Consider the following 51,522-nt stretch of genomic DNA (forward strand, 5'->3'; position numbering starts at 1 on the left):
GACGGGGCGCGGGCGGGGTCGGTTCGCGGGGGTGTCCGCGGCATGGATGCCGCGGCCAAGCCTCCAGGGATGGATTAACGGCGTCCCCCGCGAATCGACCCCGCCCGTGACCTCTCGATACTGTGGAATGCGCCAGCCGCGAGGGGGCTCAGCCCGTTGGCCGGACACCCTTCACCACTTGAACAGCACCAGGCTGATCGCCAGCGTACCCATGCCCGCCACCAGCCCGTAGACGGTCTCGTGCCCCTTGGCGTAGCGCTTCGCCGCCGGCAGCAGCTCGTCCAGCGCCAGGAACACCATCACACCGGCAATCAGGCCGAACACCCAGCCGAACGTGGCGTGGGACAGCGAGCCGGACAGCAGCACATAGCCGATCGCCGCGCCGACCGGTTCGGCCAGGCCTGACAGCAGGCTGGCGGCGAACGCGTAGAACTTGTTCTGCGTGGCGAAGTACACCGGCACCGCAATGGCGATGCCCTCGGGAATGTTGTGGATGGCAATGGCGAAGGCCAGCGGCATGCCTACCGACGGGCTCTCCAGCGTCGCGAAGAACGTCGCCAGCCCCTCCGGGAAGTTGTGCGCGGTGATCGCCACCGAAGTCAGCAGGGCGACCCGCTTCAGGTATTCGCGGCTGTTCTCGCGGAACGCCGGGTCCTGCTTGTCCAGGCTGTCATGCGGGTTGGGTATGAAGTGGTCGATCAACACGATCACCACTACGCCCAGCAGGAAGGCGAGGGTGCCGTAGGTGAAGCCGGTGCGCTCACCATAGGCGAGTGCGAACGAGGCGATGGATTTGTTGAGGATCTCCGACAGCGAGACATACACCATCGCGCCGCCGGCAAAGGCCAGGCCGAAGGCCAGCAGGCGCGGGTTCGGGCGGCGCGAGAACAGCACCAGCAGGCTGCCGATGGCGGTGGCAAGGCCCGCAGCGAGGGTGACCGCCAGGGCGATCCAGATGTTTTCGGGGGGGATCTGCAGCATGTTCCGACGCGTTCCTTGTCATCAAGCAATCGCCCCGGCACGGGCCGGGGCGGCAAAGGCGAGGCGGGCGTCGGCTGGCCTCGTCAGCGGCAGGCGATCAGCCGCCGCGGCGCAGGCTTTCTTCGATGGCGAAGCACTGGTCCGGCTTCGGCTGCGGCGGGTTGAAGCTGACCGGCACCTGGATCGTGGCCGGCACGGCCTCGCCATTGCGGGTGGCGGCCTTGAACTGCCAGCCCTGCACGGCGGTCTTGGCCAGATCGTCCAGCTGCGGGTTGCCCGCGCCGGTCAGCAGGGTGACCTCGCTGGGCTTGCCGTCGGTGCCGATCACCACCTTGAAGGTGCTGGTGCCGCCCACGCCGGTGCAGGCCAGTTCAAGCGGGTATTGCGGCGGCGGGGTCTTCACCGCCGCCACTTCGGTGGGGGCCGCAGCCGGCGCTGCCGGCGGCTCGGAGGTGCCGCAGCCGGCCAGGCTGGTCGCGGCAAGCAGGGACAGGCTCAGCAGTCGCACGTTCATTTCAGTTGCTCCGTCAGGGCTGAAGTCTTCGCTGCGCAGATGAAGTCGTTCTCGCTCAGGCCGCCCACGTCGTGGGTGGAGTAGCGGACGACGGCACGGTCGTAATGGACGCCGAGGTCCGGGTGATGGTCCTCGCCGTGGGCGATCCAGGCCAGCGCGTTCACGAAGGCCATGGTGGCGTAGTAATCCTTGAAGCGGAACGTCCGCACCAGCGCCTGGCCGGCCTCGGCCAGCTCCCAGCCGGGAACCTGCGGCAACAGTTCGGCCAGGCGGGCCTCGCCCAGCTTGTGGTCGCTGCCTTTGCGCGGCACGCAATGGGCCTGCGCCAGCGGAATCAGGTCGGCCATGGGTTCCTCCACCTCGTGTTGACTGAACAATGCGCCGGCCGGTGTATAAAACGAATGAGCGGCTGACGCTTACTTGGCTAGAATAGCCTGATGATCCAGATCTCCGACACTGCCCAGACCCATTTCCGCAAGTTGATCGAACGCGAGGGCGTGCCCGGCATGGGCGTGCGCTTGAGTGCGGTCGAACCCGGAACCCCGCGTGCCGACGCCCGGCTGGAGTTCGCCGAGCCGACCGACCTGCTTGGTGACGAGTGGGCGGTGGACTGCGATGGCTTCACGCTCTATGTCGACGCCACCAGCGTCGGCTGGCTCGACGGCGCGGAGATCGACATCGTGCCCGGTACGGCCGGCACCCAGCAGCTGACGATCAAAGCGCCGCGGATCAAGGGCGAAGCGCCCGGCGATGCGGCCTCGCTGGTGGAGCGCGTGCATTGGGTGGTGGAAAACGAAGTCAATCCACAACTTGCCTCGCATGGCGGCAAGGTGGCCGTGCAGGAAGTCTCGGCCGACGGCGTGGTGCTGCTGCGCTTCGGTGGTGGCTGCCAGGGCTGCGGCATGGCCGACGTCACCCTCAAGCAGGGCATCGAGAAGACCTTGATGGGCCGTGTGCCCGGTGTGACCGCCGTGCGTGACGCCACCGATCACGACAGCGGCCACGCTCCGTATATTCCGCGCGGCAACGCCGCCTGATCGCCAACGCGTGCCTCTGCCCAGAGCCGAGCAACTCATCGACCTGCTGCTGGCGCGCCAGCAGCGACCGCCCATCCTCGAGAAGAACACCGGCCTGCCGTACGGCTGGGCGATCTGGCTGCGGACGCTGACGCCGCTGCCACGTCCGTTGCACGCGCGTGAAGTGATCGCGGTGCTGCTGCCGCGACCGCTGCCGGGACCTCCGGGGCAATTGCCGGCGCTGGGACCATGGGCGTCCCTGCGCCGCCTGTTCTGGCAGGACTGGGATCCGGCGCCGCGCGACCAGCGTTGGATGCGCTGGACCTCGGCGCTGCTCAGCGCGCTGCTGCATCTGTTGTTCTTCCTGTTGCTGCTGTGGGTAGCGGTGATCCGCACGTCTTCGCCGGACGAGCAGGGCAGCGAGGGTGAGCGCGTGCAGATTGAATTCGTCGGCCGTGCAGCGCAGGAAGGCGGCGGCGACCAGGCCGGAGCCGAGGCGGCTGCTGCAGCAGCCGGTGCCGTAGCCGCAGGCCAGGACGCGGGGGGGGCAACTGCACCGCGCCCGCAACCGGCGTCGCCTGCGCCGTCTGCCGCCACCGCTGCCGCCGCTGCCACGTCTCCGACCGCCAGCGTGCCGCCGCCGGCCGAGGTCGAGCCGGCGCCGGTGGCCGCACCACCGCCCTCACCGGTGCAGGCCACCGAAGTGGCGCAGGCCACCAGCGATTTCGTGGTGCCGCCGATGGTGCCGCCGCGAACCGAAGTCAGCATCGTTCCGCGCGATACCGTCCCGACCGTGCGCGAGCGCAGCGTGCAGCCGGTGCAGGCTGCGCCGGCACCAACGCCAGTGCGCACGCCCGAGGTGGCAGTGCAGGCGCCGCGCGTGCGCGATGTGCAGGTGCAGGAGCGCGAGATCAGCACGGTTGAAGCGCCAGTGGCGCCGCAGCCGATGCGCACCACCGACATCCAGGTGCGCGTGCCGCAGCGTGAGGTGCAGGTGCGCGAACGCGAAGTGCAGGCCATGACCGATCCGCAGGTGCGCATGGCCACCGTCGCAGGGCGCGAACCCACCGTGCGTGCGCCTGCCGGGCGCGAGGTGCAGGTGCGCGAACGGGAGGTTGCAGCCGCTCCGCTACCGGCAGCGTCGACCTCGGCCGGCAGTGCGACCACGCCTACGCCGGCACCCGCAGGCAGCGCAGCCCAGAACAGCGCCAGCGCGGCGCGTCCTGCGGCGACCAGTACTGCCCCCGCGCAGGCGGGCGCGCGCCCGGCGCCGACCCCGGGCAACTGGGCGACACCTGCGCGGGGTGACGACTGGGGTGCCTCCAGCCGCAATCGCGACGGCGCCAATCAGGGCGCCGCGCAGGCCAGCGCCGGCAAGGGCGATGGTCTGTTCAATGCTGACGGCAGCGTGCGCGTGACCGGCCAGGACGGGGCCGGCAAGGCCGAGCGTGGCGCACCTGGTGGGGCCAACGACGGCTGGAGCAAGGAACGCATCGCCGAGTCCGGCAAATGGCTGAAGCGACCGCCGTACGACTACACGCCCACCTCGTTCGATAAGTACTGGGTGCCGCAGGAATCGCTGCTTGCCGAATGGGTGCGCAAGGGCGTCAAGGCGATGGAGATTCCGTTGCCGGGCACCAGCACGAAGATTTCCTGCGTGATCTCGATCCTGCAGGCCGGTGGCGGCTGTGGCCTCACCGATCCGAACATGCAGGACCAGCCCGCCGTGGCGCGTCCGCCGCCGGATATCCCGTTCAAGAAAGAGCTGCAGGAAGATAACGGCAGCCGGTAGGGTGCCGCATCCACGCATGGCGTGGATCTACTGAGCATCCAGCTGCACCGGGTAGATCCACGCCATGCGTGGATGATCCATGCGCTTGCGCGTGCATGCCGACCAAGGTCGGCCTCTACCAGGTCACGCGCTCTGCGACAGGAATACCCAGAACGGGACGTCGCGGCCCACCCAGTCACGGCTGGCTTCATCAAGGATGTCCAGCAGTGTGTCGAACTCCTTGCCTGCACCGGCGCGCAGGGCATCGACATCGGCCAGGAACAGCGCATACCCGTTGGCCGGTAGCCATTGCAGGTCGCGCAGGTTGTCAGCCAGTGCATCCCAGTTGCCGCCGAAGCCGGCAGGGAAATCAAGCTGGGCGGCCAGCCGTGCCAGCAGGGTGCGCTTGTCGCTCACGCCATCCAGGTCGATCCGGATCACCTTCAGGTCGGCATCGCGCATCGCTGCCGACAGCGCGCTGATATCCGAGGTGTCGATCGCGTAGACGCCGGCATTGTTGATGTCATGCAGGCCGAGGCCGAAATCATCGTGGCTCATGGACGTTCTCCTGAGGCCGGTACGGTGAAGCTGCGGAACGATTCGTAGTGGTCATCGGTGTAGTACCAGGCATCGGGCGGGTTGCCACCGGTGACGATGCGCCGCGCACCGCGGTTGCCCGCGCCAGGCGTGTCGACGGTGTACTCGCGGTAGTAACCGCGCGGACGCTGTGGCAGTTGTTGTTCGCGGTTGCCGAAGGTGCTGCCGTCCTGGCGATGCGGGAACGGGCCGCCGCGCTGGATCAGCGCGATGGTCTGGCGGGCTTCGGCCGGCAGGAAGGCGGGCAGGCCGCTGTCAGTGCCGTTGCTGCGCACCGCGGGTGCACTGGCGGCCGGCGTGATCTGCAGGTCAGGCGCGAACTGCGGCGGCGGCGGCCGCTGCAGGAAATGATTGACGACCAGGCCGAGCAGCAGCAGGGCGATGGCGGTGATCAACAGCCGGGGGTTGCGCATGGGCAGGAGCGGGCGAGGGTGGTACGCCCACTGTAGCGCCTGCGCGCTGCACCCTGCATGAGGGCACGCGCTGCGTCACTGCTGCGTAACAATTGCCGGCATGCTCACCTGCAGGACGCAATTTCCTTTACATCCCCCTTGGTAATCTTGCGGTCTGTCCCCATCATTCACCGCGCACCGCCCGACGATGCCGTCGGGTGCCCTCGCTATCAGGAGATGCATCATGGCCTACACCCTGCCCAAGCTGCCCTACGCCTACGACGCGCTGGAACCGCATATCGATGCGGCGACGATGGAAATCCATCACACCAAGCATCACCAGACCTACATCAACAACGTCAACGCTGCACTGGAAGGCACCGAGTACGCCGACCTGCCGGTCGAAGAACTGGTGAAGAAGCTGAAGTCGCTGCCGGAGAACCTGCAGGGTCCGGTGCGCAACAACGGTGGCGGCCACGCCAACCACTCGCTGTTCTGGACCGTGATGGCCCCGAACGCTGGCGGTAATCCGGTCGGTGATGTGGCCAAGGCGATCGACAAGGACCTGGGCGGTTTCGACAAGTTCAAGGATGCCTTCACCAAGGCCGCGCTGACCCGTTTCGGCAGTGGCTGGGCCTGGCTGAGCGTGACCCCGGACAAGAAGGTCGTGGTCGAAAGCAGCGGCAACCAGGATAGCCCGTTGATGGAAGGCAACACTCCGATCCTCGGTCTGGACGTGTGGGAACACGCGTACTACCTGAAGTACCAGAACCGTCGTCCGGAATACATCGGCGCGTTCTTCAACGTCATCGACTGGAACGAGGTCGAGCGTCGTTACCAGGAAGCGATCGCCTGATCGCAGTGCCTGCGTGAACGCAGAAAGGCCGGGGGAGACCCCGGCCTTTTTGTTTGCCCGGCCTTGGGGTGGGGGTCGGCTTTTCGGTAGGTGCCGACCTTGGTCGGCACGGGAGTATGTGCGCGCGCGGCGGGAGTGAGCCGACCAAGGTCGGCACCTACCAGGAGCGGGCTATTCGGTGGTGGCGGGCACGTCCTGCAGTCGCAGCGTCGCCATCACGCCCAGGCGCAGGCCGGGCAGGTCGCCATCGGCGGGCAGCAGGATCGCCTGTTGGCGGATGCCACCGAAGTGCTTGACCTGGAACAGGACATCCAACCCATGGCCACTGGCCCCCCCGCCGCTGGCCGCCGGTGCGCCGGGGTTGCGCCGGGCCGGCTGGAAGCCGGGCGTGCTGCGCACCAGCTCGACGGTGCTGGCGGAGAAATCCCCGGCGATCAGGCTCGGCATGCCCTCGGCCGTGGCGCCGATCCAGGTCATCAGGTCGCTGGTCTGATGTTGCCGGGCATTGGCCTCGTCGGGATCCGGGCGCAGGCGCGCGATGTAGACGTTGACGTCGTTGTCGCCCAGGCGCAGGCGCATCATGCCGGCGGCGCTGAAGGTGCCCGGCGGGTGCAGCAGGGTGACCCCGTCCTCGCTGACCGGCAGCCGGCTGAGCATCGCGTTGCCGTGCCGGACCGGCTGGCTCGGCGGGTCGGCCGTGACGAAATCGCAGCTGTAGCGCAGCCGGCTGGCCAACCAGCAGGCCGGGTTGCGCCCTTGCTGCTGCAATACCTGCTGCACCGAAATCACATCCGGCTGCAGATCGGTCAGCAGCTGCAGCACCTGTTCGCGGCGCTGTTTCCACTGGCCTTCGTCACGGCTGGGCAGTTCCAGCGCGGCGACGGTCAATTGCCGCACCTCTGTGGCAAGGCCTGTGGCCGGCGGCGCCTGTGGCCGGGCCAGCGCAGGCACGGCCAGCATGAGGGCAAGGCAGCTGGGCAGGATGCGGGCAAAGGGCAGGGGGCGCATAACGATAAGTTTACGCTTTTACCGTGCAGGTTCCGTGACTTCCGGCAGGGCTGCATGCGCCTGCCATGCTTTGGCACGGCTGTCATGCAGCCCTGCAGCGTGCTTCGCACGCACAGGTTCCGGTACTCTTGCGCCTTTCGTTTTGCAGGAATGCCTTACAGGATGAGCCACGACGCAGTCGCCCCCATCGCCGGCCAGGGAAAGATGCCGCGCCAGATCCCGTACATCATCGGCAATGAGGCCTGCGAGCGGTTCAGTTTCTACGGGATGCGCAACATCCTGGTGCAGTTCCTGATCACCTCGCTGCTGCTGCAGGAAATCACTGCGGAAGGCCGAGCCGGTGAAGCCAAGGACATCATGCACAGCTTCATGATCGGCGTGTATTTCTTCCCGCTGCTCGGGGGCTGGCTGGCCGACAAGTTCTTCGGCAAGTACCACACCATCCTGTGGTTCAGCCTGGTCTACTGCATGGGCCATCTGTGCCTTGCGTTGTTCGAGGGCAGCCGTGAGGGCTTCTTCCTCGGCCTGGGCCTGATCGCGCTGGGTGCCGGTGGCATCAAGCCGCTGGTGGCCTCGTTCATGGGCGACCAGTTCGACCAGAGCAACAAGCACCTGGCCAAGATCGTCTTCGACGCCTTCTACTGGATCATCAACTTCGGCTCGTTGTTCGCCTCGCTGCTGATCCCGCTGGTGCTGAAGAACTGGGGCCCGCAGTGGGCCTTCGGCATTCCGGGCATTCTGATGTTCATCGCCACCTTCGTGTTCTGGCTTGGCCGCAAGCGCTATGTGCTGGTGCCGCTGCCGCCGAAGGACCCGCATTCGTTCGCCAACGTGGTGCGCACCGCGCTGACCGCGCGCGTCGCCGGCCAGGGCCGTCCGGGCCTGGTCATGGCCGTGGTCGGGCTGGTGCTGGCCGTGGCCTCGTTCGGCCTGGTCGGCTCGCTCGGCATCGTGATCTGCCTGTGCCTGGCGCTGGTGTCGATCCTGGCGGGCATCGGTGGTGGTACCTGGCTGCAGCTGGACCGCGCCCGTGGCCAGCACCCGGCCGAAGCCGTGGAGGGCGTGCGCTCGGTGCTGCGCGTGCTGGTCATCTTCGCGCTGACCACCCCGTTCTTCTCGCTGTTCGACCAGAAGGCCTCGACCTGGGTGCTGCAGGGCCAGCAGATGCAGATGCCGAGCTGGTTCACCGCCTCGCAGATGCAGGCGCTGAATCCGCTGCTGGTGATGATCCTGATTCCGTTCAACAACCTGGTGCTGTACCCGGCCTTGCGCCGTTTCGGCTTCGAGCCGACCGCGCTGCGCCGGATGACCGCCGGCATCGCCTTCAGCGGCCTGGCCTGGATCGTGGTCGGTGGCATCCAGGTGGTGATGGACGGTGGCAACGCGATGTCGATTTTCTGGCAGATACTGCCGTACGCGCTGCTGACGTTCGGTGAGGTGCTGGTCTCGGCCACCGGCCTGGAGTTCGCCTACAGCCAGGCACCGCAGGCCATGAAGGGCGTGGTGATGAGCTTCTGGAACCTGACCACCACCATCGGCAACCTGTGGGTGCTGCTGTCCAATGCGGCCGTGCGCAATGACACGGTCACCCACAGGATCGCCAGTACGGGCCTGAGTGAGGCGGCATTCCTGATGTTCTTCTTCGCCGGTTTTGCTTTCGTCGCGGCGTTGGCCTTCGGTTGGTATGCGAAACGCTATCGTATGGTCGACAACTACCGCACCGCCTGAGCCTGACATGACCCCCGTCAATCTGCTGTTGATCGCCATCACCGCCATCCTGTCGTGGATGGCGTTCAACAACCGCAAACTGGCCGACCGCCTGATCCTGTGGCCGCCGGCGGTGGATCGCCACCGCCAGTACGACCGCCTGATCACCTACGGTTTCATCCACGCCGACTGGTCGCACCTGATCTTCAACATGATCACCCTGTTCTTCTTCGGGGGATTCATCGAGAGCGTGATGGTGCAGCTGACCGGCAGCTACCTGGTCTATCCGGCGTTCTACATCGGCGCGCTGCTGGTCTCGATCCTGCCCAGCTACCTGAAGAACCAGAAGAACCCGAACTACCTCAGCCTCGGTGCGTCCGGGGCAGTGTCGGCGGTGCTGTTCGCCTTCATCCTGATCAAGCCGTGGTCGATCATCCTGGTGTTCTTCATCCCGGCGCCGGCAATCGTCTATGCCGCGTTCTACGTCGGCTACAGCATCTGGATGGACAAGCGCGGTGGCGATCGCATCAACCACAGCGCGCATCTGGCCGGTGCGGCGTTCGGCGTGATCTTCATGCTGGCCATGCAGCCGAGCATCTTCAGTCACTTCCTGCGTGAGCTGTCCAACCCGACCTTCCGCCTCGGCGGCGGCTGAGGGTGGCTGGGGTCGGATCCACTGGATCCGACCCCCGGGGCTGCGGCCCCGTCCGGGGTCAGGCCCGGGTTTCCTGACCGTAGGTATCGAGCAGGCGGGAGAACACTTCCTCGCCGATGCTCTGGAACGCCTGGTCTTCGGTCTGTCCCTCCACGGCCAGTTGCAGCAGGCCCTCCAGCAGGGCGTGATCGGTATCGGAATGGGAATCGCTGGGGTGCATCGCGGGCCTCCACGGCAGATCGCTTGGTCGACTATCGCAAGGGGCATGCCAGCCTGGCGCACCCCTGCAGAGGGGTTAGCGGCCGGCCGGGCTGCAGCTTGAGGGCAATAACTGACGCAGCTGGCACAGACTTGTCCCTGTTCAGGCTTCACGCGATCATGGCGCCCGTCTGCGCACCATCCACGCAGTCGCCGCAGGAGACAGTCCCATGGCTTCGGTCACACCCCCCGGTCTGGCTTACGAGGTCGAACACGATCAGGTCAACCACCGGTTCACCGCCCGCGTGCGCGGGCAGGTGGCACTGCTGGACTACCAGATCAAACGCAGGCGGATGGTCATCACCCATACCGAAGTGCCCGAGCCGATCGCCGGCCGTGGCATTGCCGGTGAGCTGACCCGGGTCGCACTGCGTTTCGCCCGGGAGCAGAAGTACAAGGTGGTGCCGGCATGTGCCTATGCCGAGGCCTTCCTGCAGCGGCACGAGGAGTATCACGATCTGCTTGTGGGCTGAATCCAGCGGGCCACGCTTCAGCCAGGGCAGGCGATGATGTATGAACATGAACAGGGGATCCCGATGAAGATTGGAAACAACCGGCCACTGCACGCCAGCGTGCTGGCCGGCGCTATGGGCGTGCTGTTGCTGGCCGGTTGCCAGCGCGAGAACGAGGCGGCACCGGCCACCGACGCCGCACCTGCGGCCGAAGCCACTGGCACCGCCGAGACACCCGCAGCGGAAGCGCCGTTGGATCTGCGCGATGTGATCGAGAACACCGAACGTGAAGTGGTCGGCATCAGCTACCCGGCGGGCATCGATCGCTATCCGGGCCTGGCGCGCGCGCTGCAGGCCTATGCCACCTCCGCCCGCAGCGATCTGCAGCAGGCGCTGGACGGGCTGGGCAACGACAAGCCGACCATGCCCTATGAGCTGTCGCTGAGCTTCGAGAAGCTGCTGGAGACGCCGCAGCTGGTGGTGGTCAGCGCCGACGGCAGCCGCTACACCGGTGGCGCCCACGGCGAACCGCTGGTTGCACGTTTCGTGTGGTTGCCGGCGCAGCAGCAGATGTTGAGCGCCGACAAGCTGGTGACCGATGCCAAGGGCTGGAAGGCGATCAGCGATTTCGTCGCCGACCAGCTGCGTGAGCGCGTGGCCACCCGCCTCAGCGGCGAGGACATGGATCCGTCGCAGCTGCAGGAGTCGCTGCGCAATGCCTCGCGGATGATCGCCGATGGCACCGGTCCGCAGGCCGACAATTTCAGCCAGTTCCAGCCGCTGACCGACGACAAGGGTCAGATCACCGCGCTGCGCTTCGTGTTCCCGCCCTACCAGGTGGGTCCATACTCGGATGGCACCCAGACCGCCGATGTACCGGCCTCGGTGTTGTTGCCGCACGTGGCCAAGGACTACGTGGAGCTGTTCGCGCGCGGGTAACCGCAGACGAGGAGGTGACGTGGATACAGGGTTGCAGGAGCGGGTCACCGGCCTGCTCCACGAGGCCGGGGTCCAGATCGATGGAGCCCGGCCGCAGGACATCCAGGTGCATGACCCGCGCTTTTTCGCGCGGGTCATGGCGCACGGCTCACTCGGCCTGGGCGAGAGCTACATGGACGGCTGGTGGGATGCCAACGTCCTCGACGAATTCCTGTTCCAGCTGATGCAGGCACACCTGGACGAGCGGGTGCACGGCTGGCGCGAGGTGGCCGACGCCCTGAAGGCGCGCCTGTTCAACCTGCAGACCGGGCAACGCAGCTATGAAGTCGGCCGCCGCCACTACGACCTCGGCAATGACCTGTACCAGGCCATGCTCGGCCAGCGCCTGGTCTACAGCTGCGGCTACTGGCGAAACGCCAACGATCTGGATGCGGCGCAGGACGCCAAGCTCGATCTGGTGTGCCGCAAGCTCGGGCTGCGCCCCGGGCAACGCGTACTGGATATCGGCTGCGGTTGGGGCGAAGCGCTGAAGTTCGCTGCCGAGCGCTACGGTGTCAGTGGTATCGGCGTCACCATTTCGCAGGAGCAGGCCGACTACGCGCGTGAGCTGTGCGCTGGCCTGCCGATCGAGATCCGGCTGCAGGACTATCGCGAACTGGACGAGCCGTTCGATGCGATCTTTTCCATCGGCATGTTCGAGCACGTCGGCGACAAGAACTACCGCAGTTTCTTCGACGTGGCGCGGCGTTGCCTGTCGCCGCGTGGTCTGCTGCTGTTGCACACCATTGGCAGCAACGTCTCGCGCCATCGTACCGATCCGTGGATCGCGCGCTACATCTTCCCCAATTCGATGCTGCCGTCGGCGGCGCAGATCAGTTGCGCGTTTGAAGGGCGCTTCGTGCTGGAGGACTGGCACAACTTCGGTACCGACTACGACCTGACGCTGCAGGCGTGGCGTCGCAACGTGGAAGCGGCATGGCCGCGGCTGGACGCACGTTATGACGAGCATTTCCGGCGCATGTGGCGCTTCTATCTGGCCGGATCGATGGCCAGCTTCCGCTGCCGGCATGCGCAGCTGTGGCAGCTGGTGTTGTCGCCGGAGGGGGTTCCCGGCGGCTACGTGGCCCCCCGCTGACGCCTCCATGGTTTCCCGATCTCAACCACCCGTGCATGACTTGGACCCCTGTGCAGTGGTGCGTGCCCTTCGCAGTGCGCGCGCCGGGGTTGATGCCGCGTTTGCCGGAACGCGTGACGCGGCCGCTGCGCTGGCTGCAGCGGCAGCTACCCTGGAGACGGCGATAGCCGCTCACGGGGAGCATCCACAGCTGTTGACGGGACTGGGCACGGTCGCCTGTGACAGTGGCGAACATGAACGGGCAAGGGCGCTGCTGGAGCAGGCGCTGGCACTGGGCAGCCAGGACCGGCATACCGTCTTCAACCTGGGCGTGGCGCTGTTCAACACCGGGTGCAGCGCGCAGGCGAAAGCGGCGTTCACCAGAGCAGGCAGGATGACCGCGTCGCCGGAAACGTGGGAAGCGTGGTTCGACCCACTGGCGCATTGAGCGGCGGGAGCGGACAGGGGAGGAACCTGGCCCAGAAAAAACCGCCCGGTCTCCCGGGCGGTTCTCATTTCACGCTGTGGTGCCGGCGATCAGTTGCCGGTGCCGGTCAGGCCACGCTTTTCCAGCAGCGGTTCGATCTGCGGCTCGTGGCCGGCGAAATCGCGGAACAGCTGCATCGCATCCACGCTGCCGCCCTTGGACAGCAGGGTCGCGCGGAAATGGTCGCCGTTCTTGCGGCTCAGGCCGCCGTTGTCGCGGAACCACTTCTGGGTGTTGGCGTCCAGCACTTCCGACCAGATGTAGGCGTAGTAGCCGGCCGAGTAGCCGCCCATGATGTGGCTGAAGTACGGGGTCTTGTAGCGCGGCGGAACCGGCACATAGTAGATGCCGTCCTTCTCCAGCGCGGCGCGCTCGAAGGCCATTACGTCCTTGGCGGCCGGCACCTGGTCCGGGCCGATCTGGTGCCAGCGCTGGTCGAGCATGGCGGCGCCCAGGTATTCGGTGGTGGCAAAGCCCTGGTTGAACTTGGCCGCGGCCAGCACCTTGTCCAGCAGCGCCTGCGGCATCGCCGAACCGTTCTGGTAGTGCTTGGCGTAGTTCTTCAGGATGGCCGGGTTGTCGGCCCACATCTCGTTGACCTGCGAGGGGAACTCGACGAAGTCGCGCGGCACCGCGGTGCCCGAGAAGTACGGGTACTTCACGTTCGAGAACATGCCGTGCAGGGCGTGGCCGAACTCGTGGAAGGTGGTGCTCACTTCATCCCAGGTCAGCAGGGTCGGCTGGCCGGCCGGCGGCTTGGGAATGTTCAGGTGGTTGGCCACCACCGGCTTGAAACCGGTCAGCTTGGACTGCGAGACGTACGAGTTCATCCACGCACCACCGCGCTTGGAGGCACGTGCGTACGGGTCGAAGATGAAGATCGCCAGCTGGCTGCCGTCGGCATCGAACACGTCATAGACGGTGACGTCATCGTGGTACACCGGCAGGTCGGTGCGCTGCTTGAAGGTCAGGCCGAATTCCTGGTTGGCGGCGTAGAACACGCCGTTTTCCAGCACGTTCTTCATCTCGAAGTACGGCTTCAGCTGCGACTCGTCGAAGTTGTACTTGGCCTGGCGCACCTTCTCGCTGTAGAAGGCCCAGTCCCACGGCTCCAGCTTGAAGGTCGGCTTGCCGGCGGCCTTCTGTTCCTGGTCGATCATCGCCTGCAGGTCGGCGGCTTCGCGCTTGGCATTGGCCACCGCGGCCGGGGCCAGCTTGCCCAGCATCGCATTGACCGCTTCGGGGGTCTTGGCGGTCTGGTTGGTCAGGTTGTAGGCGGCGAAGTTGGCAAAGCCCATCAGCTTGGCCTTGTCGGCGCGCAGCTGCATGATGCGCGCGACCAGCGCGGTGTTGTCGAACTCACCGCCGCGGCTGCCGCGGGTGGTCGAGGCCTCGTAGATCTTCTGGCGCAGGGCGCGGTTGGCCAGGTTGGTCAGCGGCGGCTGGCCGGTGGTGTTGAGCAGGGTGATCACGTACTTGCCGTCCAGGCCACGGGCCTTGGCGGCTTCGGCGGCGGCGGCGATCTGTTCCTTGGACAGGCCGTCCAGTTCCTTGACGTCGTTGACGGTGATCGCCGAAGCGTTCACTTCCGACTGCACGTTCTGGCTGAACTTGGTGCCCAGGTTGGCCAGCTCGGCGTTCATTTCCTTCAGCTTGGTCTTGTCGGCCTCGGACAGCTTGGCGCCGGCGCGCACGTAGTTGTCGTAGTACTTCTCGACCAGGCGCACGCCTTCAGCGTCCAGGCCCAGGGTGGTGCGGCTGTCATACAGCGCCTGGATGCGTGCGAACAGCTTGCCGTTCAGCGCGATCGCATCGCTGTGCGCGGCGAACTTGGCCGAATAGTCGGCCTGCAGCTTCTTGCGGGTGTCGTTGGTATCGGCGCCGACCAGGCTGAAGAACACGGTGGTCGCGCGATCCAGGGTGTCACCGCTCTTTTCCAGAGCGATGATGGTGTTGTCGAAGGTCGGCTTGGCCTTGGTGTTGGCGATCGCTTCCACTTCCTTCAGCTGCTGCGCCATGCCGGCGTCGAAGGCCGGGGCGAAGTCGCTGTCCTTGATCTTGTCGAACTGCGGGAAATGCAGCGGCAGCGGGCTGTCGGCGAAGAACGGATTGGCCTGCTGGGCGTTGGCAGCGGCCGGGGTGACGGCGCTGGCCGAATAGGCGGGCAGGGCAAGGCCGAGGGTCATGGCCACGGCAAGGGCAAGGCGGGTGGTCAAGGTCGATACTCCGGTAAGGCAAACAAGGGCCCGAGCGTAACCCGGCCCGGCGCGCCCGCACTTGTGTCAAAAGGCATGTTGGCAACGCAGCCCTGCTGCAGAGCCACCCCATGGCTGGCTGCCCGGGTACCATGGAGAACACTGCCCCCAGGCCCGTTGCCATGACCACCGCCTACGATTTCAGCTTCCGCGACCTCGACGGCCAGCCGCAGGCGCTGGCGCAGTACCAGGGCCGTCCGCTGCTGCTGGTCAACGTCGCCAGCCGCTGTGGTTTCACCCCGCAGTACACCGGGCTGGAACAGCTGTGGCAGGACTATCGTGATCGCGGCCTGGTGGTGATCGGCTTTCCCTGCAACCAGTTCGGCGCGCAGGAGCCGGGCGATGCCGCGCAGATCCGCCAGTTCTGTTCGATCGATTACCCGGTCAGCTTCCCGCTGTCGCAGAAGATCGAGGTCAACGGCGAGGGGGCAGACCCGCTGTGGGCGTGGCTGTCGCACGAGAAGCGCGGGCTGCTGGGCATCGCCCGCATCAAGTGGAACTTCAGCAAGTTCCTGGTCGATCGCAAAGGGCAGGTGGTGGATCGCTATGCGCCGACCACCACGCCGGAGCAGCTGCGCGGCGGCATCGAGGCGCTGCTGTAGCCGCTCTCTGTAGAGCCGAGCCCACGCTCGGCTTGCGCGCGCAGCGTGCGTGCCTGCCATGGTCGGCCGGCAGAGCAGCCGAGCGTGGGCTCGGCTCTACGACAGCCCGGCTTATTTCTCGACGAACGCGCGCTCGAACACGTAGTGGCCGGGCGTACCGATGCGCGGCGAGGTCTGGAAGCCGCGGCTGTCCAGCACGGTGCGCAGGTCGGCCAGCATCTGCGGGCTGCCGCAGATCATCGCGCGGTCGTTTTCCGGGCTCAGCTCCGGCAGGCCCAGGGTGCGCTGCATTTCGCCGCTTTCCATCAGCTGGGTCAGGCGGCCCTGGTTGGCGAACGGCTCGCGGGTGACGGCTGGGTAGTACAGCAGCTTGTCGCCGATCATCTCGCCCAGGAACTCATGCTCGCGCAGTTCCCTCTCGAAATAATCGCGATAGGCCAGGTCCTTTTCGTAGCGCACACCGTGGCACAGGATCACCTTGTCGAAGCGCTCGTAGGTCTCCGGGTCCTTGATCACCGACAGCCACGGCGCCAGGCCGGTGCCGGTGCCCAGCAGATACAGGTGCTTGCCGGGGTGCAGGTCGCTGATCAGCAGTGTGCCGGTGGGCTTCTTGCCGACCAGGACCTTGTCGCCCGGCTTGATGTGCTGCAGGCGCGAGGTCAGCGGGCCGTCCTGCACCTTGATGCTGAAGAACTCCAGCTGTTCTTCCCAGTTCGCGCTGGCGATGGAGTACGCGCGCAGCAGCGGCCGCGCGTCGGTCTCCAGGCCGATCATCACGAACTGGCCGTTCTCGAAGCGGAAACCGCTGTCACGGGTGAGGGTGAAGCTGAAGTAGGCATCGGTCCAGTGGCGGACCTCAAGCACCGTTTCGGCGCCGAAAGCGGAGGACATGGGCGTATCTATCGGAAGTCGTCGGGACAATTCTATCTCAAATGAGACAGGTTCTCATTAGGCGGAACGAGAGGCGTTCTCAGCGGTAACCTGCTGCCTGCAGTTCGAACAGTTCGGCATAGCGGCCGCCCTGTGCCATCAGCTCCTGGTGGGTGCCGCTGGCCTCGATCCGGCCATCGGCCAGTACCAGGATGCGGTCGGCCATGCGCACGGAGGAGAAACGGTGGGAGATCAGCACTGCGGTGCGATTATCCGCCAACTCCCTGAACCGCTGGAACACTTCGAACTCGGCGCGGGCGTCCAGCGCCGCGGTGGGCTCATCCAGGATCATCACCTGCGCATCGCGCATCCACGCGCGGGCGATGGCGATCTTCTGCCACTGGCCACCGGACAGGTCCACGCCCTGCTTGAAGCGGCGGCCGATCTGCTGGTCGTAGCCGCCGGGCAGGGCCGCGATCACTTCTTCGGCCATGCCTCGGCGGGCGGCGTCGGTGATCCGCGCGCGGTCGTCCATCGCCTCGACCTGGCCGACGCCGATGTTCTCGCCGGCACTGAGGTTGTAACGCACGAAGTCCTGGAAGATCACGCCGAGATTGGCGCGCAGGTCGTCCAGGTCGTAGTCGCGCAGGTCGCGGCCATCCAGCAGGATGCGGCCTTCGTCCGGTTCGTACAGGCGTGCCAGCAGCTTGACCAAGGTGGTCTTGCCCGCACCGTTCTCACCGACCAGCGCCAGTACTTCGCCCGCGTGCAGCTGGAAATCGAGGTGACGCACGGCCCACTGCTCGGCATCGGGGTAGCGGAAGCCCACGTCTTCGAACACGAAGCCTTCGCGGATCGGCTGCGGCACGCGCACTGCGTCCTTGCGCGAGTGGATTTCCGGTTCGATCTGGAAAAACGAATACAGGTCGTCCAGATACAACGCCTGGCTGGCCACCTGCGAGAAGCCGATCAGCAGGCCTTCCAGCAACTGGCGCAGGCGCAGGAAGCTGCCGGCGAGGAAGGTCAGGTCACCGATCGAAAAATCGCCGCGCACCGTGCGCCAGGCGATATAGGCATACGCGGTGTAGTAGCCCAGCGTGCCCAGCGCGGCCAGCAGCGTGCCCCAGAACGCACGCCGCCGGGCGAGCGCGCGGTTGGCCAGGAACAGTGCCGCCGACAAGCTGCGGTAGCGGTCGACCAGGAACCGGTGCAGGTTGAAGATCTTTACTTCCTTGGCCGTTTCCACACTGGCGCCGAGCTGGCGCAGGTAGTCCAGCTGGCGGCGTTCCGGCGTCCACAGGAAGTTGAGGCTGTAACCGGCCGCATTGAAGTGCGACTCGCCAATGAACGCCGGCACCAGCGCCAGTGCCAGCAGCAGGATCAGCCACGGCGCATAGACCAGCAGGCCGACGGCCAGGCTGGCGACGGTGATCGCATCCTGCACCTGGCCGAACAGCTGGCTCATCAGGTTCATCCGGCCCATGGTCTGGCGCCGCGCACGGTCCAGCTTGTCCTGCAGGTCCGGGTCCTCGAAGTCCTCCAGGTCCAGGGTGGCTGCGTGTTCCATCAGGCGCACGCTGGTGACGTTGGCGAACAGTTCCGACAGCAGGGCATCGGCGTAGCTGACCAGCCGACCGAGCAGGTCCGAGGCGATCGCCAGGCCGAATTCCAGTGCCAGCAGGCCGAGCAGTGGATTGAGCAGGCCGCTGGACAGCGCCTCGCCCATCGGCGGAAAACCGGCTCCGTGCTGGCTCAGGTGCAGGGCGGTATCGATGATCAGCTTGCCGACGTACAGCATCGCCACCGGCAGCAGCGCACGGATCAGGCGCAGGCCGAGGCTGGCGATGGTCAGGGCGCGGCTGGTCTGCCACACCTGGCGCAGGAACGGCGGCAGGTTGCGCATCGCCTTGAAGCGTTGACGCAGGCTGGGTTTCTTGGCGCCGGCAGCGCCGGCAATGGGGGAAGCAGGCATGCGGCTATTGTGCGCGCCTGATACGTGCAGGTGGGGTCAGCGCAGCCGTGTGGCTGACACCGGGGTCAGATCCCTTTGCGCGGCAAAGGGCTCTGACCCAGCGACCCAAACTGGATCAGAGCCCTTCGCAGTGCGAAGGGGTCCGACCCGTCCACATCCACGCATGGCGTGGATCTACCGTGTCGACCAAGGTCGACACCTACCGACAGCTGCAGGAACCTGACCCACCCGGCTGGCCCCCTTACGGCAGCGGCGGCAGCAGCCCAGCGCCCAGCCGGTTCCAGGCATTGATCACGGCAATACCCATGCTCAGGTCGCTGATGCCCTTCTCATCGAAGTGCGGCGCCAGCGCATCGAACGCCGCCTGCGACGGCGCACCGTCGGTCAACCGGGTCAGGGCCTCGGCCCAGCCCAACGCCGCGCGTTCGCGGTCGTCGAAGAAGCGGCTTTCGTGCCAGGCCGGCAACGTATCCAGTTTGCGTGGCTCGATGCCGCCCTTGCGCAGCGTGGTGGCATGCATGTCCATGCAGTAGCCGCAGCCGTTGAGCTGCGACACGCGCAGGAACACCAGTTCCATCAGGGTCGGATCGATCGAACTGTCATGTACCGCCTTGCTGGTGGCCAGCAGGCCCTTGAAGGCATCAGCGGCCAGGCGGGCGTAAGGAACGCGGGGAGAGGCGTGGTTGGACATCTTCAGCTCCACGGCGGCCACGATGGCCGCCTTTCGTTACAAGGACGCCGCAGTGTCGGCGCGCGTGACAACCGCAGGCAGTTTTTCTGGATTCAGCACGCTGTAGAGATTGGCGATGCGGCCATCGACCACCTCGATGGTGGTCACCGAATGCAGGCGGTCGCCATGGAAACGCAGGATCGCCGGTTCGCCGTTGACGTAGCCGAGCTGCGCCGGATGCGCTGCGCCGCGGCGGGCGATGGCCCAGAACAGACGGCCGATGCGCTCGGCGCCCAGCAGCGGACGCACCGCCGCAGTAACCACGCCACCGCCATCGGAGACCAGCAGCGCGTTGGCATGCAGCAGCGCCTGGATCGCCTCGCTGTCGCCGCGCTGGGAGGCGTCCATGAAACGCGCCAGCAGTTGCCGGTGCTGGCTGGCGTCGGCATTGAAGCGCGGGCGCCCGGCCTGCAGGCGCTGCCGGGCCCGGTGCACCAGCTGGCGGCAGTTGGCCTCGCTGTGGCCGATCAGATCGGCGATCTCGCGGTAGTTGTGGTCGAAGGCTTCCTTCAGCAGGAAGGCGGCGCGCTCCTCCGGGCCGAGCTGTTCGAGGAGGGTCAGGAAGGCCACCGAGACATCATCGGCCAGCGCGTGCAGCTGCGCCGGGCCGGGCGCCGGATCAGGTTCGAGGGTGATCGCCAGCGGTTCGGCCAGCCACGGACCCACGTAGTGCGCGCGCTCGCGCTTGGCCGCACGCAGCCGGTCCAGGCCCAGACGGGTGGTGGTGGTCACCAGCCACGCCTCCGGGTCGGCGATGGCCGCGGTATCGGCACCGGACCAGCGCAGCCAGGCGTCCTGCACCACGTCTTCGGCGTCGGTGCGGCTGCCCAGCAGGCGATAGGCCAGTGCCATCAGGCGCGGGCGGTGGGTATGGAAGGGGGTTTCGGCGTTCATGTTGGCAAGGACGCCGTAGCGGCGCGTGGCGTGACAGAGGGCAGGGCTCAGATCTTGCCGGCCTGCGGCCAGCACTGCCACCCCGCCGCCGAGGGAGGGGGTAAAATGGGCGGATTACCCCCGCCAGCCTTCAGCAAGCGAGCAATCCGTGACATCGATCAAGCAGGAAGACCTCATCCAGTCCGTCGCCGACGCGCTGCAGTACATCTCGTACTACCACCCGGTCGACTACATCAAGAACCTTGCCGCCGCCTACGAGCGCGAGGAGTCGCCGGCAGCGAAGGAGGCGATCGCGCAGATCCTGATCAACTCGCGGATGTGCGCCGAAGGCCACCGGCCGATCTGCCAGGACACCGGCATCGTCACCGTGTTCCTGGAAATCGGCATGGACGTGCGCTGGGATGACGCCACCATGGGCGTGGAAGACATGGCCAACGAGGGCATCCGTCGCGCCTACCTGTACCCGGACAACAAGCTGCGCGCCTCGGTGCTGGCCGATCCGGCCGGCAAGCGCATCAACACCAAGGACAACACCCCGGGCGTGGTCAACGTCAAGGTGGTGCCGGGCAACACCGTGGAAGTGATCGTCGCTGCCAAGGGCGGTGGTTCGGAAGCCAAGACCAAGTTCGCCATGCTCAATCCGTCCGACTCGATCGTCGACTGGGTGCTGAAGACCGTGCCGACCATGGGCGCAGGCTGGTGCCCGCCGGGCATGCTCGGCATCGGCATCGGTGGCACCGCCGAGAAGGCGATGCTGCTGGCCAAGGAGGCGCTGATGGAGCCGATCGACATCACCGAGCTGCAGGCCCGCGGTGCGTCCAACCGCATCGAAGAGCTGCGCCTGGAGCTGTACGAGAAGGTCAACGCGCTGGGCATCGGCGCACAGGGCCTCGGTGGCCTGACCACGGTGCTCGACATCAAGATCAACGACTACCCGACCCACGCGGCCAACCTGCCGGTGGCGATGATTCCGAACTGCGCGGCCACCCGCCACGCGCACTTCACCCTGGACGGCAGTGGCCCGGTGATGCTGGACCCCCCGTCGCTGGAGGACTGGCCGAAGCTGACCTACGACGCCTCCAAGGGCACCCGCGTGGACCTGGACTCGATCACGCCGGAAGACGTGGCCAGCTGGAAGCCGGGCCAGACCCTGCTGCTCAACGGCAAGCTGCTGACCGGCCGCGACGCCGCGCACAAGCGCATGGTCGACATGCTCAACAAGGGCGAGGAACTGCCGGTCGATCTCAAGGGTCGCTTCATCTACTACGTCGGTCCGGTCGATCCTGTGCGCGACGAAGTGGTGGGCCCGGCCGGTCCGACCACCGCCACCCGCATGGACAAGTTCACCGAACAGGTGCTGAGCGAAACCGGCCTGCTGGGCATGGTCGGCAAGGCCGAGCGCGGCCCGGCCGCGATCGAAGCGATCAAGAAGCACAAGTCGGCCTACCTGATGGCCGTCGGTGGTTCGGCCTACCTGGTGTCCAAGGCGATCAAGGCGGCCAAGGTCGTCGGCTTCGCCGACCTGGGCATGGAAGCGATCTACGAGTTCACCGTGGAAGACATGCCGGTGACCGTGGCCGTCGATTCCACCGGCGAGTCGGTGCACAAGACCGGCCCGCGCGAATGGCAGGCCCGCATCGGCAAGATTCCTGTCGTGGTGGAGTGATCGGCGCGGCCTCGTCCATGCCTGTCCGATTGCAGAACGGCGCCCTGGTGGCGCCGTTCTTCGTTTAACGTTTGCACTGGCGCTGCTTTGCTAGGGTGTGCGCGTTGCCACGGAAGGGAAGCTGCTTGTGCGTCAAGGAACAAGTGCAGTTCTTGTTGTAGTTGCCATCCTGTTGCTGGCGGGCTGCGCGCCGCAGTACTACGTGGAGCAACCCACCAGCGAGGCCGGCCGCGTGTGTGCGGCAGGGTGTGCACAGCGGCATCTGCAATGTGCGGGTCAGGCGCGCTCGATGGCCGAAACGGCGCAGCAGAGCTGTCAGGCGGGCAAAGCGCGCGTGATCGACAAGTGCAGCGATATTGCTGACGAGAAGATGCGGCATCGTTGCGAGGGCGCACGCGGCGCCGGCGCATACTGCGCCGTTGCAGCCGATACGCGCGCCTGTGATGCGACCCGGGCCCAGTGTGTGCTCGATTGCGGCGGATCAGTGAGCGAAACCCGTTCTTCCGGCAGTCTTCCGGTCTATTGAACAAGGAGTGTCCTGTGAACCTGTTGCGCAGCCTTTGCTTTGTCGGCCTGCTGGTGCTTGCTGGATGCAGTACTTCGTCTTCCTCGTATGGTGGTGGGGGCGGCTTCAGCGCCGGTGCCCAGTGCCAGATGCAGTGCCAGGCCAGCTACCGCAGCTGCATGGCCGAGGACCAGGGGATCGGCAGTCGCCAATCCAGCTGCGAGCAGCAGGTGGCACCGACGCCGGACAAGCGCTGCAAGGACATCGAGCATCCGGAACTGCGCCGTTCCTGCGAATTGAAGGCGCACGACTGCACGCTGCGGGCGCCGATGATGGGTTGTGGCGAGCGTCGTGATACCTGCATGGGCAGCTGCGGCTGACCGAGCCGGCAACAGCGCGCATAATCAGCCGTTCCCCGCACAGGACCGGTCATATGCGCACCACCTTGTATGGTTCCACCAGCACCGCATCGCTGGTGGTGCACTGGCTGCTGATCGAGCTGGGCATCGAGCACGAACTGGTGCTTCTCGATTTCGACACGGGCGAGCACAAGTCGGCCGACTACCTGGCCCTGAATCCGGCCGGCAAGGTGCCGACCCTGCTGATCGACGGCCAGGTGCTGACCGAGGCGGCCGCGATCGCGCTGTATCTGGCAGACCGTCATCCGCAGGCTGGGTTGTTGCCTGCCGTCGGCACGCCGGCACGCGGCGATGCCTATCGCTGGATGTTCTGGTGCGCCAACACCGTGCAGCCGGCGTACCGTGCCTGGTTCTACGCGCACGAAGCGGCGGGTGGCGAGTGCATGGAGGCCGTGCGTGCGATGGCGCGGCAGCAACTGGAAGCGGCGTGGCAGCACGTTGCCACGCACCTGCAGAGCGGCGGTCCCTACCTGCTCGGCGATGCGCCGAGCGTGGTCGATTTCATGCTGGTGATGCTGATGCGCTGGTCACGCAACATGCCCACGCCCAGCGACCACTGGCCGGTGTTGAAGGCGTATGCGGACCGCATGAAAGCGCGCCCGGCGTTCGCCGAGGTCTATCGCCGCGAAGGCATCACCGACTGGCGGTAACCTGTTCTGTAGAGCCGGGCATGGCTCGGCTCTACCAACGCGGGGCGTGTTACAGGATCTCCAGCACCGTTTCCGGGGGGCGGCACAGGCGGGTGCCCTTGGCGCTGCGTACCACCGGGCGGTTGATCAGCCGTGGGTGGGTGGCCATGGCGGCCAGCAGGGCGTCGTCGTCGCTTCCCTGCAGGCCCAGTGCGGCGAACTCGGGTTCCTTGCTGCGAACCAGTCCGGTCGCTGCCAGGCCGGATTCCGCCAGCACCTGGCGCAGCGTGGCCACGTCGGGCGGGCTGCCCAGATACTCGATCACCACCGGTTCGACACCCGCGTCGCGGATCAGCTTGAGCGCCCCGCGCGAGTTGCTGCACGCAGGGTTGTGCCAGATCGTCACCTCCATCAGAACCATTCCAGCAGGGACACGCCCACGCCGACATAGGTGGCCTTGTGGTTGTAGTCGATCAGGCTTTCGCCATAGCCGTCGAAGATCTGCACATGGCCGCGCAGCAGATTGCTGATCGGGAAGCCGTAGTCCAGCTGCAGGGCACCGTGCGAGCGGTCACCGGTACGCAACGAGTGGCGCGCCATCAACGAGACCTCGTGACCCTTGCGGTTCCAGGTCAGGGTCGCGTCGCCGCGGCCCATGTAGTCCTCGATGTCCGGGTTGTTGTCGTCGCTGCGGGTCTCGGGAATGCGGTACCAGGGACGCAGCACCAGCGCCCAGTTCTCGCGGTCCAGGCCGACATTGAGGATCACCCGGTTCCAGCTGCGCGACAGCGGATCGGCACGACCGTTGGACTGGTGGTTGAGGCTGATGCCGGTCATCCGCCCACGCCAGCCACCGATCGAGTAGCCGTTGCGGAACACCATCATCACTTCCGGCTCGTAGTTGGTCTCGCGGAACGGGCGCGAGTCCTCGCCGTTGTAGGCCTGCCAGCGCGAACTCTGGGTGTAGCCGGCCCAGATGTCGCCGTTGTCGCCGAACAGGTTCTCGGCGATCTTGGTCTTGAAGCTGATCTGGAACTTCAGCTCGGCGCTGTCCAGCACCTGCGGGGTGGTCACGCTGTTGGCCGGGTTCGGCGAGTGCGGCATGGTGTTGCGGTCGCTGGTCCAGAAGGCCGGCAGCAGGTACACGGGCTTGTACGCACGCAACTGGAACGGGCCCAGCTTGGAGTCCTCGGCCAGTTCCCAGCGGCTGTCCAGCAGCGAACCACGGCCTGCATTGGCAAGGGCGCTGTCCGGCGCTTCGGAACGGAACAGATCGCTGACGCGTTCGCGCAGTTTTTCCTCGCCCTGGCTTACCCGCGTGGTGTTGCGCTGCTCGCGGCGTGCCTGGGCGGCGGCTTCGGCGGCCGCATCAGCTTCGGCGGTGGCCTGCGGCGTGCGCCCGAACTGGCGGTCGTAGCAGGCCAGGCGTGCGGCATCGGTGGTGATGGCTGCGCAGGCGGCCGGCGAGGCCTCGGCGCTGGGCGCGAATTCCTGCGCTGCCAGTGGCGCGCTGGCCAGCGCCAACGCAAGCGGTGCAAGGCGGGGGAACAACGGAGAGAGGGTCATTGCAGCAGGCCCTTCGGAATGAATGCGGAAAGAGGGACAGTGTGGCGGCTGCTTCCGGTAACGGCCAGCCCCACGGGTTTATGCCCGGCGTATGCGTGCGCGCTGCGTGAAGGCGGCATGCTTCACAGGAACCAGGCGAAGGCGAACAGGCCCAGCATCGCGATCACCAGCGCCAGCTTCAATGCCAGGCCCAGCAGGATGCCAAGCCACGTGGCCAGCCCGACCTTGGTCGAGCGGCCGAGCTCGCGGGTATGCCAGTACTCGCCCAGCAGGGCGCCGAGCAAGGGCCCGGCGAACAAACCGATCGGCATGAAGAACAGGCCGACGATGCTGCCGATGAACGTGCCCCAGAGCGCTTTGCGGCTGGCGCCCACGCGCTTGGCGCCAACCACGGTCGCCAGCACGTCGACCAGCAGCGACAGCGCGGTCAGTACGCCGAGGATCAGCAGGGTGGGCCAGCCGACATGGACGAAGCCGTCTGCCCACGCAGCAAGCACCAATCCGACGAAGACCAGCGGGGTGCCCGGCAGGGCCGGCAGGACGATGCCTGCGATGCCGATCAGGACAAAAATGACCGCTAGCAGATACAAGATGAATGAGAGGTCCATGCTGTCCAGTATGGTTGTCTTTTTGGGGTTGACAGTGAAAGGTTTTTGCCAGTTGCTTTTTCGTTTTGGTCGGGTTAAGTTGCAGACGCTGAGCTTGGCAAGGTCACCGTGGATCGTGGCCTGATGAAGCAAGATCGTTCCGATCCGCTGCATCGATGCACCTCGCTTCCCCCTTGCTTGTCAGCCGCCCAACAGGCGTATCCAACAACAAGTAGAGAGTCAAAGGGAGTTAGTGAGATGGCTGATCGCGAGAACGGTACCGTGAAGTGGTTCAATGATGCCAAGGGCTTCGGCTTCATCAGCCGACAGAATGGCGAGGACGTGTTCGTGCACTTCCGCGCCATCGAGACCCAGGGCTTCAAGAGCCTGAAGGAAGGCCAGGCTGTAAGCTTTGAAGTCGTGCAGGGCCAGAAGGGCCTGCAGGCCGACAAGGTCCAGCCGGCGTAATACCTGCCGCTCGCCGGCATGAAAAAGGCCCGCGCAAGCGGGCCTTTTTTTGTTGCTCCGGTTCTGTTCGGCCGGGGCCCGATGCGGTTCAGCGCAGGACGACCTTGCCGTTGACCACGCGGACATAGGTGTTTTCGCGGATGCCACCGAGGTCGCGCTGGTTGACCACGATGGTGCGGCCGTCATCCATGCGCACGCTGATGTCGTAGGTATCGCTGGTGACGTTCTTCTGGATCTGGTTGCCCGCCAGTGCACCACCCACGGCGCCGGCGGCGGCGGCGATGTTCTTGTTGCCGCGGCTGCCGCCGGTGTGGTCGGAGATCTCATGGCCGGCAACCGCGCCGACGATGCCGCCGAGGATCGCGCCGGTGGCGGAAGGCGCGGTACGGCCAGACTGCACGGCATTGATGCGGGTGACGATGCCGCAGTCGGCGCAACGGCCCTGGTTGTAACCGGAGTTGTTGCCGTAGCCGCCGTTGTTGTAGCCGCTGTTGTTGTAACCACCACCGCCATAGCCCGGCGAGGTGGCACAGCCGGCCAGGCCGACGGTTGCGATGACACTGGCGGCGATGAGCTGGATCTTCATGGGGCGTCTCCTGGCCGTGAAGGCGGGTGCGTTGGGTGGTACTGCGTCATGCAGCAGGGTGAGCGAATCCTCCTCTTTTCAACGTGAACAAGGCGCCAACCACATCGGCCTTCGCCCACTCGAAGATGAATCAGCGGAAGTCCTGATGACAGGCCCGGCAATCGTCCTGCAGTGCCTGCACCTGCTGCGCCAACGCGGTGCAGTCGGTGGGAGGGCTGGCCAAAGCCGTATTGAGGTCGGCGCGGTACTGGCTGGCGTGCTGCTGGAACTGCCTGCTGTCCTTCAACCCGGGGAAGGCCAGGTCCAGGTCGTTGGACAGCAGTCGCAGCACCTGCAGGCGCGGGACGCTGTCGGCCAGGCTGCAGCGGTTCTGCTGCTGCGCCTGCAGCAGCAGATCCGCTTGCCGCTGCATCACCTGCATCAGGCTGTCCGGGAACGGATCGCGGCGCGCCTGCAGGGCACGGCCGACCATCACCGTAGTGATCAGGCCGATCAGCAGGCCCAGGCCGAGTACGAACAGATAGCGGTAGGCGGTGGACGGGCGGCGGGGTGGGCTGGCACTCATGGCGGGCGCTCCGGGCGTGCAACGGTGGGTTCGGTGTCGGCGTGCAGTAGCGAGGGGATCTGCACGCTAAAATAGCCCGATGAACGAACAGGTCAAACAACGCTTCGCCGGCATCGAACGGCTGTATGGCGTCGGCGCGCTCGAGCGCCTGCAGGGCAGCCGTGTCGCCGTGGTCGGCATGGGCGGCGTGGGCTCGTGGGTGGTGGAGGCGCTGGCGCGCTCGGCGGTCGGCCATCTGGCCCTGATCGATGCCGATGACATCTGCGTATCCAACACCAACCGGCAGCTGCCGGCGCTGGAGGGCAATTACGGTCGCAACAAGGCCGAGGCGATGGCCGAGCGCTGCCGGGCGATCAATCCGCAGATCGAGGTCGACGCCGTGCAGGCGTTCCTGACCCCGGCCAACATGGCCGAACTGCTGGACCGTGGGTTCGACCTGGTGATCGATGCCTGCGACAGCTTCCGGGTGAAGGTGGAAACCATCGCCTGGTGCCGCCGCCGCAAGCTGCCGCTGCTGACCGTCGGCGCGGCGGGTGGCCGTACCGATCCCACCCTGGTGCGCATCCGCGATGTCTCGCGCACCGAGCATGACGCGATGCTGGCGCTGATCCGCAAGAAGCTGCGCAGCGAGTTCAACTTCCCGAAGAATGCCAAGCGCTATTTCGGCGTGCCGGCGGTGTATTCGCTGGAGAACGTGAAGTATCCACAGGCCGACGGCAGCGTCTGTGGCCTGCGGCCGAACCTGGGCGCGGATGCGGCCCTGAAGCTGGATTGCGGCGCTGGCCTGGGTGCAGCCACCCACATTACCGGCGCGTTCGCGTTCGCGGCGGTGGGCAAGGCGCTGGAGATGCTGCTGGAGCCGAAGAAGGTGAAAGCCGAAGCGGTTGAGGCAGAGGCCGGGGTGTGATCGGGTAGTGCCGGCCGCTGGCCGGCATCTGCGCTGATTCAAACGTTCGCGGGTTGCCGGCCAGCGGCCGGCACTACCGTTACGGGGCGGGCAGGTTGAACAGCCGCCGCGCGTTGTCCGTGGTGGCCCGCGCCACGTCTTCAATGTCCATTCCGCGCAGCGCGGCGACGTGGCGGGCGATGACCGCCAGCCGCGCCGGCTCGTTGCGCTGGCCACGGATACCCGCGTCGGGCTGGTCCGGCGCATCGGTCTCCAGCAGCAACTGCTGCAACGGCATCTCGCGGACAAGCCGCTGCAGGCGCTGGGCGCGCTCGTAGGTCAGTGGTCCGCCCAGGCCGAGCAGGAATCCCAGTTTGTGCAGCTGCGCGGCCTGTTCCGGGCTGCCCGAAAAGCTGTGGACCACTCCGCGCAGGCCACCGATGCGGCGGATCGCGGCGATCACCGCATCCACTGCACGGCGGGCATGCACGATCACCGGCAGATCGAACTCGCGCGCCAGCTTCAGCTGGCCGAGGAAATAGTCCTGCTGGGCCTCGGCATCCAGGCCCTCGACGAAGAAATCCAGTCCGCATTCGCCGATCGCGCAGGGTCGCTCCTGCTCGATCCATTCACGCAGCTGCGGCAGGTGTCCGGGCCGGTGCTGGTCCAGGAACATCGGGTGCAGGCCATAGGCGGGGTAGAGGCCCGTCGCCTGCTGGCAGACCGCGCGCAGCTTTGGCCAGCTGGCCGCAGTGACGGCCGGCACCACCTGCCACTGCACGCCGGCAGCGCGTGCGCGGTCGATGACCGCCTCGCGGTCAACGTCGAATTCGCTGGCATCCAGATGGCAGTGGCTGTCGACCAGCAGGTTCAACGCTGCTCCAGCGGCGGTGGCGTGGTCGCGCTGCGGCTCTTCCAGTTGGCCAGCAGCAGGGTGCCCAGGCCCAGCATCAGTTCGTCGACGAACGGAATCGGGTCGGGGATGAACAGGGTCAGCGCGAACAGGCCGGCGGTCAGCTTGAACAGGGTGGGGTAGCGCAGCCGGCGCGCCCATTGCAGGACCGGCAGCAGCATCGGGTTGGCCATCACGGGGTCCTCCTGGGGGGAATGTGCAAACGCTACCACGGGCCCAGCATTTCCCGATGCTGAATGGGTTACGGCGGTGAGCAGGAAATGTGGAGATTCCGTTCAGGCACCGCATGCTGCAATCTGGCCTGAGAACGTTGCGGACGGTCCGCAAGGAGCAGGTCATGAAAAGCACAACTACAACTGTCCTGGTCGCAGCGGGCGCGCTGCTGGTCGGTGGTATCGCAACCGCCGCCTTCATGAAGAGTGGCGACAAGTCGCCTGAGCAGCTCAGCGCCGGAAACCCGAGTGAATCGCGCCTGGTCGATGGCAATGCCACCGATGATGGCGCGCGTGGCGACGCCGTGGACGCCAGTGCGCCGCGTGGCCTGGAATACGCCGACGTGTTGAAGGTCGATCCGATCACCGAGAAGCAGAAGGCCTATGCGACCGTGATCGGCACCGATCCGGTACGCGAAACGTCCACCACCCAGACCCCGCATGAGGTCTGTCAGGACGTGGTGGTGCAGGAGCGCCTGCCCGAGCGTGATGGCAACGTCGGTGGCACCGTGGTTGGCGCCGTGGTCGGCGGCCTGCTGGGCAACCAGGTGGGCGGCGGCAACGGCAAGAAGGCTGCAACTGCCGCAGGTGCCGTGGCCGGTGGCTTCATCGGCAACCAGGTGGACAAGCGCCATGTGGGTGGCCGCGTGGTCAACCGCACCGAGCGCCAGTGCCACACCGAAACGGCGACCTCCGAGTCGAGCCGTGTCACCGGCTACAACGTGACCTACCGCAATGAAGACGGCACCACCGGTACCATGCGCATGGGCAGCAAGCCGGGCAACCGCATTGCCATGGGCACCAGCGATGTGGTCAAGGGCTACAACGTGACCTACCGCTACGACGGTGCAGAGAAGACCGTGCGCCTGGACAACAAGCCGGCCAGCGATCGCCTGCCGGTGGTGGATGGGCAGCTGGTCACCCAGACCGCCGCCGCTGCGGATTCGACGGCCAACCGCCAGTAATCCCAGGTTGCGACGCAGCATCGAACGGGCCGGCTTTTGCCGGCCTGTTTTTTTTGCATGGGTGGGGTGCATCCACGGGTGACGTGGATCTACCATGGCCGCATGAGCATCTTCGACCTGCGCATCGAAACCGAACGCCTGATCCTGCGCCCGCCGCAGCGGCAGGACTACGCACCCTATCTGGCGTTCTGTGCCGACGAAGAGGTGATGCGCACGCTGGGTGGCGTGCAGGCACCCTCGGTGGCATGGCGCGGTTTCTGCAGCCTGGCCGGCGCGTGGCAGTTGTTCGGCTTCTCGATGTTCAGCGTGATCGAGAAATCCAGCGGTGAATGGATCGGCCGCATGGGACCCTGGCAGCCGCAGGACTGGCCCGGTACCGAGGTCGGCTGGAGCATCCGCCGTGCCAGCTGGGGCAAGGGCTACGCACCGGAGGCGGCGATCGCAGCCATCGACTGGGCGTTCGATACGCTGGGCTGGGACGAGGTGATCCACACCATCGCCGAAGACAACGAGAACTCGAAAGCGGTTGCGCGCAAGCTGGGCAGTACGCTGCTGCGCATGGGGCAGTTGCCACCGCCGTACGAAGGCAAGCCGTTGGAAATCTGGGGGCAATCGCGCGGGCAGTGGCAACAGCGCCGTTCGCTGTTGTAGAGCCGAGCCCATGCCCGGCTGCATTTGGCCAGCAGCAGCCGAGCATGGGCTCGGCATCTACACGATGCATCGCCCGCCATGCTGCACCCGCGCTTGGCAATCGCCGGGCTGCTTGCCAGACTGCGGGCAGCCGGCTGCAGGCCGGGACCTCCCTGGAGCAGGCAATGGTGGAAGAGCGCATTCCGTTGACGGTGCATGGCATGTCGGTCTCGGGCAATTGCCACAAGGTGCGCCTGTTGCTGGAACAGCTCGGCAGCCGCTACCGCTGGGTGGAGGTGGACAGTGCCCACGGCCAGACCCATACCGCGGAATTTCTCGCCCTCAATCCAAATGCCAAGGTGCCGTTGATCGTGCGCGACGACGGCCGCGTGCTGACTGAATCCAATGCGATCCTGTTCTGGCTGGCCGAGGGCACGCCGTATCTTCCCGCCGACGGCTGGCAGCGTGCGCAGGCATTGAGCTGGATGTTCTTCGAGCAGTACACGCATGAGCCGTGCGTGGCGGTGGCACGCTTCATCCGCGGTTGGACGCCGGCCGACTCGCCACGCCGTGCTGAACTGCCGCGCCTGCATGAGCGCGCTGCCAGCGCGCTGGCGGTGATGGAACAGCATCTGCGGCAGGCACAGTGGTTCACCGGTGCCGATTACGGTATCGCTGATATCGCCCTGTTCGCCTACTCCGATGTCGCTGCCGACGGTGGCATCGCGCTGGATGCATTCCCACAGGTGCAGGCCTGGTTGCAGCGGGTGCGTGCGCAGCCTCGCTTCGTGCCCATGCCCGCAGTGACCGCTGAGGTGCGCGCGCGGTTCAACGCACCGGATTGATTCCCCTGCAGCGTCGGTCGTGCTCGACCGGCAGAAGGGTCGAGCACGATCGGCGCCACGGTTCGCAACAACGGCACGGAGGGTGTTCGATGTTCGCTGTGGTTCCAGATCCCATTCCCGCACGCATGCGCGGCCTCAACCGCGCCGAAGTCTGTGACGTCAATTTCCTCGAGACCGTACGCGCCTGGCGCGGCATGCCGCGACCGCGACCGGCGCCGGATGCGCCGATCCTGCCGGGCAGCACTCTGACGGCCGCCGCCTTCGGTGAATTGTTTGAATCGCAGCTGCTCAGTCGCCAGCTGGACCTGATGGCGCGCGTGCTGCGCGTGCAGAACAAGGTCTTCTACACCATCGGCTCCTCCGGTCACGAAGGCAACGCGCTGCTTGCGCGCGCCTGCCGGCACACCGACCCCGCATTCCTGCACTACCGTTCCGGCGCCTTCATGGCCGAACGCGCACGGCTGGTGCCAGGCATGGACCCCGTGCGCGACGCCGCGCTGTCCTTCGCCGCCAGTGCCGACGATCCGGCAAGTGGCGGCCGTCACAAAGTGTGGGGCAGCAAGCCGCTGTGGGTGCTGCCGCAGACTTCGACCATCGCATCGCACCTGCCCAAGGCGCTCGGTACGGCGCTGGCGATAGAGAGTGGCAGGCGCCTGGGCCAGCCGCTGCCGATTCCGGCCGACAGCATCGTGATGTGCTCCTTCGGCGATGCCTCGGCCAACCATGCCACCGCGCAGACCGCATTCAATACCGCGATGTGGTCGGCGTACCAGAAGCTGCCGGTGCCGATCCTGTTCGTGTGCGAAGACAACGGCCTCGGCATTTCGGTGAAGACACCTGAGGGATGGATCGCAGAGCGCTTCAGCCGGCAACCGGGCCTGGACTATTTCTTCGCCGATGGCCTGGACCTGGCCGCCGGACACGCGCAGGTGCAGGCGGCGGTCGAGCATTGCCGGCGCACGCGTCGGCCTACCTTCCTGCACCTGCGGACCACGCGGTTGATGGGCCACGCTGGCACCGACTTCGAAGTGGAATGGCGCGCGCTGGCGGAACTGTGCGCAGCCGAGGCGCAGGATCCGCTGCTGCGCTCGGCGCAGATCGCACTGGAATCGGGCTGGATGGACGCGGCGGGCGTCGAGGCCGCCTATGAAACCCTGCGCGCGCGCTGCATGGCTGCCGCCATCGATGCCGATACGCGTCCGAAGCTGCAGACACTGCAGGAAGTGCTCACGCCGTTGGCTCCCCATACGCCCGCTGCGGTGCAGGCCGAGGCCGAGCGCGTGGCGCCCGTCGAGGCCCGGCAGGCGCTGTACGGCGGCGCCGACGCGCTGCCCGAACGGCAACCACCGCGGCACCTGGCGATCCAGATCAACCACGGGCTGCAGGAACTGCTGGGCAAGTATCCGCAGGCGCTGCTGTTTGGCGAGGACGTCGCGCAGAAGGGCGGCGTCTACACGGTGACGCGCGACCTGCTGCGGCGTTTCGGCCCGCGCCGGGTGTTCAATACGCTGCTGGACGAGACCATGATCCTGGGCATGGCCCAGGGGCTGGCCAACATGGGCATGTTGCCGATTCCGGAAATCCAGTACCTGGCCTACCTGCACAACGCCATCGACCAGCTGCGCGGCGAGGCCTGCTCGCTGCAGTTCTTCTCCAATGACCAGTTCCGCAACCCGATGCTGGTGCGCGTGGCCGGGCTGGGCTACCAGAAGGGGTTCGGCGGTCATTTCCACAACGACAATTCGATCACGGCGCTGCGTGACATCCCGGGGCTGGTGGTGGGGTGCCCGTCGCGTGGCGATGATGCGGTGATGATGCTGCGCACTTTGGCGGCATTGGCCCGCGTGGATGGCCGGGTAGCGGTGTTCCTGGAACCGATCGCCCTGTACATGACCAAGGATCTGCACACGGCCGGCGACGGCCAGTGGTTGTTTGACTACCCCGCACCCGGGCAGGCGCTGGTGCTGGGCGAGGGCAGGGTGTATGCGCCAGATGCCACCGATCTGGTGATTTTCACCTACGGCAACGGTGTGCCGATGGCGCTGCGCGCAGCTATCGCTATCGAGCAGCAGCTGGGCTGGCAGGTGCGTGTGGTCGACCTGCGCTGGCTGGTGCCGTTGAATGCCGCCTTCATCGGCGCCCAGGCCGCCACTGCGCAGCGGGCGCTGGTGCTGGACGAGGGCAGGCAGAGCGGTGGCGTCGGCGAAGGCGTGATCACCGCGCTGGTCGAGGCCGGCCATGGCCACCTGCCGGTGCGCCGGGTCTGCGGTGCCGATACCTATACGCCGCTGGCGGGGGCAGCAATGTTCGGGCTTCCAAGCGACAATGCAGTGATTGGCGCCGCCCTCGACCTGGCGCAGGAACCCTGATGCATGTGTGGATTGGCGGGAATGTTGTTGCCGGCGGCACAGACGCCGGCCGAGGTCCTGCAGGCGCAGGCGCTGGCCATGGGCCAGGCGCTGCACCATCGCGGGCCGGATGACGGCGGTACCTGGGTCGATGCCGCCGCCGGCATTGCCCTGGCCCACCGGCGCCTGAGCATCCTCGATCTTTCACCGCTGGGCCACCAGCCGATGGCCTCGGCCGACGGCCGCTATGTGATGGCCTACAACGGCGAGGTCTACAACTTCGCCGCCCTGCGCGCCGAACTGGAGCCGCTGGGCCATGCGTTCCGTGGCCATTCCGATACCGAGGTGCTGTTGGCCGCGATCCTGCAGTGGGGCGTCGAGGACACCCTGCAGCGTGCCAACGGCATGTTCGCCATCGCCCTGTGGGACCGCCAGGAACAGTGCCTGTGGCTGGCCCGCGACCGGGTCGGCAAGAAGCCGCTGTACTACGGCTGGGCCGGCGATGCGCTGGTGTTCGGTTCCGAGCTGAAAGCGCTGTGGCAGCACCCGGATTTCGACAACGATATCGACCGCGACGCGCTGACGCTGCTGCTGCGGCTGGATTACATCCCCGCACCGCACAGCATCCACCAGCGCTGCTACAAGCTGATGCCTGGCCGCGTGCTGCGGCTGGATGCGGCGGCCGTGGCGGCAGGGGCCAGCGCACATCGCCCAGAGCAGGCACAGCGCCCGTACTGGGACGCGCGTGCGCGCATGCAGGCCGCACTGGCCGCACCGTTCCAGGGCCGCATCGAGGAGGCCGAGGAGCAGCTGGATGACCTGCTGCGGGATGCGGTGGCGCTGCGCATGGTGGCCGATGTGCCGGTGGGTGTGTTCCTGTCCGGCGGCACCGATTCGTCACTGGTGGCGGCGCTGATGCAGGCGCAGAGCGGGCAGCCGGTGCACAGCTTCAGCATCGGCTTCAGCGGCTCCCATCACGACGAGGCGCCGTTGGCCAGGGAAGTGGCCACCCACCTTGGCTGCGATCACACCGAACTGTACGTCAGCGGCGCAGATGCGCTGGCGGTGGTGCCGCAGCTGCCGGCGATGTTCGATGAACCCTTCGCCGATGCCTCGCAGGTGCCGACCGCGCTGGTCGCCCGCCTCGCCCGGCAGGGCGTGACCGTCGCGTTGTCCGGCGATGGCGGCGATGAGCTGTTCTTCGGCTATACCCGCTATGTACGCGCGCTGCGCAACTGGCAGATGCTGGGACGGGTGCCCGCGCCGTTGCGGCGCTGGATGGGCGCGCGTGCGCACCAGCAGGGTGAAGCGTCGCGCACTGGTGGGCTGGCCGCGTTGCTGGCGGAAACCGGCGCGCGCGGCATCGGCGATGTGTATCGCAACCGCATTTCGCGCTGGCGCGATCCGGCGGCGGCGGTGATCGGTGCGAGCGAGGCGGGCAGCTTCTACGATCTGGCCGATCCGCTGCATGGTGCCGGTACGCCGGCCGATGCGATGATGCTGGCCGACTTCGTCAGCTATCTGCCCGACGACCTGCTGTGCAAGGTAGACCGCACCTCGATGGCGGTCAGCCTGGAGGCGCGCGCGCCCTTGCTGGACTGGCGCGTGGCCGAATTCGCGTGGTCGCTGCCGCTGGGCTTCAAGCGCAGTGAATCGACCAGCAAGGTGCTGCTCAAGCGCGTGCTGGGGCGGTACGTGCCGCAGTCGATGGTGCACCGGCCCAAGCGTGGATTCGGCGCGCCGGTCAGTGATTGGCTGAAGGGCGATCTGAAGCCCTGGGCGGACGAGCTGCTGCAGCCTGCGCGGCTGGAACGGGAAGGGGTGCTGTCGGCCGCGGCCGTGCAGCCGCTGTGGCAGCAGTTCCTGGGCGGCCAGCGCAAGTGGCACACGCACCTGTGGAACGTGCTGATGTTCCAGGCCTGGCAGGACCATTGGCGGCAGGTGCGCGCAGGCGTCCAGCGCGGCTGATCTTCACCGGCGGGGAAGGGCGCGGCCGCTAGGCTGACTCTCCCGCACCGTGAGGAGTATGTCCTGATGTCCGTCCCCACCATTGCCGTTTTCGTCGGCAGCCTGCGCAAAGAGTCCTGCAACCGCAAGCTGGCGCACGCGCTGGAGAAGCTGGCCGGCGACAAGGCGCGCTTCCAGTACGTGCAGATCGGCGACCTGCCGTTGTATGACCAGGATTTCGACGCCAGTTACCCGGCGCAGGGCACGCGCCTGAAGAACCAGGTGCGCGCCGCCGACGCCGTGCTGTTCGTTACCCCCGAGTACAACCGTTCCGTGCCAGGCGTGCTGAAGAATGCGATCGACATCGGCTCGCGCCCCTACGGCGACAGTGCCTTCGCCGGCAAGCCTGCGGCGGTGATCGGCGCCTCCATCGGCCAGATCGGCACGGCGGTGGCCCAGCAGCACCTGCGCAACAGCCTGGCCTTCCTGGACATGCACGTGCTTGGCCAGCCAGAGGCGTTCATCCACTTCAAGGATGGCCTGATCGATGCCGACGGCACGATCCACAATGAAGGCACGCAGACCTTCCTGCAGGGCTACGTGGACCGGTTCCTTGCGCTGATCGCGGTGCATGCCAAGGGCGATTGACGGCAGCGGCCGCGGTCCTCATCTGCGATAATGCTCCGCTGCGGGCGTCGCAACGACGCCCGTCGCAGGCAATGCGACGTCCCCGCGCCAGTCTGGACAGGCTCAGGCGGATATCCCCCGTTTTTCCACGGCTTATCCACAGATTTGTCCATGGCCGCCGGGGTCGGCGCATGCCTACACTCGTCTGGCCCCTTTTGCAGGAAACACCGCAGCATGTCCGCCCGTTCCGGCTTCCGTTCCAACCGCAGAGAGCGCGGCGATGGCTTTGATCGCGATCGCGATGAATCGCGTATCGACCAGTTGCGCGTGCCGCCGCACTCGGTGGAGGCCGAACAGGCGGTGCTGGGCGGCCTGATGCTGGCACCGGACGCCTACGACCGGGTCAACGACCAGCTGACCGAGGGTGACTTCTACCGCCGCGACCACCAGATGATCTACCGGGCGATCCGCGAGCTGTCCGAGCGCGAGCGCCCCTTCGATGCGGTGACCCTGGGTGAGTGGTTCGAATCGCAGGGCAAGATGGAGCTGGTGGGTGATGGTGCCTATCTGATCGAACTGGCCAGCACCACGCCGTCGGCGGCCAACATCGTGGCCTATGCCGAGATCGTGCGCGACAAGGCGGTGCTGCGGCAGCTGATCCAGGTCGGCACCGACATCGTCAACGACGGTTTCCAGCCCGAGGGCCGCGACAGCAGCGAGCTGCTGTCTGCTGCGGAAAAGAGCGTGTTCGCCATTGCCGAACAGGGCGCGCGCGGCCGTACCGACTTCGTGGCCATGCCCGGCGCGTTGAAGGACGCGTTCGAAGAGCTGCGCAACCGCTTCGAGAATGGCGGCAACATCACCGGCCTGCCGACCGGCTACACCGATTTCGATGCGATGACCGCCGGCCTGCAGCCGACCGACCTGATCATCCTTGCCGCGCGTCCTGCGATGGGCAAGACCACCTTCGCCCTGAACATCGCCGAGTACGCGGCGATCAAGTCGAAGAAGGGCGTAGCGGTGTTCTCGATGGAAATGTCCGCATCGCAGCTGGCGATGCGCCTGATCTCCTCCAATGGCCGCATCAACGCGCAGCGCCTGCGTACCGGCCAGCTGGAAGACGAGGACTGGAGCCGGGTGACCGGTGCGATCAAGATGCTGAAGGAAACCAAGATCTTCATCGACGATACGCCGGGCGTGTCGCCGGAGATCCTGCGTTCCAAGTGCCGCCGCCTCAAGCGCGAGCACGATCTGGGCCTGATCGTGATCGACTACCTGCAGCTGATGAGCGTGCCGGGCAACAGCGAAAACCGTGCGACCGAAATCTCCGAGATCTCGCGTTCGCTGAAGGGCCTCGCCAAGGAACTGCACGTGCCGGTCATCGCGCTGTCCCAGCTCAACCGCTCGCTGGAAACGCGTACCGACAAGCGCCCGGTGATGGCCGACCTTCGCGAATCGGGCGCAATCGAGCAGGATGCGGACATGATCGTCTTCATCTACCGCGACGATTACTACAACAAGGAAAATTCGCCGGACAAGGGCCTGGCCGAGATCATCATCGGCAAGCACCGTGGTGGCCCCACCGGCTCGTGCAAGCTGAAGTTCTTCGGCGAGTACACCCGTTTCGACAACCTGGCCCACGATTCGGTCGGTTCGTTCGAATAACCGACGATTCCGGCGCGCCCTGGAGAGCCAAGCCCACGCTCGGCTCTTTTCGTTCGGGCCCGCGACCTCATGTTCTCCGTCCGGATCGCCAAAAATCCGTACGTGGCGTGTAAATGACATGTAACGCAACGCTTCTACGATTCCGCCGCTGCTGCTCTTTTGACGCCGCCCTTCGGCGTCCAGCGCGCCCAAGGAATCCCCCATGTCTTGCCATGCTCCGCTTCGCCGCAATCTGCTGGCCCTGCTGGTCTGTGCCTCACTGCCTTCGCTGGCCGCCGCTGAAACCGCTCCTGCCGTCGACGCACAGTCGGCCACTACCCTGGATTCGGTCTCGGTGATCGGCCGGGGCGAGGCGCGCCAGGTCCAGCGCGTGACCGCCGAGGACATGAAGGTGCTGCCGCCCGGCGCCAACCCGCTGAAGCTGCTGGCCAGCAAGCCGGGCGTGCATTTCGAATCGGCCGATGCCACCGGTGCCTACGAGTGGTCCACCAGCATCAGCCTGCGCGGCTTCAACCAGAACCGCCTGGGCTACACCCTCGATGGCATCCCGCTGGGCAACATGAGCTATGGCAACAGCAACGGCCTGCACATCAGCCGCGCGGTGATCAGCGAGAACCTGGGCGGTGCCGAGGTCTCCACCGGCATCGGCGCGCTGGGCACCCCGTCGACCAGCAACCTGGGTGGCGTGTTCCAGTTCTATTCGATCGATCCCTCCACCGAATACGGTGTCGTGCTGGCGCAGAGCCTGGGCAGTGACAGCGCGCGCCGCAGCTATGCACGCCTGGAGACCGGCGAGCACCAGGGCTTCGCCGCCTATCTGTCCGGTGCGTATTCGGAGAGCGACAAGTGGAAGGGCAAGGGCTCGCATGAACTCAAGCAGTTCAACGGCAAGGCGACCTACAACTTCGGCGTCGACAGCCGGATCACCGCGTTGTTCAACGCCTCGCGCCGGGTCGAGGCCGATTACCAGGACCTGTCGCTGGAGATGATCGGTCGCCTGGGCTGGAACTGGGACAACTATGCGCCGGACTGGAACCGTGCCTTGGCCGCTGCGCGAGGCCAGTACAGCGGCGGCGTCAACAGCCCGTGGGATGCGTATTACTCGGGTCATGGCCTGCGCAATGATGATGTCTCCAGCATCGCCGGTGACTTCGGCCTCAACGAGACGATGCGCCTGAAGGTCAACGTCTACAACCACAGCAACCGCGGCCAGGGCCACTGGTTCAGCCCGTCCAATCCGTCCAACCCGGGCACCAGCCGCGAGATTCCGATTTCGATCCGTACCACCGAATATGCGATCGACCGCACCGGCGTGACCTCGGCGTTCACCTGGAACGTCGGCGGCCATGAGCTGGAAGCGGGCCTCTGGTACGAAGACAACGGCCATAGCGTGCAGCGCAACTTCTACTACATCGATGGGCCGATCACCGACGACTTCTTCCTGCGCAATCCGGACCAGCGCGTGTGGCACCAGCGCTACACCACCATCACCCGTCAGTTCTACGTGCAGGACCGCTTCCGCCTGTTCGATGATCGCCTGACCATCGACATCGGCGCCAAGTCGCCCAACACCCGCACGAGTGTGCGCACGCCACTGGGCAGCTATGCCAGCAACAGCAGCCTGACCGCGAAGAAGGGGCTGCTGCCGCAGGCCGGCTTCAACTTCAAGCTGGACGAGCGCAATGAAATCTTCGGTTCCTATGCGAAGAACATCGCGGCCTATGCGCTGGGCGTGGGCAGTCCGTTCAATGTTCCGCAGGTGGCGTTCGACGCCAGTGCGAAAGACCTGAAGCCGGAACAGTCGCGCACCATCGAACTGGGCTGGCGCGGCTACGGCCAGGGCTATGAAGCCTCGGTCGCGGTGTATGACGTCAAGTTCGACAACCGCCTGCTGGCCATCGCCCAGTGCGTCGGCATCCTCGGTTGCCCGGCGCTGTATTCCAACGTGGGTTCGGTGACCAGCCGCGGTGCCGAGGCGACCCTGCAGCTGAAGCCGATGCGCGACCTGATCTGGTCCAATGCGCTGTCGTGGAATGACAGCAGCTACGACAACGACTACGTCAACAACGGCGTGGTGCCGACCCGTGGGAAGAAGACGGTCGACACGCCGGAATGGATGTTTGCCAGCACCCTGGCGTGGACGCCGGGCCCGTGGGACCTGCGCCTGGCCGCCAACCACGTCGGCAAGCGCTACGTGACCTACACCAATGACGTCTCCGTGCCGAGCTACTGGCTGATCAATGCGTCGGTGGCCTATGACATGGGCAAGCTCGGCCCGGCGCAGAACCTGACCCTGGCGCTGAACCTGACCAACCTGGCCGACAAGCAGTATCTGGCGACCATCAACACCAACGGCACCTATGCCGCTGATCCGACCCGCAGCCTGGCGACCATGCAGGTCGGTGCGCCGCGGCAGGTGATGGCCACCGCGACCGTGCGCTTCTGATGAAGCGCATCGCCGATCCGGAAACCCGCCGTCGTCTGCTGCGCCTGGCCTGGCAGGGGACCGGAGCGGCGATCGCACTGGCGGCCATGCCTGGCGTCGCTGCCGCCGGTCCGCGGCCGCGACTGGGGCGCGATCCGTTCACCCTCGGCATCGCCGCGGGTGATCCGGATCCGCAGGGCGCGGTGCTGTGGACGCGGCTTGCACCGGATCCCCTCAATGGCGGTGGCATGCCGTCGCGCGCGATCCCGGTGCGCTGGTTCATTGCCGAAGATCCAGCGATGCGCCGGCTGGTGCAGCGTGGCGTGGCGGCGGCCGTGCCGGAGCTGGCCCATTCGGTGCACGTGGAAGTGACCGGCCTGCGTCCAGGCCGCGATTACTACTATCGATTTGCCTGCGACGGCGGCGAGGAGAGTCCGATCGGGCATTTCCGCACCGCGCCGCTGCCCGATGCGCAGCTGCAGCAGCTGCGGCTGGCGTTGTGCACCTGCCAGGCCTGGAACAGCGGCTACTATCCGGTACTGGCGGATATCGCCCACAGTGATGTCGATCTGGTGCTGCACGCCGGTGACTACCTGTACGAATACAGCCCGTTGCAGAACGCGCGTGGCAGCACCCTGGATGCACAGCGCTTCAGCGGTGAAACCCTCAGCCTGGAGCGTTACCGCGACCAGTACGCGCTGTACAAGCTCGACCCGGACCTGCAGGCCGCGCACGCCGCGCACGCCTTCGCGGTGATCTGGGACGACCACGAAGTGCAGAACGATTATTCCGGCATCCATCCGGAAAAGAGCGACGTGCCGACCGAGGACTTCATCGTTCGCCGCGCCGCTGCGTATCGCGCGTTCTACGAACATCTGCCGATGCGCAGCACGCCCGCCGGCAACGGTGGCCTGCGCGTGCACCGCCGCCTGCGCTACGGCGACCTGGCCCAGCTGACGTTGCTGGACTGCCGTCAGTTCCGTCCGGCCAACCCCTGTGGCGTCGGCGAATCGCCACGCTGCGACGCGGCCCTGGACCCGCGCATGAGCATGCTCGGGGTGGGGCAGGAGGCCTGGTTCGCGCAGTCGATGGCGGACGCGGCGGGAACGCGCTGGAACGTGGTGGTGCAGCAGCTGCTGATGGCGCAGTTGCGGTTGGAGCAGGGCACGCCGCGCGAACGTTTCTGGAACGACGCCTGGGATGGCTACCCGGCCGCCCGCAAGCGCCTGCTGCAGGCGATGCAGGCTGGTGGGCAGGGCAACGCCATCGTGCTGGGCGGCGACTGGCACTCCACGTTCGTCAATGACCTGAAGCTGGATTTCGATGCCGCGGATGCGCCGGTGATCGCCACCGAGTTCATCGCCCCGGCGATCAGCAGCGGTGGTGATGACACACCGTATGGCCCGTACTACGGCCCGTCGATCCCGCAGAATCCACACATCCGCTATTTCGATGGTGACCGGCGTGGCTGGTGGAAGCTGCAGTTGAACCGGCAGACCGTGGACGCGGAACTGCGCTTCGCCGACAGTGTGCTGCGGCGTGATGCAGAAGTTCGCACTGCCGCGTGCTTCCAGGTGAGCCACGGTCGTCCTGGCGCAGTGCCGGTCCTGTAGAGCCGAGCCCACGCTCGGCTGCTCTTCGTAGCGATCTCAGAAAACCCGCGCTGCGCGCGACTGGTAGTGCCGGCCGCTGGCCGGCAACCCAATGAACCGGCAGCACCACCGGTTTCATCGCCCCCAGCCGGGTTTCGTCGCAAACCGTTTGCCTGGGCTGGGGCAGGGCGCCAAGGTGACGACAGGCGGCGGGGTGCCGCCGAGGGAGCCTGTGATGAAGACCTTGTTTGCGCTCGGTGTGTGGTGCCTGCTGTTCGTGCTGTGCTGGCCGTTGGCGATCCTGGCGCTGGTGGCCTGGCCGTTCGTGTGGCTGCTGAGCCTGCCGTTCCGCCTGGTCGGCATCACCTTCTCGGCCCTGTTCGCCTTCCTGCGCGCGCTGTTCATGCTGCCGGCGCGGTTGCTGGGCGGTGGCCGCAGCGCGGTGACGGCATGAGGTCGCTGGCCATCGCGACGCTGGCGCTGCTGATGGCGGCGCCGGCCTGGGCCAAGCAACCGCCGTCGGCCTACCTTGAGCGTCAGCACCCTGCCGGCAAGGCGGAAGTCAAAACGACCGACAAGGATGCGGGGAAGGAACGCTGCAGGGTGGTGAAGGAATGGAAGGTGGGTGAGGTGATCGCCCAGCACCGGATCTGTGACGATCCGCCAGAGCTGGACGCCACGGATCGGAAACGGACCCCGCAGCAGCGTTGAAGCAGGAGGCCGATCTTCGGTCAAGCAGCATCAGATGAATCAGCCCGATGGCGGTCGCCTGATGGCCAACGACCGGACCAGCTCTTCGCCGGTCGCGGCGATTTCGAAATCCACGCCGTTGAAGGTTACGGAGTTGCCATTTGCCAGCGCATACCTCGGCAGGCCTTCGACCAGGCTTGTGCCGGGAAGAATCGTTGCGTCGAAGTGCGGCCAGAACTTGAACACCAAGACTCTTCGGCCATCTTCGCCGCGAGTCTCGATTCGTTCGTTTTCCATGGAGATCTCCACTGTCTGAGCAGCCCCACGAGCAGGTGCGGGAGCACCACCTGTCGCGCATCCGTGGCTTGGCGATGCAACGCGACCTCAGGGGTGAGCCTACCGCACTGGAGGTCGACGCCCGTGTGAGGGTGAGGGTGACACCGCTTGCCTGCCGCGCGCCGGATGCCAAGGGGCTCCGCCCTTGTTCTGCAGTCAACGTGCAACAAAAAACCCCGCCGAGGCGGGGTTTTCAGCATCCGGGGATGCCGGCCAGCGGCCGGCACCATCAGATGGATCAGTTCGCCTTGTGGATCGCGCGCTTGCTCACGGCCATTGCCGCGTCGTGCACCACTTCCGACAGCGACGGGTGGGCGTGGCAGATGCGCGCCAGGTCGTCGGCCGAACCGCTGAACTCCATGGTCAGCACGCCTTCGTGCACCAGCTCGGACACGTTGGCGCCGACCAGGTGCATGCCCAGGATGCGATCGGTTTCGGCGTGGGCCAGAACCTTCACGAAGCCTGCCGGCTCGATCATCGCCACGGCACGGCCGTTGGCGGCGAACGGGAAGCTGCCGGCCTTGTACGGAATGCCCTCGGCCTTCAGCTGCTGCTCGGTCTTGCCGACCCAGGCCAGCTCCGGCTCGGTGTAGATGACCCACGGAATGGTGTCGAAGTTGACGTGGCCCGGCAGGCCGGCGATCAGTTCGGCAACCGCGATGCCTTCCTCGAAGCCCTTGTGCGCCAGCATCGGGCCGCGCACGCAGTCACCCACCGCCCAGACGCCATTGACGCCGGTGTGGCAGTGCGCGTCGACTTCGATCTGGCCACGCTCGTTGATCTTGACGCCGGTACCTTCGGCCAGCAGGCCCTTGGTGGCGGCGCGACGGCCGACGGCCACCAGCAGCTTGTCCACCACCAGCGACTTCTCGCCTTCGGCGTCGGTGTAGGTCAGGGCGACTTCCTTCTTCTTGCCCTTGCCGGTCACCTCGGCCTTGGAGACCTTGGCACCCAGGCGGATGTCCAGGCCCTGCTTCTTGAATTCCTTGGCGGCGGTCTTGGCCACTTCGGTATCAGCCGCCGCCAGGAAGTCCGGCAGCGCTTCCAGGATGGTCACTTCCGAACCCAGGCGCTTCCACACGCTGCCCAGTTCCAGACCGATCACGCCGGCGCCGATCACGGCCAGGCGCGCCGGCACTTCGGTGAAGTCCAGGCCGCCGACGTTGTCGACGATGGTCTCGCCGTCGAACTTGGCGAACGGCAGTTCGATCGAGTCCGAACCGGCGGCGATGATGACGTTGGTGCCCTTCAGCTCGACGACCGAACCGTCATGCTGGGTGACCTTGACCACGTTGCCCGGCTGCAGTTCGCCGAAGCCGTAATAGGCGGCGACCTTGTTGGCCTTGAACAGCATGGCGATGCCGCCGGTGAACTGCTTGACGATCTTGTCCTTGCGGCCAACCATGGCCTCGACGTCCATCTTGGCATCCTTGAAGCTGATGCCGTGGTCGCCAAAGATGTGGCCCATGTTCCAGAACTGGCGCGAGGAATCCAGCAGCGCCTTGGACGGGATGCAGCCCACGCGCAGGCAGGTGCCACCCAAGGCCGGCTTGCCGTCCTTGCCCAGCGCTGCGTCGATGCAGGCGGTCTTCAGGCCAAGCTGGGCCGCGCGGATGGCAGCGTGGTAACCGGCCGGGCCGGCACCGATGACGACGACGTCGAATTGTTCAGCCATTGAAATAGTCCTTGTTGCATTACCAGAACCCCTCCGCGCAGGCGCGGAGGGGCGGGAGGTCTCTTACAGGCCGAACAGCATGCGGCCCGGGTTTTCCAGCTGGTTCTTGATGTCTACCAGGAACTGCACCGAGTCCTTGCCGTCGATGATGCGGTGATCGTAGGACAGCGCCAGGTACATCATCGGCGCGATCACGACCTGGCCGTTCTGGGCGATCGGGCGCTCCTTGATGGCATGCATGCCGAGGATGGCGCTCTGCGGCGGGTTGATGATCGGGGTCGACAGCAGCGAACCGAAGGTGCCGCCGTTGGTCACGGTGAAGGTGCCGCCCTGCAGTTCTTCCAGGCTCAGCTTGCCGTCACGGGCCTTCTTGGCGTAGTCGGCGATGGTCTTTTCGATGTCGGCGAACGACATGCGCTCGACGTTGCGCAGCACCGGCGTGACCAGGCCCTTCTCGGTCGACACGGCGATCGAGATGTCCGAGTAGCCGTGGTAGATGATGTCTTCGCCGTCGATCGAGGCATTGACCAGCGGGAAGCGCTGCAGCGCGTTGGCGGCGGCCTTCACGAAGAAGCTCATGAAGCCGAGCTTGATGCCGTGTGCCTTGACGAACTCGTCCTGCAGTTCCTTGCGCGCCGCCGAGACCTTGGACAGGTCGACTTCGTTGAAGGTGGTCAGCATCGCGGTGGAGTTCTTCGACTCCATCAGGCGCTCGGCGATGCGCTTGCGGATGCGGGTCATCGGCACGCGTTCTTCCGGACGTGCACCACCGGCCTTGCCGGCGCCGCCGTTGCGGGCGAAGTTGACGATGTCTTCCTTGGTGACGGCGCCACGACGGCCGGTGCCGTCGACGTCGGCCGGATTCACGCCTTCGGTGATGGCGCTGAAACGGGCGCCCGGCGGCAGTGCATCGGCAGCCGACTTGGCAGCCGGGGCCGGAGCAGCGGCGGCGGCCGGAGCAGCTGCGGCCGGAGCGGCCTCAGCCTTCTTCTCTTCGGCAGCCGGAGCCGGGGCAGCGGCCACGGCGCCTTCTTCGATGATCGCCACGACCTGGCTGGAAGTGACGGTATCGCCTTCCTTGAACTTGATTTCCTTGATCACGCCATCGACCGGCGACGGCACTTCCAGGACGACCTTGTCGGTTTCCAGGTCAAGCAGGTTTTCGTCGCGCTTGACGGCGTCGCCCACCTTCTTGTGCCAGGTGGCGATGGTGCCGTCGGCGACGGATTCGGGCAGTACCGGGGCTTTGACTTCGGTGGCCATGCGGGAGCTTCCTGGTTTGTCTTCTAAATAGGGGGAGAGTTATTCAGCGAACGAGTCGTTGAACGGGTTGACCAGTGCATCGGCGACCAGCTGCTGCTGTTCGCGGACGTGGTCAGCCATGTGACCGGCAGCCGGCGAAGCCGAACGTGCGCGACCGGCGTAGTGCAGGCTCTGGCCATCGGCCAGGCAGAACTGCAGGTGGTGGCGGATCTGGTACCACGCCCCCTGGTTCTGCGGTTCTTCCTGCGTCCACACCACGTCGGTGGCCTTGCCGTACTTCTTCAGTTCGGCAGCCAGCAGCGCACGCGGGAACGGATACAGCTGCTCCACGCGGATGATCGCCACGTCGTCCTGGCCACGCTTGGTCTGGTCTTCCAGCAGGTCGTAGTAGACCTTGCCCGAGCACAGCACCACGCGCTTGACCTTCTTGGCATCTGCATTGGCATCGCCGATCAGGTGCTGGAACTCGCCATTGGCCAGCTCGTCCAGGGTCGACACGGCCAGCTTGTGGCGCAGCAGCGACTTGGGCGACATCACCACCAGCGGCTTGCGGGTGGTCAGGTGCTGCTGGCGACGCAGCATGTGGAAGGCCTGCGCCGGGGTCGACGGCACCACCACCAGCATGTTCTCCAGCGCGCACAGCTGCAGGAAGCGCTCCAGGCGCGCCGAGCTGTGTTCCGGGCCCTGACCTTCATAGCCATGCGGCAGCAGCAGGGTCAGGCCGGAAATACGGCCCCACTTTGCTTCGCCGGCGGCGATGAACTGATCGATCACCACCTGGGCGCCGTTGGCGAAGTCGCCGAACTGGCCTTCCCAGATGCACAGGGTGTTCGGATCGGTGGTCGAGAAACCGTACTCGTAGGCCATCACGGCTTCTTCGCTGAGCAGCGAATCGATGACGGTGGCCTTCTCCGGCGAATCCACCAGCTGCCGCAGCGGCAGGTAGTAGTTGTCGGTCTTCTGGTCGTGCAGGATCGCGTGGCGGTGGGTGAACGTACCGCGGCCGACGTCCTGGCCGACCAGGCGCAGCGCACTGCCTTCATCCAGCAGGGTGGCGTAGGCCAGGTTCTCGGCAAAGCCCCAGTCGCCCGGGATCTCGCCGGCAGCCATCCTGCGGCGGTCGTCGTACACCTTGGACACGCGCGAGTGCAGCTGCACTTCTTCGGGGACGGTGTTGATCAGCTTGGCCAGCGCGACCAGCTTGTCCTTGTCGACCTTCGTCGACACCGGGTCGGACAGCTTGCCTTCCAGCAGCTTGGGCCAATCAACGAACAGCGGGCTGGTCGGCGGGGTCTTTTCGACCTTGGCCAGCTCGGTGGTCACTTCACCGGCATCGAGCTTCTCGCGGTACGCATCGACCATCGCCTTGCCGGCACCGGCGGCGATCACGCCCGCCTTTTCCAGCTGCTCGGCATACATTTCGCGGGTGGTGGCGTGCTTGCGGATCACCTGGTACATCAGCGGCTGGGTGATCGCCGGCTCGTCGGCCTCGTTGTGGCCCCAGCGGCGGTAGCACATCAGGTCGATGACCACGTCCTTGGCGAACTTCTGGCGGAACTCGAAGGCCAGCTGCGCGGCGAAGACCACCGCTTCCGGATCATCGCCGTTCACGTGCAGCACCGGTGCGGCGATCATCTTCGCCACGTCGGTGGCATAGCGCGTGGAGCGCGTATCCAGCGGATTGGAGGTGGTGAAGCCGACCTGGTTGTTGACTACGATGTGCACGGTGCCGCCAACGGCGAAGCCGCGGGCCTGCGACATCTGGAACAGCTCCATGACCACGCCCTGGCCGGAGAAGGCGGCGTCGCCGTGGATCAGGATCGGCATGACCTGCTTGCGCGCGGTGTCCTTGCGGCGTTCCTGGCGCGAACGCACGGAACCGGCAACCACCGGGTCGGCGATTTCCAGGTGCGACGGGTTGAACGCCAGTGCCAGGTGGACCGGGCCACCCTCGGTAGCCACGTCGGCGGAGAAGCCCATGTGGTACTTCACGTCGCCGGCCGAGGCGTGCTCGTCGTGCTCGAACTTGCCTTCGAATTCGTCGAACAGCTTGCGCGGGTTCTTGCCGAGGGTGTTGACCAGCACGTTCAGGCGGCCACGGTGGGCCATGCCCACCACCACGTCCTTGACGCCATCCTTGCCGGCGCTGCGGATGATGGTGTCCATCATCGGGATCAGCGAGTCGCCGCCTTCCAGCGAGAAGCGCTTCTGGCCGACGTACTTGGTGTGCAGGTAGCGCTCGAGGCCTTCGGCGGCGGTCAGGCGCTCCAGCGTACGGCGCTGGGTGTCAGCGTCCAGCTGGTAGTTGCCACCGGCCAGTTCCAGCTTCTTGTAGATCCACTGGCGCTGCTCGACCTCGGAGATGTGCATGAACTCCGCACCGATCGAACCGGTGTAGGTCGCCTTCAGGCGCGCCAGCAGGTCACGCAGCTTCATGCGCGGCTGACCGCCCACGCCGCCGGTGCTGAACTCGCTGTTGAGGTCAGCATCGGACAGGTTGTGGAAGGGCAGGCCCAGGTCCGGGGTGTTGACCGGAGCGGCCAGGCCCAGCGGGTCCAGGCGGGCGTCCAGATGACCACGCGAACGGTAGGCGGTGATCAGGCGACCGACATTGCGCTCGCGCTCATCGCCTGCACCGGTGCCGGTGCCTGCTTTCAGCGCATCCTTGGCCGCGTCCGCGATGTGGGAAATGACGGCCGAGTGCGGAATGTCGCCTGCTTCGCGGCCCTTGAAGCCGTCGAAGTAGGTTTTCCATTTGGGATCGACACTATCCGGGGAGACCAGGTACTGCTCGTACAGGTCCTCGACATAGGAGGCGTTGCCGCCGGCGAGTTGCGAAGATTGCGCAAACTGCTTCAGTTGATTGTCCACGATGGAGGGTGCTGATTCGCTTTGTGGGGTATGGCTTCAGAAGGACCCGGCACGAAGATGAATAGCCATGCACGGGCGCGTTCAAACGGCCAAATTGTACCCCCATCCGGACACGAAGGGGCAGCGAGGAGGGCATCGGGCGTCCCCCGGTGTCGGTCCCAGACAGGTTGAGCGCACCGGTCGCGGTCAGATGCCGAGTGCGCGCAATTCGCTGCATTCGCGCGAACGGTCCCAGACACGCTGCAATTGCTGCTCGAACGGCTGCGAACGTGCCGGTAGCGCGATTGCGGATTCGCCGTCGAGGCGATGACCGATGAGACGAAAGTAGAAGTCGCCTGCATCGTTGAGCAGGCAGGCCGAGGCCAGGGCGCGATCGATCGGATCGGCCACCTCGCGGAACTGGATCACACTGGGCAGGCGCTGGAACAGCGCCAGCAGCGGCGCACCGGCGCTGGCGATAGCCGCTGCGTCATGCACGATCACCCGCAGCTGCTTGTCGTGGCGGGCGGTGACGAAGCGGCGCAGGGCCGCCTGTACCGGTGGCGCATCCAGCAGGCCGGGGTCCAGCTGCCGGCTGTGCAGCCACAGCCGGCGGCGTGCGCGGTGGATGATCGCCGTGGTGATCGCCAGCGCTTCAGCGCGGCTGTCGATGGCGGAAACGGCTTGCAGCCGGCGCCGCATCTGTTGGTGGCCGATGCCGGCTTCTTCGAATTCCGGGCCTTCCGGCAGGAAGCCCTGGCGGGCGTAGAAGTCGCGCGCCGGCAGCTGCGCATGCAGGTGCAGTTCGGCCAGGCCGAGCTGGTGCCCGGCCTGTACCAACGCCTCAAGCAGGGCCTCACCGACGCCGTGACCGCGATACGCAGGCAGCACCGCCATGCGGCCGATGCGACCATCCGGCGCCAGCCGCCCGGTGCCGACCGGTTGCCCGTGGGCATCCAGCGCCAGCACGTGGGCGCAGACCGGGTCCAGGGCATCGCGCTCCAGGGCGGCATCGATACCCTGTTCCTGCACGAACACCCGCTGGCGCACGTCGTGGATGGCGACGTGGGCCTCGGCATGGCGCACCTGCTGGACCCGGAGCGGACTCATGGTTCAGCCGCGACTTGGGGTGCTGTCGTCTTCGTCGTGGTCATCGAAGTTGACGATCACTTCAATGCCGTCGTCGTGCACGGTCACCAGATGGACATCATCGGACATGGCGTCAGCGTCGATGACCTCGACCTGCTCACGGCCCTCGATCACCTCACCCAGCACCGCTTCCTCCTCGTCGGCATACACCTCGTTCGGATCGATCAGCTGGAACACGCCGCCGACCAGCAGTTGCTGGAGTACTGCGCGGCCCTTGTCGGACAGGCCGCGGTAGGCGGCAGCGTCGAGCTGCTCGGCACCTGCCAGGCGCTGCGCGTCCTTGATCGGCAGGGCGAAATCCTGGCCGCTGACATACAGGCTGGCGCCGCGCTTGGCCCGGCGCCAGGCCAGGCGCGCCCACGGGTGACGCTGCAGCAGCAGGCCAGACTGCAGGGCTTCGATCACTTCTTCCTGCGGCGGCGCGGCCTGGTGGGCCATCACCTCGCCGGCAGCGCGGTAGGTGGTGATGAAGCGGCCGAACCAGTCACCCAGCTTGTCCGGATCGTTCATGCGGATGGCGTTGAGGGCGGTGATCACCCGCGCCATTGCCACGGTGTCGATTTCGTTCGGGTCGGCCGGTGCCTTCAGGTCGGCATCCTGGTAGCGGATGTTTTCGTCGGCATCGGCGATCAACGTGTCCAGATAATCACTGATCAGCTCGGCCGAGGACGGTGCGCGCATGCCGAACGAGAAGGTCAGGCAGGGGTCTTCGGCGACGCCGTGATGCGGCACGTTCGGCGGCAGGTACAGCATGTCGCCCGGCGCCAGCACCCAGTCGTGGGTCGGCTTGAACACTTCCAGCAGCTTCAGCTCCACGTCGGGACGGAAGCCCAGCGGCGGGCGCTTGCCCTTGATCGATTCGCTGGCATCGATCTGCCAGCGGCGGTGGCCGTGGGCCTGCAGCAGGAACACGTCGTACTGGTCGACATGGGCGCCGACCGAGCCACCGGTAGCGGCGAAGCTGATCATCACATCGTCCATGCGCCAGCGCGGCAGGAAGCTGAAGTGTTCGATCAGGGCGCGCACGTCCTTGTCCCACTTGTCCACGTCCTGCACCAGCAGGGTCCAGTCGTGGTCGGGCAGGGCGGGGAAGATGTCTTCCTGGAACGGGCCGCTGCGCACGCGCCAGCTGTCCTGGGCCTTGTCGTGCTCGATCAGGCGGGCCAGCACGCCCTCTTCGCAGGCCAGGCCGGCCAGGTCTTCCGGCTGTACCGGGGTCTGGAAGTCGGGGAAGGCGTTGCGGATCAACAGCGGGCGTTTCTGCCAGAAGTCGCGCAGGAACACGGCCGGGGACATGCCCAGCGGCTGGCCACGACGGGCGGTGACTTCGATCAGGGGGGAGGTGGACTTGCGGGCGGCCATGGGGGAGTTCCTTGCAGCGGAAAGCGGGAGGGGCGGCGTGGCGGGCCGCCAAGGCCTCCATTGTCCGACGTTCGTTGGGAT

Annotated in this window: 52 protein-coding genes; 27 read left to right on the plus strand and 25 right to left on the minus strand. The window is 66.2% G+C overall.

Annotation, left to right across the window (positions count from 1 at the left end; translation table 11 throughout):
- Positions 1-171 precede the first annotated feature (171 nt).
- From zupT to GIW57_RS15240, 3 genes are all read right to left on the minus strand, one after another.
- A complete protein-coding gene (gene zupT / locus GIW57_RS15230) occupies positions 172-981 on the minus strand; it encodes a zinc transporter ZupT (protein WP_025876721.1) in 810 nt (269 codons plus the stop codon).
- Between the two features lie 97 nt (positions 982-1,078).
- The gene (locus GIW57_RS15235; RefSeq protein ID WP_100460537.1) at positions 1,079-1,495 is read right to left on the minus strand and encodes an energy transducer TonB; all 417 of its coding nucleotides are present in this window, start codon (positions 1,493-1,495) and stop codon (positions 1,079-1,081) included.
- The gene (locus GIW57_RS15240) at positions 1,492-1,842 is read right to left on the minus strand and encodes a 4a-hydroxytetrahydrobiopterin dehydratase (RefSeq protein ID WP_089236179.1); all 351 of its coding nucleotides are present in this window, start codon (positions 1,840-1,842) and stop codon (positions 1,492-1,494) included. Before GIW57_RS15240 ends, GIW57_RS15235 begins: the two co-directional genes overlap by 4 nt.
- A 90-nt stretch (positions 1,843-1,932) precedes the next feature.
- Between GIW57_RS15240 and GIW57_RS15245 the strand changes: the two genes are divergently transcribed.
- Both GIW57_RS15245 and GIW57_RS15250 read left to right on the plus strand, forming a co-directional pair.
- Positions 1,933-2,532 carry an NfuA family Fe-S biogenesis protein gene (locus GIW57_RS15245; protein ID WP_165377620.1) on the plus strand — a complete coding sequence of 200 codons (600 nt, stop codon included), beginning with the start codon at positions 1,933-1,935 and terminating at the stop codon, positions 2,530-2,532.
- 10 nt (positions 2,533-2,542) lie between these two features.
- Positions 2,543-4,303 carry a hypothetical protein gene (locus GIW57_RS15250; protein WP_236511842.1) on the plus strand — a complete coding sequence of 587 codons (1,761 nt, stop codon included), beginning with the start codon at positions 2,543-2,545 and terminating at the stop codon, positions 4,301-4,303.
- Positions 4,304-4,426: 123 nt separating this feature from the next.
- On the opposite strand, the gene GIW57_RS15255 is transcribed toward GIW57_RS15250, so the two are convergent.
- The gene (locus tag GIW57_RS15255) at positions 4,427-4,840 is read right to left on the minus strand and encodes a barstar family protein (RefSeq protein WP_099821159.1); all 414 of its coding nucleotides are present in this window, start codon (positions 4,838-4,840) and stop codon (positions 4,427-4,429) included.
- Complete coding sequence (locus GIW57_RS15260) at positions 4,837-5,292, minus strand: ribonuclease domain-containing protein (protein WP_236511844.1); 456 nt, start codon at positions 5,290-5,292, stop codon at positions 4,837-4,839. Before GIW57_RS15260 ends, GIW57_RS15255 begins: the two co-directional genes overlap by 4 nt.
- Positions 5,293-5,515: 223 nt before the next feature.
- Here GIW57_RS15260 and GIW57_RS15265 point away from each other — a divergent pair, with 223 nt between their 5' ends.
- Entirely contained in the window at positions 5,516-6,127 is a 612-nt protein-coding gene (locus tag GIW57_RS15265) for a superoxide dismutase (RefSeq protein ID WP_089236174.1), read from the plus strand.
- A gap of 171 nt (positions 6,128-6,298) precedes the next feature.
- Here the strand turns inward: GIW57_RS15265 and GIW57_RS15270 are convergent, their stop codons facing one another.
- Entirely contained in the window at positions 6,299-7,135 is an 837-nt protein-coding gene (locus GIW57_RS15270; RefSeq protein ID WP_100460526.1) for an endonuclease/exonuclease/phosphatase family protein, read from the minus strand.
- A 162-nt stretch (positions 7,136-7,297) separates the two neighbouring features.
- On the opposite strand from GIW57_RS15270, the gene GIW57_RS15275 reads away from it, so the two are divergent.
- Both GIW57_RS15275 and GIW57_RS15280 read left to right on the plus strand, forming a co-directional pair.
- The gene (locus tag GIW57_RS15275) at positions 7,298-8,863 is read left to right on the plus strand and encodes an oligopeptide:H+ symporter (protein WP_236511846.1); all 1,566 of its coding nucleotides are present in this window, start codon (positions 7,298-7,300) and stop codon (positions 8,861-8,863) included.
- Between the two features lie 7 nt (positions 8,864-8,870).
- Positions 8,871-9,497: a rhomboid family intramembrane serine protease gene (locus GIW57_RS15280; RefSeq protein ID WP_093819014.1), complete on the plus strand. Its 627-nt coding sequence runs from the start codon at positions 8,871-8,873 to the stop codon at positions 9,495-9,497.
- 58 nt (positions 9,498-9,555) lie between these two features.
- On the opposite strand, the gene GIW57_RS15285 is transcribed toward GIW57_RS15280, so the two are convergent.
- On the minus strand, positions 9,556-9,717 hold the full coding sequence (locus tag GIW57_RS15285; RefSeq protein ID WP_165780990.1) for a hypothetical protein: 162 nt from the start codon (positions 9,715-9,717) through the stop codon (positions 9,556-9,558).
- Positions 9,718-9,925: 208 nt separating this feature from the next.
- Between GIW57_RS15285 and GIW57_RS15290 the strand changes: the two genes are divergently transcribed.
- The 4 genes from GIW57_RS15290 to GIW57_RS15305 are packed head-to-tail and all read left to right on the plus strand — an operon-like array spanning position 9,926 to position 12,708.
- Positions 9,926-10,228, plus strand: coding sequence for a GNAT family N-acetyltransferase (locus GIW57_RS15290; protein WP_089236171.1), 303 nt, complete (start codon positions 9,926-9,928; stop codon positions 10,226-10,228).
- Positions 10,229-10,264: 36 nt separating this feature from the next.
- A complete protein-coding gene (locus tag GIW57_RS15295) occupies positions 10,265-11,146 on the plus strand; it encodes a DUF3298 and DUF4163 domain-containing protein (RefSeq protein WP_236511848.1) in 882 nt (293 codons plus the stop codon).
- A gap of 19 nt (positions 11,147-11,165) precedes the next feature.
- Complete coding sequence (cfa, locus tag GIW57_RS15300; RefSeq protein WP_236511850.1) at positions 11,166-12,281, plus strand: cyclopropane fatty acyl phospholipid synthase; 1,116 nt, start codon at positions 11,166-11,168, stop codon at positions 12,279-12,281.
- Positions 12,282-12,336: 55 nt separating this feature from the next.
- Entirely contained in the window at positions 12,337-12,708 is a 372-nt protein-coding gene (locus tag GIW57_RS15305) for a tetratricopeptide repeat protein (RefSeq protein WP_236511852.1), read from the plus strand.
- Positions 12,709-12,797: 89 nt separating this feature from the next.
- On the opposite strand, the gene GIW57_RS15310 is transcribed toward GIW57_RS15305, so the two are convergent.
- Positions 12,798-14,963, minus strand: a complete 2,166-nt coding sequence (locus GIW57_RS15310; protein WP_236511854.1) for a M3 family metallopeptidase — start codon at positions 14,961-14,963, stop codon at positions 12,798-12,800.
- Between the two features lie 161 nt (positions 14,964-15,124).
- Here GIW57_RS15310 and GIW57_RS15315 point away from each other — a divergent pair, with 161 nt between their 5' ends.
- A complete protein-coding gene (locus GIW57_RS15315; RefSeq protein WP_100460518.1) occupies positions 15,125-15,604 on the plus strand; it encodes a glutathione peroxidase in 480 nt (159 codons plus the stop codon).
- Between the two features lie 111 nt (positions 15,605-15,715).
- Here the strand turns inward: GIW57_RS15315 and GIW57_RS15320 are convergent, their stop codons facing one another.
- The 4 genes from GIW57_RS15320 to GIW57_RS15335 form a co-directional block, all read right to left on the minus strand.
- Entirely contained in the window at positions 15,716-16,495 is a 780-nt protein-coding gene (locus tag GIW57_RS15320; RefSeq protein ID WP_236511856.1) for a ferredoxin--NADP reductase, read from the minus strand.
- A gap of 79 nt (positions 16,496-16,574) precedes the next feature.
- Positions 16,575-18,446 carry an ABC transporter ATP-binding protein gene (locus tag GIW57_RS15325; RefSeq protein WP_236511858.1) on the minus strand — a complete coding sequence of 624 codons (1,872 nt, stop codon included), beginning with the start codon at positions 18,444-18,446 and terminating at the stop codon, positions 16,575-16,577.
- A 241-nt stretch (positions 18,447-18,687) separates the two neighbouring features.
- A complete protein-coding gene (locus GIW57_RS15330; RefSeq protein WP_230110898.1) occupies positions 18,688-19,137 on the minus strand; it encodes a carboxymuconolactone decarboxylase family protein in 450 nt (149 codons plus the stop codon).
- A gap of 36 nt (positions 19,138-19,173) precedes the next feature.
- Complete coding sequence (locus GIW57_RS15335; RefSeq protein ID WP_236511859.1) at positions 19,174-20,070, minus strand: RNA polymerase sigma-70 factor; 897 nt, start codon at positions 20,068-20,070, stop codon at positions 19,174-19,176.
- 148 nt (positions 20,071-20,218) lie between these two features.
- On the opposite strand from GIW57_RS15335, the gene GIW57_RS15340 reads away from it, so the two are divergent.
- From GIW57_RS15340 to GIW57_RS15355, 4 genes are all read left to right on the plus strand, one after another.
- Positions 20,219-21,736 (plus strand): fumarate hydratase, encoded by a 1,518-nt coding sequence (locus GIW57_RS15340; protein WP_100460510.1) that lies wholly within the window; start codon positions 20,219-20,221, stop codon positions 21,734-21,736.
- A 127-nt stretch (positions 21,737-21,863) separates the two neighbouring features.
- Complete coding sequence (locus tag GIW57_RS15345; protein ID WP_236511860.1) at positions 21,864-22,262, plus strand: hypothetical protein; 399 nt, start codon at positions 21,864-21,866, stop codon at positions 22,260-22,262.
- A gap of 14 nt (positions 22,263-22,276) precedes the next feature.
- A complete protein-coding gene (locus GIW57_RS15350; RefSeq protein ID WP_108265952.1) occupies positions 22,277-22,621 on the plus strand; it encodes a hypothetical protein in 345 nt (114 codons plus the stop codon).
- A gap of 53 nt (positions 22,622-22,674) precedes the next feature.
- Positions 22,675-23,310, plus strand: a complete 636-nt coding sequence (locus GIW57_RS15355) for a glutathione S-transferase family protein (protein ID WP_236511862.1) — start codon at positions 22,675-22,677, stop codon at positions 23,308-23,310.
- 49 nt (positions 23,311-23,359) lie between these two features.
- On the opposite strand, the gene arsC is transcribed toward GIW57_RS15355, so the two are convergent.
- From arsC to GIW57_RS15370, 3 genes are all read right to left on the minus strand, one after another.
- A complete protein-coding gene (gene arsC / locus GIW57_RS15360; protein ID WP_100460502.1) occupies positions 23,360-23,701 on the minus strand; it encodes an arsenate reductase (glutaredoxin) in 342 nt (113 codons plus the stop codon).
- Positions 23,701-24,855: a phospholipase A gene (locus tag GIW57_RS15365; protein ID WP_100460501.1), complete on the minus strand. Its 1,155-nt coding sequence runs from the start codon at positions 24,853-24,855 to the stop codon at positions 23,701-23,703. Before GIW57_RS15365 ends, arsC begins: the two co-directional genes overlap by 1 nt.
- A gap of 122 nt (positions 24,856-24,977) precedes the next feature.
- Positions 24,978-25,463, minus strand: coding sequence for a DUF456 domain-containing protein (locus tag GIW57_RS15370; protein ID WP_236511883.1), 486 nt, complete (start codon positions 25,461-25,463; stop codon positions 24,978-24,980).
- Positions 25,464-25,700: 237 nt separating this feature from the next.
- Between GIW57_RS15370 and GIW57_RS15375 the strand changes: the two genes are divergently transcribed.
- Positions 25,701-25,910, plus strand: a complete 210-nt coding sequence (locus GIW57_RS15375) for a cold-shock protein (RefSeq protein WP_025876765.1) — start codon at positions 25,701-25,703, stop codon at positions 25,908-25,910.
- Between the two features lie 88 nt (positions 25,911-25,998).
- On the opposite strand, the gene GIW57_RS15380 is transcribed toward GIW57_RS15375, so the two are convergent.
- Entirely contained in the window at positions 25,999-26,496 is a 498-nt protein-coding gene (locus GIW57_RS15380; RefSeq protein ID WP_236511864.1) for a glycine zipper 2TM domain-containing protein, read from the minus strand.
- A gap of 130 nt (positions 26,497-26,626) precedes the next feature.
- Positions 26,627-27,061, minus strand: coding sequence for a cytochrome c (locus GIW57_RS15385; RefSeq protein ID WP_236511866.1), 435 nt, complete (start codon positions 27,059-27,061; stop codon positions 26,627-26,629).
- 79 nt (positions 27,062-27,140) lie between these two features.
- Between GIW57_RS15385 and GIW57_RS15390 the strand changes: the two genes are divergently transcribed.
- The gene (locus GIW57_RS15390) at positions 27,141-27,968 is read left to right on the plus strand and encodes a tRNA threonylcarbamoyladenosine dehydratase (RefSeq protein WP_089236156.1); all 828 of its coding nucleotides are present in this window, start codon (positions 27,141-27,143) and stop codon (positions 27,966-27,968) included.
- A 79-nt stretch (positions 27,969-28,047) separates the two neighbouring features.
- Here the strand turns inward: GIW57_RS15390 and GIW57_RS15395 are convergent, their stop codons facing one another.
- Entirely contained in the window at positions 28,048-28,821 is a 774-nt protein-coding gene (locus GIW57_RS15395; protein WP_100460498.1) for a TatD family hydrolase, read from the minus strand.
- Positions 28,818-29,033 carry a DUF6116 family protein gene (locus GIW57_RS15400; protein ID WP_100460497.1) on the minus strand — a complete coding sequence of 72 codons (216 nt, stop codon included), beginning with the start codon at positions 29,031-29,033 and terminating at the stop codon, positions 28,818-28,820. The genes GIW57_RS15395 and GIW57_RS15400 overlap by 4 nt, the downstream gene beginning before the upstream one ends.
- 164 nt (positions 29,034-29,197) lie before the next feature.
- Between GIW57_RS15400 and GIW57_RS15405 the strand changes: the two genes are divergently transcribed.
- The 11 genes from GIW57_RS15405 (at position 29,198) to GIW57_RS15455 (ending at position 42,827) form a co-directional block, all read left to right on the plus strand.
- Complete coding sequence (locus tag GIW57_RS15405) at positions 29,198-30,037, plus strand: glycine zipper 2TM domain-containing protein (protein WP_108265666.1); 840 nt, start codon at positions 29,198-29,200, stop codon at positions 30,035-30,037.
- Positions 30,038-30,139: 102 nt separating this feature from the next.
- A complete protein-coding gene (locus tag GIW57_RS15410; protein WP_236511867.1) occupies positions 30,140-30,688 on the plus strand; it encodes a GNAT family N-acetyltransferase in 549 nt (182 codons plus the stop codon).
- 164 nt (positions 30,689-30,852) lie between these two features.
- Positions 30,853-31,512, plus strand: a complete 660-nt coding sequence (locus GIW57_RS15415; protein ID WP_236511869.1) for a glutathione S-transferase family protein — start codon at positions 30,853-30,855, stop codon at positions 31,510-31,512.
- An 89-nt stretch (positions 31,513-31,601) separates the two neighbouring features.
- Positions 31,602-33,881 carry a thiamine pyrophosphate-dependent enzyme gene (locus GIW57_RS15420; RefSeq protein ID WP_236511870.1) on the plus strand — a complete coding sequence of 760 codons (2,280 nt, stop codon included), beginning with the start codon at positions 31,602-31,604 and terminating at the stop codon, positions 33,879-33,881.
- Between the two features lie 3 nt (positions 33,882-33,884).
- Positions 33,885-35,828, plus strand: coding sequence for an asparagine synthase (glutamine-hydrolyzing) (gene asnB, locus GIW57_RS15425; RefSeq protein ID WP_236511872.1), 1,944 nt, complete (start codon positions 33,885-33,887; stop codon positions 35,826-35,828).
- Positions 35,829-35,894: 66 nt separating this feature from the next.
- On the plus strand, positions 35,895-36,455 hold the full coding sequence (locus GIW57_RS15430; RefSeq protein ID WP_100460492.1) for an NAD(P)H-dependent oxidoreductase: 561 nt from the start codon (positions 35,895-35,897) through the stop codon (positions 36,453-36,455).
- A 213-nt stretch (positions 36,456-36,668) separates the two neighbouring features.
- On the plus strand, positions 36,669-38,099 hold the full coding sequence (locus tag GIW57_RS15435; RefSeq protein WP_099821134.1) for a replicative DNA helicase: 1,431 nt from the start codon (positions 36,669-36,671) through the stop codon (positions 38,097-38,099).
- Between the two features lie 202 nt (positions 38,100-38,301).
- Positions 38,302-40,545: a TonB-dependent receptor gene (locus GIW57_RS15440; RefSeq protein WP_236511874.1), complete on the plus strand. Its 2,244-nt coding sequence runs from the start codon at positions 38,302-38,304 to the stop codon at positions 40,543-40,545.
- The gene (locus GIW57_RS15445; RefSeq protein WP_236511876.1) at positions 40,545-42,137 is read left to right on the plus strand and encodes an alkaline phosphatase D family protein; all 1,593 of its coding nucleotides are present in this window, start codon (positions 40,545-40,547) and stop codon (positions 42,135-42,137) included. Before GIW57_RS15440 ends, GIW57_RS15445 begins: the two co-directional genes overlap by 1 nt.
- 214 nt (positions 42,138-42,351) lie before the next feature.
- Positions 42,352-42,570 (plus strand): hypothetical protein, encoded by a 219-nt coding sequence (locus GIW57_RS15450; protein ID WP_236511878.1) that lies wholly within the window; start codon positions 42,352-42,354, stop codon positions 42,568-42,570.
- A complete protein-coding gene (locus GIW57_RS15455) occupies positions 42,567-42,827 on the plus strand; it encodes a hypothetical protein (protein WP_236511879.1) in 261 nt (86 codons plus the stop codon). Before GIW57_RS15450 ends, GIW57_RS15455 begins: the two co-directional genes overlap by 4 nt.
- A 39-nt stretch (positions 42,828-42,866) precedes the next feature.
- Here the strand turns inward: GIW57_RS15455 and GIW57_RS15460 are convergent, their stop codons facing one another.
- From GIW57_RS15460 to GIW57_RS15485, 6 genes are all read right to left on the minus strand, one after another.
- Positions 42,867-43,103, minus strand: a complete 237-nt coding sequence (locus tag GIW57_RS15460; RefSeq protein WP_157804825.1) for a hypothetical protein — start codon at positions 43,101-43,103, stop codon at positions 42,867-42,869.
- Between the two features lie 277 nt (positions 43,104-43,380).
- On the minus strand, positions 43,381-44,817 hold the full coding sequence (lpdA, locus tag GIW57_RS15465) for a dihydrolipoyl dehydrogenase (protein ID WP_032951934.1): 1,437 nt from the start codon (positions 44,815-44,817) through the stop codon (positions 43,381-43,383).
- A gap of 63 nt (positions 44,818-44,880) precedes the next feature.
- A complete protein-coding gene (gene sucB, locus GIW57_RS15470) occupies positions 44,881-46,080 on the minus strand; it encodes a dihydrolipoyllysine-residue succinyltransferase (protein ID WP_100460486.1) in 1,200 nt (399 codons plus the stop codon).
- A gap of 39 nt (positions 46,081-46,119) precedes the next feature.
- Positions 46,120-48,951 (minus strand): 2-oxoglutarate dehydrogenase E1 component, encoded by a 2,832-nt coding sequence (locus GIW57_RS15475; protein WP_236511881.1) that lies wholly within the window; start codon positions 48,949-48,951, stop codon positions 46,120-46,122.
- 186 nt (positions 48,952-49,137) lie between these two features.
- On the minus strand, positions 49,138-50,040 hold the full coding sequence (locus GIW57_RS15480; protein WP_100460484.1) for a GNAT family N-acetyltransferase: 903 nt from the start codon (positions 50,038-50,040) through the stop codon (positions 49,138-49,140).
- Between the two features lie 3 nt (positions 50,041-50,043).
- Positions 50,044-51,441: a cupin domain-containing protein gene (locus GIW57_RS15485; protein WP_100460483.1), complete on the minus strand. Its 1,398-nt coding sequence runs from the start codon at positions 51,439-51,441 to the stop codon at positions 50,044-50,046.
- Positions 51,442-51,522 lie beyond the last annotated feature (81 nt).

Source organism: Stenotrophomonas sp. PA-6-5C (assembly GCF_021605635.1).
GTDB classification, from domain to species: Bacteria; Pseudomonadota; Gammaproteobacteria; order Xanthomonadales; family Xanthomonadaceae; genus Stenotrophomonas; species Stenotrophomonas lactitubi.

Bases quoted from the DNA above. Each gene is read 5' to 3' on its own strand.
- GIW57_RS15325 (WP_236511858.1), bottom strand. From the start codon at position 18,446: ATGCCTGCTTCCCCCATTGCCGGCGCTGCCGGCGCCAAGAAACCCAGC.
- zupT (WP_025876721.1), bottom strand. From the start codon at position 981: ATGCTGCAGATCCCCCCCGAAAACATCTGGATCGCCCTGGCGGTCACC.
- GIW57_RS15295 (WP_236511848.1), top strand. From the start codon at position 10,265: ATGTATGAACATGAACAGGGGATCCCGATGAAGATTGGAAACAACCGG.
- GIW57_RS15235 (WP_100460537.1), bottom strand. From the start codon at position 1,495: ATGAACGTGCGACTGCTGAGCCTGTCCCTGCTTGCCGCGACCAGCCTG.
- GIW57_RS15335 (WP_236511859.1), bottom strand. From the start codon at position 20,070: ATGAACGCCGAAACCCCCTTCCATACCCACCGCCCGCGCCTGATGGCA.
- GIW57_RS15265 (WP_089236174.1), top strand. From the start codon at position 5,516: ATGGCCTACACCCTGCCCAAGCTGCCCTACGCCTACGACGCGCTGGAA.
- GIW57_RS15290 (WP_089236171.1), top strand. From the start codon at position 9,926: ATGGCTTCGGTCACACCCCCCGGTCTGGCTTACGAGGTCGAACACGAT.
- GIW57_RS15410 (WP_236511867.1), top strand. From the start codon at position 30,140: ATGAGCATCTTCGACCTGCGCATCGAAACCGAACGCCTGATCCTGCGC.
- GIW57_RS15405 (WP_108265666.1), top strand. From the start codon at position 29,198: ATGAAAAGCACAACTACAACTGTCCTGGTCGCAGCGGGCGCGCTGCTG.
- GIW57_RS15450 (WP_236511878.1), top strand. From the start codon at position 42,352: ATGAAGACCTTGTTTGCGCTCGGTGTGTGGTGCCTGCTGTTCGTGCTG.
- GIW57_RS15285 (WP_165780990.1), bottom strand. From the start codon at position 9,717: ATGCACCCCAGCGATTCCCATTCCGATACCGATCACGCCCTGCTGGAG.
- GIW57_RS15385 (WP_236511866.1), bottom strand. From the start codon at position 27,061: ATGAGTGCCAGCCCACCCCGCCGCCCGTCCACCGCCTACCGCTATCTG.
- GIW57_RS15380 (WP_236511864.1), bottom strand. From the start codon at position 26,496: ATGAAGATCCAGCTCATCGCCGCCAGTGTCATCGCAACCGTCGGCCTG.
- GIW57_RS15370 (WP_236511883.1), bottom strand. From the start codon at position 25,463: ATGGACCTCTCATTCATCTTGTATCTGCTAGCGGTCATTTTTGTCCTG.
- GIW57_RS15440 (WP_236511874.1), top strand. From the start codon at position 38,302: ATGTCTTGCCATGCTCCGCTTCGCCGCAATCTGCTGGCCCTGCTGGTC.
- GIW57_RS15390 (WP_089236156.1), top strand. From the start codon at position 27,141: ATGAACGAACAGGTCAAACAACGCTTCGCCGGCATCGAACGGCTGTAT.
- GIW57_RS15320 (WP_236511856.1), bottom strand. From the start codon at position 16,495: ATGTCCTCCGCTTTCGGCGCCGAAACGGTGCTTGAGGTCCGCCACTGG.
- sucB (WP_100460486.1), bottom strand. From the start codon at position 46,080: ATGGCCACCGAAGTCAAAGCCCCGGTACTGCCCGAATCCGTCGCCGAC.
- GIW57_RS15275 (WP_236511846.1), top strand. From the start codon at position 7,298: ATGAGCCACGACGCAGTCGCCCCCATCGCCGGCCAGGGAAAGATGCCG.
- GIW57_RS15480 (WP_100460484.1), bottom strand. From the start codon at position 50,040: ATGAGTCCGCTCCGGGTCCAGCAGGTGCGCCATGCCGAGGCCCACGTC.
- GIW57_RS15365 (WP_100460501.1), bottom strand. From the start codon at position 24,855: ATGACCCTCTCTCCGTTGTTCCCCCGCCTTGCACCGCTTGCGTTGGCG.
- GIW57_RS15245 (WP_165377620.1), top strand. From the start codon at position 1,933: ATGATCCAGATCTCCGACACTGCCCAGACCCATTTCCGCAAGTTGATC.
- GIW57_RS15430 (WP_100460492.1), top strand. From the start codon at position 35,895: ATGTCCGTCCCCACCATTGCCGTTTTCGTCGGCAGCCTGCGCAAAGAG.
- lpdA (WP_032951934.1), bottom strand. From the start codon at position 44,817: ATGGCTGAACAATTCGACGTCGTCGTCATCGGTGCCGGCCCGGCCGGT.
- GIW57_RS15435 (WP_099821134.1), top strand. From the start codon at position 36,669: ATGTCCGCCCGTTCCGGCTTCCGTTCCAACCGCAGAGAGCGCGGCGAT.
- GIW57_RS15420 (WP_236511870.1), top strand. From the start codon at position 31,602: ATGTTCGCTGTGGTTCCAGATCCCATTCCCGCACGCATGCGCGGCCTC.
- GIW57_RS15375 (WP_025876765.1), top strand. From the start codon at position 25,701: ATGGCTGATCGCGAGAACGGTACCGTGAAGTGGTTCAATGATGCCAAG.
- GIW57_RS15485 (WP_100460483.1), bottom strand. From the start codon at position 51,441: ATGGCCGCCCGCAAGTCCACCTCCCCCCTGATCGAAGTCACCGCCCGT.
- GIW57_RS15315 (WP_100460518.1), top strand. From the start codon at position 15,125: ATGACCACCGCCTACGATTTCAGCTTCCGCGACCTCGACGGCCAGCCG.
- GIW57_RS15255 (WP_099821159.1), bottom strand. From the start codon at position 4,840: ATGAGCCACGATGATTTCGGCCTCGGCCTGCATGACATCAACAATGCC.
- GIW57_RS15280 (WP_093819014.1), top strand. From the start codon at position 8,871: ATGACCCCCGTCAATCTGCTGTTGATCGCCATCACCGCCATCCTGTCG.
- GIW57_RS15240 (WP_089236179.1), bottom strand. From the start codon at position 1,842: ATGGCCGACCTGATTCCGCTGGCGCAGGCCCATTGCGTGCCGCGCAAA.
- GIW57_RS15445 (WP_236511876.1), top strand. From the start codon at position 40,545: ATGAAGCGCATCGCCGATCCGGAAACCCGCCGTCGTCTGCTGCGCCTG.
- GIW57_RS15460 (WP_157804825.1), bottom strand. From the start codon at position 43,103: ATGGAAAACGAACGAATCGAGACTCGCGGCGAAGATGGCCGAAGAGTC.
- GIW57_RS15455 (WP_236511879.1), top strand. From the start codon at position 42,567: ATGAGGTCGCTGGCCATCGCGACGCTGGCGCTGCTGATGGCGGCGCCG.
- GIW57_RS15415 (WP_236511869.1), top strand. From the start codon at position 30,853: ATGGTGGAAGAGCGCATTCCGTTGACGGTGCATGGCATGTCGGTCTCG.
- asnB (WP_236511872.1), top strand. From the start codon at position 33,885: ATGTGTGGATTGGCGGGAATGTTGTTGCCGGCGGCACAGACGCCGGCC.
- GIW57_RS15330 (WP_230110898.1), bottom strand. From the start codon at position 19,137: ATGTCCAACCACGCCTCTCCCCGCGTTCCTTACGCCCGCCTGGCCGCT.
- arsC (WP_100460502.1), bottom strand. From the start codon at position 23,701: ATGGAGGTGACGATCTGGCACAACCCTGCGTGCAGCAACTCGCGCGGG.
- GIW57_RS15355 (WP_236511862.1), top strand. From the start codon at position 22,675: ATGCGCACCACCTTGTATGGTTCCACCAGCACCGCATCGCTGGTGGTG.
- GIW57_RS15400 (WP_100460497.1), bottom strand. From the start codon at position 29,033: ATGGCCAACCCGATGCTGCTGCCGGTCCTGCAATGGGCGCGCCGGCTG.
- GIW57_RS15270 (WP_100460526.1), bottom strand. From the start codon at position 7,135: ATGCGCCCCCTGCCCTTTGCCCGCATCCTGCCCAGCTGCCTTGCCCTC.
- GIW57_RS15260 (WP_236511844.1), bottom strand. From the start codon at position 5,292: ATGCGCAACCCCCGGCTGTTGATCACCGCCATCGCCCTGCTGCTGCTC.